The sequence below is a fragment of the Pseudoduganella sp. GW821-FHT11H04 genome, assembly GCF_058807935.1.
Window position 1 is genome coordinate 1 of the sequence record NZ_JBXARE010000022.1, and the last position, 55,656, is coordinate 55,656.

General features: G+C 59.7%; 58 protein-coding genes (1 of these 58 only partly in view). 39 read left to right on the plus strand and 19 right to left on the minus strand.

Going from position 1 to position 55,656, the window contains the following annotated elements; translation table 11 throughout:
- Positions 1-194 precede the first annotated feature (194 nt).
- From AC1RTP_RS27160 to AC1RTP_RS27185, 6 genes are all read right to left on the minus strand, one after another.
- Positions 195-392, minus strand: a complete 198-nt coding sequence (locus AC1RTP_RS27160; protein ID WP_498611760.1) for a helix-turn-helix transcriptional regulator — start codon at positions 390-392, stop codon at positions 195-197.
- A 23-nt stretch (positions 393-415) separates the two neighbouring features.
- On the minus strand, positions 416-844 hold the full coding sequence (locus AC1RTP_RS27165) for a hypothetical protein (protein ID WP_498611761.1): 429 nt from the start codon (positions 842-844) through the stop codon (positions 416-418).
- A gap of 113 nt (positions 845-957) precedes the next feature.
- Complete coding sequence (locus AC1RTP_RS27170) at positions 958-3,060, minus strand: ParB/RepB/Spo0J family partition protein (RefSeq protein ID WP_498611762.1); 2,103 nt, start codon at positions 3,058-3,060, stop codon at positions 958-960.
- A gap of 16 nt (positions 3,061-3,076) precedes the next feature.
- On the minus strand, positions 3,077-3,601 hold the full coding sequence (locus AC1RTP_RS27175; RefSeq protein WP_498611763.1) for a hypothetical protein: 525 nt from the start codon (positions 3,599-3,601) through the stop codon (positions 3,077-3,079).
- Positions 3,598-3,987, minus strand: coding sequence for a hypothetical protein (locus tag AC1RTP_RS27180; RefSeq protein WP_498611764.1), 390 nt, complete (start codon positions 3,985-3,987; stop codon positions 3,598-3,600). Before AC1RTP_RS27180 ends, AC1RTP_RS27175 begins: the two co-directional genes overlap by 4 nt.
- A gap of 118 nt (positions 3,988-4,105) precedes the next feature.
- The gene (locus AC1RTP_RS27185; RefSeq protein WP_498611765.1) at positions 4,106-4,867 is read right to left on the minus strand and encodes a LexA family transcriptional regulator; all 762 of its coding nucleotides are present in this window, start codon (positions 4,865-4,867) and stop codon (positions 4,106-4,108) included.
- Between the two features lie 91 nt (positions 4,868-4,958).
- On the opposite strand from AC1RTP_RS27185, the gene AC1RTP_RS27190 reads away from it, so the two are divergent.
- The 29 genes from AC1RTP_RS27190 (at position 4,959) to AC1RTP_RS27330 (ending at position 33,533) form a co-directional block, all read left to right on the plus strand.
- Positions 4,959-5,186, plus strand: a complete 228-nt coding sequence (locus AC1RTP_RS27190; protein WP_498611766.1) for a helix-turn-helix domain-containing protein — start codon at positions 4,959-4,961, stop codon at positions 5,184-5,186.
- Positions 5,187-5,525: 339 nt separating this feature from the next.
- Complete coding sequence (locus AC1RTP_RS27195; protein WP_498611767.1) at positions 5,526-6,005, plus strand: YmfL family putative regulatory protein; 480 nt, start codon at positions 5,526-5,528, stop codon at positions 6,003-6,005.
- Complete coding sequence (locus AC1RTP_RS27200) at positions 5,998-6,417, plus strand: hypothetical protein (RefSeq protein ID WP_498611768.1); 420 nt, start codon at positions 5,998-6,000, stop codon at positions 6,415-6,417. Before AC1RTP_RS27195 ends, AC1RTP_RS27200 begins: the two co-directional genes overlap by 8 nt.
- The gene (locus tag AC1RTP_RS27205; RefSeq protein ID WP_498611769.1) at positions 6,418-9,117 is read left to right on the plus strand and encodes a DUF5906 domain-containing protein; all 2,700 of its coding nucleotides are present in this window, start codon (positions 6,418-6,420) and stop codon (positions 9,115-9,117) included. It begins immediately after the preceding gene.
- Positions 9,118-9,410: 293 nt separating this feature from the next.
- Positions 9,411-10,172 (plus strand): hypothetical protein, encoded by a 762-nt coding sequence (locus AC1RTP_RS27210; protein WP_498611770.1) that lies wholly within the window; start codon positions 9,411-9,413, stop codon positions 10,170-10,172.
- 141 nt (positions 10,173-10,313) lie between these two features.
- Entirely contained in the window at positions 10,314-10,883 is a 570-nt protein-coding gene (locus tag AC1RTP_RS27215) for a hypothetical protein (protein WP_498611771.1), read from the plus strand.
- Entirely contained in the window at positions 10,877-12,859 is a 1,983-nt protein-coding gene (locus AC1RTP_RS27220) for a phage terminase large subunit family protein (protein ID WP_498611772.1), read from the plus strand. The genes AC1RTP_RS27215 and AC1RTP_RS27220 overlap by 7 nt, the downstream gene beginning before the upstream one ends.
- Positions 12,793-13,149 carry a Mor transcription activator family protein gene (locus AC1RTP_RS27225; protein WP_498611773.1) on the plus strand — a complete coding sequence of 119 codons (357 nt, stop codon included), beginning with the start codon at positions 12,793-12,795 and terminating at the stop codon, positions 13,147-13,149. Before AC1RTP_RS27220 ends, AC1RTP_RS27225 begins: the two co-directional genes overlap by 67 nt.
- Before the next feature lie 48 nt (positions 13,150-13,197).
- Complete coding sequence (locus AC1RTP_RS27230; RefSeq protein WP_498611774.1) at positions 13,198-13,410, plus strand: phage head-tail joining protein; 213 nt, start codon at positions 13,198-13,200, stop codon at positions 13,408-13,410.
- The gene (locus AC1RTP_RS27235; RefSeq protein ID WP_498611775.1) at positions 13,410-14,885 is read left to right on the plus strand and encodes a phage portal protein; all 1,476 of its coding nucleotides are present in this window, start codon (positions 13,410-13,412) and stop codon (positions 14,883-14,885) included. Before AC1RTP_RS27230 ends, AC1RTP_RS27235 begins: the two co-directional genes overlap by 1 nt.
- Before the next feature lie 143 nt (positions 14,886-15,028).
- Positions 15,029-17,110: a prohead protease/major capsid protein fusion protein gene (locus tag AC1RTP_RS27240; protein WP_498611776.1), complete on the plus strand. Its 2,082-nt coding sequence runs from the start codon at positions 15,029-15,031 to the stop codon at positions 17,108-17,110.
- Positions 17,111-17,159: 49 nt separating this feature from the next.
- Complete coding sequence (locus tag AC1RTP_RS27245; RefSeq protein ID WP_498611777.1) at positions 17,160-17,492, plus strand: DUF2190 family protein; 333 nt, start codon at positions 17,160-17,162, stop codon at positions 17,490-17,492.
- 7 nt (positions 17,493-17,499) lie between these two features.
- Complete coding sequence (locus AC1RTP_RS27250; protein ID WP_498611778.1) at positions 17,500-17,796, plus strand: head-tail joining protein; 297 nt, start codon at positions 17,500-17,502, stop codon at positions 17,794-17,796.
- Entirely contained in the window at positions 17,793-18,236 is a 444-nt protein-coding gene (locus tag AC1RTP_RS27255; protein WP_498611779.1) for a hypothetical protein, read from the plus strand. The genes AC1RTP_RS27250 and AC1RTP_RS27255 overlap by 4 nt, the downstream gene beginning before the upstream one ends.
- A complete protein-coding gene (locus AC1RTP_RS27260; RefSeq protein WP_498611780.1) occupies positions 18,233-18,400 on the plus strand; it encodes a hypothetical protein in 168 nt (55 codons plus the stop codon). Before AC1RTP_RS27255 ends, AC1RTP_RS27260 begins: the two co-directional genes overlap by 4 nt.
- A gap of 2 nt (positions 18,401-18,402) precedes the next feature.
- Positions 18,403-19,362: a phage tail tube protein gene (locus tag AC1RTP_RS27265; RefSeq protein ID WP_498611781.1), complete on the plus strand. Its 960-nt coding sequence runs from the start codon at positions 18,403-18,405 to the stop codon at positions 19,360-19,362.
- A gap of 30 nt (positions 19,363-19,392) precedes the next feature.
- The gene (locus tag AC1RTP_RS27270; RefSeq protein WP_498611782.1) at positions 19,393-19,725 is read left to right on the plus strand and encodes a hypothetical protein; all 333 of its coding nucleotides are present in this window, start codon (positions 19,393-19,395) and stop codon (positions 19,723-19,725) included.
- 32 nt (positions 19,726-19,757) lie between these two features.
- Positions 19,758-20,084: a DUF1799 domain-containing protein gene (locus AC1RTP_RS27275; protein WP_498611783.1), complete on the plus strand. Its 327-nt coding sequence runs from the start codon at positions 19,758-19,760 to the stop codon at positions 20,082-20,084.
- 11 nt (positions 20,085-20,095) lie between these two features.
- Positions 20,096-24,883 (plus strand): tape measure protein, encoded by a 4,788-nt coding sequence (locus tag AC1RTP_RS27280; protein WP_498611784.1) that lies wholly within the window; start codon positions 20,096-20,098, stop codon positions 24,881-24,883.
- Positions 24,880-26,343, plus strand: coding sequence for a hypothetical protein (locus AC1RTP_RS27285; protein ID WP_498611785.1), 1,464 nt, complete (start codon positions 24,880-24,882; stop codon positions 26,341-26,343). The genes AC1RTP_RS27280 and AC1RTP_RS27285 overlap by 4 nt, the downstream gene beginning before the upstream one ends.
- Positions 26,343-27,374 (plus strand): hypothetical protein, encoded by a 1,032-nt coding sequence (locus AC1RTP_RS27290; RefSeq protein WP_498611786.1) that lies wholly within the window; start codon positions 26,343-26,345, stop codon positions 27,372-27,374. Before AC1RTP_RS27285 ends, AC1RTP_RS27290 begins: the two co-directional genes overlap by 1 nt.
- Positions 27,375-27,385: 11 nt before the next feature.
- Positions 27,386-27,682 carry a hypothetical protein gene (locus AC1RTP_RS27295; RefSeq protein ID WP_498611787.1) on the plus strand — a complete coding sequence of 99 codons (297 nt, stop codon included), beginning with the start codon at positions 27,386-27,388 and terminating at the stop codon, positions 27,680-27,682.
- Positions 27,679-28,446: a hypothetical protein gene (locus AC1RTP_RS27300; protein ID WP_498611788.1), complete on the plus strand. Its 768-nt coding sequence runs from the start codon at positions 27,679-27,681 to the stop codon at positions 28,444-28,446. Before AC1RTP_RS27295 ends, AC1RTP_RS27300 begins: the two co-directional genes overlap by 4 nt.
- 9 nt (positions 28,447-28,455) lie before the next feature.
- On the plus strand, positions 28,456-29,115 hold the full coding sequence (locus tag AC1RTP_RS27305; protein ID WP_498611789.1) for a DUF4376 domain-containing protein: 660 nt from the start codon (positions 28,456-28,458) through the stop codon (positions 29,113-29,115).
- A complete protein-coding gene (locus AC1RTP_RS27310) occupies positions 29,112-31,553 on the plus strand; it encodes a phage head spike fiber domain-containing protein (protein WP_498611790.1) in 2,442 nt (813 codons plus the stop codon). The genes AC1RTP_RS27305 and AC1RTP_RS27310 overlap by 4 nt, the downstream gene beginning before the upstream one ends.
- The gene (locus AC1RTP_RS27315; RefSeq protein WP_498611791.1) at positions 31,553-32,053 is read left to right on the plus strand and encodes a hypothetical protein; all 501 of its coding nucleotides are present in this window, start codon (positions 31,553-31,555) and stop codon (positions 32,051-32,053) included. Before AC1RTP_RS27310 ends, AC1RTP_RS27315 begins: the two co-directional genes overlap by 1 nt.
- A gap of 168 nt (positions 32,054-32,221) precedes the next feature.
- Positions 32,222-32,602, plus strand: coding sequence for a hypothetical protein (locus AC1RTP_RS27320; RefSeq protein ID WP_498611792.1), 381 nt, complete (start codon positions 32,222-32,224; stop codon positions 32,600-32,602).
- On the plus strand, positions 32,599-33,036 hold the full coding sequence (locus AC1RTP_RS27325) for a D-Ala-D-Ala carboxypeptidase family metallohydrolase (protein WP_498611793.1): 438 nt from the start codon (positions 32,599-32,601) through the stop codon (positions 33,034-33,036). The genes AC1RTP_RS27320 and AC1RTP_RS27325 overlap by 4 nt, the downstream gene beginning before the upstream one ends.
- The gene (locus AC1RTP_RS27330) at positions 33,033-33,533 is read left to right on the plus strand and encodes a hypothetical protein (RefSeq protein ID WP_498611794.1); all 501 of its coding nucleotides are present in this window, start codon (positions 33,033-33,035) and stop codon (positions 33,531-33,533) included. Before AC1RTP_RS27325 ends, AC1RTP_RS27330 begins: the two co-directional genes overlap by 4 nt.
- Positions 33,534-34,160: 627 nt before the next feature.
- Here AC1RTP_RS27330 and AC1RTP_RS27335 read toward each other — a convergent pair.
- Positions 34,161-34,700 carry a hypothetical protein gene (locus AC1RTP_RS27335; RefSeq protein WP_498611795.1) on the minus strand — a complete coding sequence of 180 codons (540 nt, stop codon included), beginning with the start codon at positions 34,698-34,700 and terminating at the stop codon, positions 34,161-34,163.
- 51 nt (positions 34,701-34,751) lie between these two features.
- Here AC1RTP_RS27335 and AC1RTP_RS27340 point away from each other — a divergent pair, with 51 nt between their 5' ends.
- Positions 34,752-35,630: a hypothetical protein gene (locus AC1RTP_RS27340; protein WP_498611796.1), complete on the plus strand. Its 879-nt coding sequence runs from the start codon at positions 34,752-34,754 to the stop codon at positions 35,628-35,630.
- A gap of 86 nt (positions 35,631-35,716) precedes the next feature.
- Here AC1RTP_RS27340 and AC1RTP_RS27345 read toward each other — a convergent pair whose 3' ends face one another.
- Complete coding sequence (locus tag AC1RTP_RS27345; RefSeq protein WP_498611797.1) at positions 35,717-36,979, minus strand: tyrosine-type recombinase/integrase; 1,263 nt, start codon at positions 36,977-36,979, stop codon at positions 35,717-35,719.
- Between the two features lie 581 nt (positions 36,980-37,560).
- Between AC1RTP_RS27345 and AC1RTP_RS27350 the strand changes: the two genes are divergently transcribed.
- Positions 37,561-37,911 carry a phiTE_015 family protein gene (locus tag AC1RTP_RS27350; protein ID WP_498611798.1) on the plus strand — a complete coding sequence of 117 codons (351 nt, stop codon included), beginning with the start codon at positions 37,561-37,563 and terminating at the stop codon, positions 37,909-37,911.
- 10 nt (positions 37,912-37,921) lie between these two features.
- Positions 37,922-38,377, plus strand: a complete 456-nt coding sequence (locus AC1RTP_RS27355) for a hypothetical protein (RefSeq protein WP_498611799.1) — start codon at positions 37,922-37,924, stop codon at positions 38,375-38,377.
- A 44-nt stretch (positions 38,378-38,421) separates the two neighbouring features.
- Here AC1RTP_RS27355 and AC1RTP_RS27360 read toward each other — a convergent pair whose 3' ends face one another.
- Positions 38,422-39,918, minus strand: a complete 1,497-nt coding sequence (locus tag AC1RTP_RS27360; protein WP_498611800.1) for a leucyl aminopeptidase — start codon at positions 39,916-39,918, stop codon at positions 38,422-38,424.
- A gap of 42 nt (positions 39,919-39,960) precedes the next feature.
- Here AC1RTP_RS27360 and lptF point away from each other — a divergent pair, with 42 nt between their 5' ends.
- From lptF to AC1RTP_RS27380, 4 genes are read left to right on the plus strand one after another with little or no spacing between them, the layout of a single operon-like run.
- Positions 39,961-41,082, plus strand: a complete 1,122-nt coding sequence (gene lptF, locus AC1RTP_RS27365) for an LPS export ABC transporter permease LptF (RefSeq protein WP_498611801.1) — start codon at positions 39,961-39,963, stop codon at positions 41,080-41,082.
- On the plus strand, positions 41,079-42,248 hold the full coding sequence (gene lptG / locus AC1RTP_RS27370) for an LPS export ABC transporter permease LptG (protein WP_498611802.1): 1,170 nt from the start codon (positions 41,079-41,081) through the stop codon (positions 42,246-42,248). Before lptF ends, lptG begins: the two co-directional genes overlap by 4 nt.
- Position 42,249: 1 nt before the next feature.
- Complete coding sequence (locus AC1RTP_RS27375) at positions 42,250-42,630, plus strand: sirohydrochlorin chelatase (protein WP_498611803.1); 381 nt, start codon at positions 42,250-42,252, stop codon at positions 42,628-42,630.
- Entirely contained in the window at positions 42,620-43,369 is a 750-nt protein-coding gene (locus AC1RTP_RS27380) for a carbon-nitrogen hydrolase family protein (RefSeq protein WP_498611804.1), read from the plus strand. The genes AC1RTP_RS27375 and AC1RTP_RS27380 overlap by 11 nt, the downstream gene beginning before the upstream one ends.
- Here AC1RTP_RS27380 and AC1RTP_RS27385 read toward each other — a convergent pair.
- Genes AC1RTP_RS27385 through AC1RTP_RS27415 form a run of 7 tightly spaced genes read right to left on the minus strand, consistent with a single transcriptional unit; the run spans position 43,366 to position 50,090 of the window.
- Positions 43,366-44,103, minus strand: a complete 738-nt coding sequence (locus AC1RTP_RS27385; RefSeq protein WP_498611805.1) for a hypothetical protein — start codon at positions 44,101-44,103, stop codon at positions 43,366-43,368. The two genes, AC1RTP_RS27380 and AC1RTP_RS27385, sit on opposite strands and share 4 nt — an antisense overlap.
- Before the next feature lie 31 nt (positions 44,104-44,134).
- Positions 44,135-44,851 carry a uroporphyrinogen-III C-methyltransferase gene (gene cobA, locus AC1RTP_RS27390; RefSeq protein ID WP_498611806.1) on the minus strand — a complete coding sequence of 239 codons (717 nt, stop codon included), beginning with the start codon at positions 44,849-44,851 and terminating at the stop codon, positions 44,135-44,137.
- Positions 44,852-44,877: 26 nt separating this feature from the next.
- A complete protein-coding gene (locus AC1RTP_RS27395) occupies positions 44,878-46,185 on the minus strand; it encodes a sulfate adenylyltransferase subunit 1 (protein ID WP_498611807.1) in 1,308 nt (435 codons plus the stop codon).
- Positions 46,185-47,108, minus strand: a complete 924-nt coding sequence (gene cysD / locus AC1RTP_RS27400; RefSeq protein ID WP_498611808.1) for a sulfate adenylyltransferase subunit CysD — start codon at positions 47,106-47,108, stop codon at positions 46,185-46,187. Before cysD ends, AC1RTP_RS27395 begins: the two co-directional genes overlap by 1 nt.
- Positions 47,109-47,822 carry a phosphoadenylyl-sulfate reductase gene (locus AC1RTP_RS27405; protein WP_498611809.1) on the minus strand — a complete coding sequence of 238 codons (714 nt, stop codon included), beginning with the start codon at positions 47,820-47,822 and terminating at the stop codon, positions 47,109-47,111.
- Positions 47,823-47,824: 2 nt separating this feature from the next.
- Positions 47,825-48,409 carry a DUF934 domain-containing protein gene (locus tag AC1RTP_RS27410; RefSeq protein WP_498611810.1) on the minus strand — a complete coding sequence of 195 codons (585 nt, stop codon included), beginning with the start codon at positions 48,407-48,409 and terminating at the stop codon, positions 47,825-47,827.
- Positions 48,402-50,090, minus strand: coding sequence for a nitrite/sulfite reductase (locus tag AC1RTP_RS27415; RefSeq protein ID WP_498611811.1), 1,689 nt, complete (start codon positions 50,088-50,090; stop codon positions 48,402-48,404). The genes AC1RTP_RS27410 and AC1RTP_RS27415 overlap by 8 nt, the downstream gene beginning before the upstream one ends.
- Before the next feature lie 148 nt (positions 50,091-50,238).
- On the opposite strand from AC1RTP_RS27415, the gene AC1RTP_RS27420 reads away from it, so the two are divergent.
- From AC1RTP_RS27420 to AC1RTP_RS27430, 3 genes are all read left to right on the plus strand, one after another.
- The gene (locus tag AC1RTP_RS27420; protein WP_498611812.1) at positions 50,239-51,180 is read left to right on the plus strand and encodes a CysB family HTH-type transcriptional regulator; all 942 of its coding nucleotides are present in this window, start codon (positions 50,239-50,241) and stop codon (positions 51,178-51,180) included.
- A complete protein-coding gene (locus AC1RTP_RS27425) occupies positions 51,177-51,629 on the plus strand; it encodes a class I SAM-dependent methyltransferase (protein WP_498611813.1) in 453 nt (150 codons plus the stop codon). Before AC1RTP_RS27420 ends, AC1RTP_RS27425 begins: the two co-directional genes overlap by 4 nt.
- 90 nt (positions 51,630-51,719) lie before the next feature.
- Complete coding sequence (locus AC1RTP_RS27430) at positions 51,720-52,802, plus strand: porin (RefSeq protein WP_498611814.1); 1,083 nt, start codon at positions 51,720-51,722, stop codon at positions 52,800-52,802.
- A gap of 77 nt (positions 52,803-52,879) precedes the next feature.
- On the opposite strand, the gene AC1RTP_RS27435 is transcribed toward AC1RTP_RS27430, so the two are convergent.
- The 3 genes from AC1RTP_RS27435 to AC1RTP_RS27445 all read right to left on the minus strand — a co-directional run.
- Positions 52,880-53,554: a sensor histidine kinase gene (locus AC1RTP_RS27435; protein WP_498611815.1), complete on the minus strand. Its 675-nt coding sequence runs from the start codon at positions 53,552-53,554 to the stop codon at positions 52,880-52,882.
- A 70-nt stretch (positions 53,555-53,624) separates the two neighbouring features.
- On the minus strand, positions 53,625-54,392 hold the full coding sequence (locus AC1RTP_RS27440; protein ID WP_498611816.1) for a LytR/AlgR family response regulator transcription factor: 768 nt from the start codon (positions 54,390-54,392) through the stop codon (positions 53,625-53,627).
- A 77-nt stretch (positions 54,393-54,469) separates the two neighbouring features.
- Positions 54,470-55,656: the 3' portion of a sensor histidine kinase gene (locus AC1RTP_RS27445; protein WP_498611817.1), read on the minus strand. Its footprint extends 184 nt past the window's final position; only the last 1,187 of its 1,371 coding nucleotides appear in the window; its start codon lies off the right edge, out of view — the gene reads right to left on this strand; it ends in the stop codon at positions 54,470-54,472.

A 55,656-nucleotide genomic window follows, 5' to 3' on the forward strand; every position in this document is an offset into this window, starting at 1 on the left:
TTGGGGCGAATGCAATATAAATGCTAAGGTCCGAGAAGGGGCGAATTCGATATTAGAAGCGAAGGTCCGAGTTGGGGCGGAACCTGCCGGTCGCCGGGCGCCATGTGTCAGGTCAAGTAAATCAGTACAGGTAAGGCGAAACTGTGAAGCAACGTGGCCAATGTCGATGACCACGTTTGCATGGCTTGATTCGGTCAAGTGCTGCGCGCAGCAGCTTGCTGTTGTTCGATGTAGGCAACGAAGCTGGATGCGGTAATTCCGCTGGCACGCGCGCTGATCTTGATCAGTTCGAGGTGGCCCTTGTCGACCAGGCGGTAGAGGGTGCTGCGCGAGACGCCCAGCTTGGCCATTGCGACGTTGACGCGGTAGGTGGTTGGTGCGGTGATGTTCATATCTGTGATTCCTGTGCTTGTTGTTATGCTGCGGTCGCTATTAGCATTTCGTCGATGCCGCGCTCCAGGCGCTCTATGTGATCTGCGGCTTCCAGATCCAGTGCCGGCGGTTTGATGGTGCTTTGGCCGGCAACCGTGCGCAGCCGGCGCACCAGGTCGGCGCTGACGGCGGTGGTGTTGCCGCGCTTCGGATGCGGCCGGCTCCGGAATTGTTTCGCCAGATTCAGCACTGCATCGCGCTCAGGGGTGCGGAGCAAGTGCTCGTCGATCACGCCGCGCTCGCGCAGCGCAATCTTGGCGTGCAACAGTTCTTGCGACGACGCGTAGTAACGCAGCGTCTGGAGAATTTCGCCTGCGGTCAGCAGCTCGTACACCAAGTTCGTAATGACCTGGTCGGCGGTAAGTGCGATTGCCGCCGTATTCGTTGTTGTGTGGTTCTTAAAGGCGTTCATGGGTTGCGCTAGCGATTTTTTGGTTAAGTGGTCGCCATCAGCGTGATCAACGCGCTGATGGCTGCGAGGATTGCGAACATCACTGCGTCCAGCATTCCTTCTCGGGACATGGGTTAGATCCTCGATGGTGTTGGGAATGGCCAGGCGGCTTCTGGCACTAGCTCGCCGCCGGCTTCGGCCTGGGCCGAGCGGTTCTTGCGCACCTTGATGACTGGGCCGGCCTCGTCGCCCTGCTGCGCCTGCGGCTTGGCCTTGAGCGTGATCGTCTTGCGCGGCGCCGGCGCGCTGGCGGGTTCTTCCGCACCATCGGTGGTCACTGCATCGGCGGTGGAGGGCTCCTGGATCGCCTTCTTCTGCCAGCCATTGGTGCCGTAGAAGTAGCCGAGGCCGTTGGCAGCAGCTTCGACGTTGCGCAGGTGGTACGGCGCCTTGTCGATGATGTGCGCGGCTACGGCGGTCAGGTGGTCGATGTTGGCGGCGATCGCCTCGCGTACATCCTCTGGATTTTGCAGGCCTTCGATGTCAATGCTTGCGATGGCGAGGTCGGTTGCCGTGACATCGATGCCTTCGGCCTTCGCAATGGCCAGCATGGCGAGCGCGGTCGGGCGTGGCTCGTCGTCAAGATCCCAGGTGGACATGCTGAGGTTTTCGCCGACGATCAAGTCCATCAGCAGCAGCTGGACGGTCGTGATATCAGCCTGGTCAATGTACGCGCACAGGCCATCGTCGCTGCGATCCTGGAATGGATACAGGTCGCCAATCAGGTCGTCCGGCAGGCTGTGGTCCTGGCTGTCCAATACCAGCGCCTTGGTCAGTTCGCGCAGCATTGGCAGCGTGAGCCCTGCGGCGGCACGCGAGCGGATCTTGCGGTAGCGGATCACGCGCTCTTGCGTGATCACGTCGCAGCGCTGCTGGCGTTCCTCGCGCTCCTTCTGTTGTTTCAACGCGGCCTCTTGCTGCTTGGTCAGCTTCACAGCCTTGGATGGATCGGCGGCTTCGGCCGTAAGCCGTGCGGCGCGAACGCTTTCAGTTTCGCAAGCGCCTTTCTTCTCCAGTGCCGCCTGGACGTCTTTGCGCTTGTACACCTCGACAACCTCGCCGTCGGAATCCTTGATGTATTTAACTGGCTTAGGGAGCTCGTCAGCATTCAGCAGCTCCTTGATATAGCCGCTCATGCCTGTAGCCGGAGCTACGCGCTCAAAAGTGCTCAGGTGCGTTGTGGCGAGGACAAACTCGGTGCTGCTGCTCCAAGTGTTCGAGCGGATGGCGCCCGCGTCCTTGCCTTCCAGAACTGGAATGCCGCGCTTGTTCGCATATACGACGATAGCCTGATAGTGGGCTGCCGTTTTCTCTTGGAAGCAGTCGGGATCCGTGCAGATATTGGCGTTCTTGGCGTCCTGGTAGATTTCAGGCTGGTTGCCGGCGCGCTTGGGGCACTTCGTGCAATTGCCGACGGAGGCCAACAGCTTCGAATCTTTTGCATCGAACGGGGCTTCGGCCAAGTCCAGCGTATAGCGGCGCGCAATGTGTGCAGCTGCAGCGCGATACGACATCGTCTCGCCGTTGTACAGCGGCGCCATGATTTCGCCCAGGGCCTTGTCCTGCAGGTCCGGAGTCGGAATGCGGGCGATCAGCAGGGCAGTCGAGGCAGGGAAATGCTGGATGTCGTCCAGGAACATTTCACGTGCACGGAGCGACAAGGCGCAGAGCTTCAGGCGCCCGTAGACATACGAGCGGCTTTGCTTCACTTTGGCGGCCAGCTGGTCGGCGTTGTAGCCATGCTTGAGCATCAGCTGTTCGAAGCCGATCGCCTCCTCCAGTGGGTGCGGGTTCTCGCGCTGGATGTTCTCCAGCAGCTGGATCTCGGCAGCTTGCTTGTCCGTCAGGTGTCTGATGCTGGCTGGCGCGACCTGCAGGCCGGCCATCACCGCGGCGCGGAAGCGACGTTCGCCGGCGACAACCTCGAAGATCTGAGGAGCATTGGTGGTCGGCGTGACCGGGCGCAGCAGGATCGGCTGCAGGATCCCTACCTCGGCGATGTTGTCCGCCAGCTGCTGCAGCGCCTCTGGGTTGAAGCGGGTCCGGTTCGTGTACGAAATGCGGATCAGGTGCAGCGGAATGTCGCGATAGCCCTCAACAACAAGTTCACCTACAACGATCACCTGGTCGGCGGGAGCCGGTACAACCGGCGCTGGAAGAACTACAAGTTTGCTCATGGCGTGGGTCTCTCAGTTAATCGCGGTCGTTTGCCGCAAGGGATTTGAAATCGGTGGTCGGCATGCGGCGCACAGGGTGTTTGCGTGCGTAGGAGCGCAGCGCGCGGCCGAGGGAAGGGTCTTTCAGCGCAGCGTCCAATGGGCCTGCAACCTGGAATAGGCGGTGCGCCGCTGCAAGGGACTGGCGATCGGGATCGGCCGGCGTGACCGTGATGCCGCAAGGGGTGTCGCCCTGGCGCTCCAATTCGGCTTCGGCTGCGCAGGCGGCATTCGCGGCGCAGGTGCAGAACGTGGCGGTACCGGTGCTGGTGCGCACCTTGACGTTGAACTCTTGCACAAGGTGGTCATGGATAGCCAGTGCCTGGCGCAGGTCGTCGGCCGTGTCGCCGCGGAGGCCTGCGAAGCCGGCTTGTTGAAGCAACTCAGTAACGTTGATGGCGGCAGCTTGCAGGTGCTTCATGCTCGCCAGCAGCGCTGCCGCGTGATCGCTTAGCGTTGATTCCGGCGTCGACATGGTCGCGATGGTGAGAGGGGCGCTCATTTGCACACCTCGAGGGCGGTGCGGTCGGAATTTTGTGCAGACGTCTGCACCCGTACAACGGGCCTGTTCAGGTTTCGTGCGGCGATGTAGGCGTGACCCTTGAGGCTAGAGTCGACAGTGACTGTGGTTTCTGGCTTCTGTGACGAAAGATGCGCAGCGTGAATTGAGCGGCCTTCTTCAGCGCCTGCAAAGAATGCGTCGGCTGCCGCAGTGCCTTCTTGGTGTGGGCAGGCAAATGGTTTGCCGATCATGCGCTGCAGCATCGCGGCTCGAGCGCCGTCTACAAATTCAGTGCTACGTACGAACCGGTTCAGTCGTGGGGAAAAAGCATCGGTAAGGAGCTCGTCAATGACGGCTCGCAGGGATGCCACAGTATTCTGTTGCATGACCATCTGTCCTCTTCGTTGTTCAGATGGTCGAATATTAGTCGGGCTAATTAATTAAGTCAACAGTCCGACTAATAATCGCGAATGAAAAAATTACTGACGCTGATTTTTCTGTTGTTTAAAGGCGGCCTGAGAGAGGGCGTCCTGCTTGCCAGACGACTTTGCCGACAATGATGCAGTCGCCACCACGGCAGTGGCGTTTCCCGTACTGCGGAGCTCGGTTGAAGGAGTACATGTACCAGTCTGCTCCTTCCTTTACGAGCTGCTTGATCACCGCCTCGCCGTTGAAATTGATTGCGTAAAGTTCGTTCGAAACAGGCTTGGTGTCAGCAATATTAATAACGACAGTGTCATCTTCGAATAGGGCAGGTTCCATACTTTGCCCTTTGACTTTGATCGCCAATAGACACTGCGGGACATAGTCATTCTTCTCAATCCAGTCTCTTGGGACATGGATGGTGCCGCCATCATCAAAGCCCAAATCTGTCTCAAACCCAGTAATGCCGGCCTGGAGCTTTAAGGAGACTTTCTTGATTCCGATGGTCTCAACTGGTTCGCCAACTGCAACGCGCTGGAGGCTACTCAATACAGAGTGATCGCCAGGGGAGGCCGCCGCATACTTTGCAGCTTGTTCCGCCAAAGACGGGCTGAAGTCCGCGACAGTGCACCCAAAGACGGCGGCCATTTTCACGGCGGCGTCCACATTCAGCGGAATCCTACCGTTGAGGTACTGATTAAGAGCGCTTTGATTAAAGCCGAGCAACGACGCCGCAGCTTCCTGGGAGTACGGCTCTTTGTCTTCGCGTTTGCGCAGCTGCCACGCGCTAAAGCGTTGCTTTAGGCGCATAGCATCTTCGCGTTGTTCGTCAGTTAAGGGCATGGCAGGCATTAGGCAACAATATAAGCGAAACTAATATTTGGCAATTAGTCGGACTGTTGACAATATTAATCAGTCAGACTAATATTTCGCCATGAACACGATCTCCACGATTCGCGCGAGGCTGGGAATTACACAAGCGGCATTGGCCGTCGGCCTCGCGGTAACGCAAGGCAACGTCTCCAATTACGAACGGGGGCAGACCGTGCCTCCAGATGTCGCTAAACGACTCATTCGCTTTGCGCGTGGTCGCGGGTTGGCCGTGACTTTCGACGATATCTATGGCGAGCCGGATGAAATAACGGATGAGAAACTAAATTGAGCAAACCATGGACCGACGCCACACGTCGGTCTCTTTTTGCCCGATAAGTTGCAATATGGAAATGTTGCTCAATAGGGCCGCAGCTAATTGTAAGGCGCGTCTCGCGAACAGAAAGGAACTGCACAGTGGCCGCAAAAATCCTTACCTGGTGCTTGCTCATCTGTTGCTCACCGAAGAGCACCAGCGAAGGTGACGTTTGTTTATGTGGAGCTCTCCCGTGGGATCCGGACATACGAGCCGAATAGACTTTTATCGAGTTGTTGAGCTGAACAGTTTTCATCAGTGCAGATTATCGAATCGACAAGCATTAGACAACGTAGGGAATGAAAGGAAATACCTTTGAGCGAATTCACCAAGGCCTATCAGGCCATGATTACCAAGCATGGTTGGGCAGGTACTGCGGCCACCCTGGGTATGTCGCTGGCAATGCTAGAAGCTCGCGTGTACGGTTTCAATGGAAACGGCATGCGTGTCGATACTGCGATGACGATTCAACGGTATGCCGGAACGCACGATTTCGCCCAAGCCGTCGCGACCGCATCCGGCGGAGTTTTTGTTCGCCTCCCTGATGGAGATGTTATGTGTCGCGATGATCTGCAGATCAAGTTTCACGAACTGCACAAGGAGATCGGCGAACTTTCCGGCACCTATCTGGCAGCGACCGCCGACGGGGAGATCGATAAAAGGGAGCGTCGTCAGTTAGAAGCTATTGAGCAGCGCATGCATAAAACGATGCGAGAGCTGATGGCTCTAATGTTCCTGATCTATTGCCCGCGCAATGAGGCGGTATCGGTTAGCGCGGAGGTGGCCAATGTCTAAGAATGACCTTCCGCGCGCTGGCAGCCGCGCCGAGAAATGCCTGGCTTACCTTCATCGCCTCCATCGGCCGGCAACGATCAATGAACTGCGTACGCAGATCGACTCCAACGATTCCATGGCAGATTTCCGCCGGGTGGTCGTATCGCGCCTGCGTGTGGCTGGGTTGGTCGCCATCAGCGACGACGTCGTAACGATTACGGCCGACGGCCGTCGCTTCATGGGCTTCGAGCCGCCCAAAGAGCAATACGTGGGCATTCCAGCTGCCCCGCGCGTCGGCGGTGGCCATCGGCCGCTCCGCAGCCGTAGCCCGATGGTGGTCCGCGAAGGCTCGCTGGACTACCGCAACATTCCTTCGGTCATGGGCGGCAAGGAAGTGCCATACAAGGCGTCGACGCGTCAGGAAAACGAGTAAATGACGACGGTTAATGACGTTCTGGTCCAGATGGCCGCGGTGCTGCCTGCGCTGCCGCCAACGCCGCTCGATACCAGTGGGAAGTTTCGCAAATTCGGCACGGGCAAGAAGTCCTGGTACAAGCTGTTTGAAAACCTGCTCGACGATGGCCGCGTTGTCGTCACTGGTACGTTTGGTCGTTGGCAAGGGCGTGATCCCGGTACGACGAAGGTGGAGACGGATTGGTCGAGCGTCAGCGAGGCCGAGCTTGCCAACATCAAGCGCCGCCAGGAGGACAAGGCACGCCAGGAAGAAGCGCGGCGGGCCGTTGTGGTGGAGCGCGCAGCTGGACGCGCGCGCATGCAGTGGCGTCAAGCCAAGCCAGCTACCGAGGCGGCCACACACGCCTACCTGGTGCGCAAGCAAGTGACCGGCGAGGGCGTGCGGATCGACGAGAACGGCATGTTGCTTATACCGGCGCGTCGCTACAAGCCCGGCAGCGTAAAGCTGATGTGCGTGCAAAAGATCGACGCGAACGGCGAGAAAAAGTTCAATGGCGGGGCGGATACCATTGGCGTCGGCTGCTTGCTGGGTGCGACCTCCGCCAGCACCTCTCAGATCGGCCTGGCAGAAGGGTATGCCAGCGGTCGCAGCGTGCGCATGGCGGTCAACGAGGCTTTGCCACTGATGTTGGCATTCAGCGCCGGCAACCTGGTGCACGTTGCGCGCCAGCTGCGGCACGACTTCCCGGCCGCTGAACTGATCTTCTTCGCTGACGACGACTGGCAACTGGCGCAGCGGTACGAGCGTGACGTGTTGGGCGAGTTCGGCGTGGTGGCGCCGGCCATCGATGGCGCGGATCACGTGCTGCACAATGATGCCGGCGATCAGGTGACCGTTCGCGCCACCTGGCGAAAGGACGTGACCGGCACCGACTACATCGAGGCCGATGTGCGGTCAGGCCGCCGCTTCTATGTCTGGAAATTCGAGAACGCGGGCATCGCCAGCGCACGCGCTGCAGCACGCGAGGTCGGCAATGCGCGGGTCGTCTGGCCGGTGTTCAAGGATCGTGGCGAGAACAAATGGACTGACTTCAATGATTTGCACGTGCAGGAATCATTGACCGAAGTTCGCGCGCAAGTCATGGCCGCCCTGGTTGCCTCGAATGACCAGGTGCCGCTGGCTGTGCCAGAAGCCGAGCCCGAACCTATGCCCGAACAGCGGGCCCCCGTTCCCCCGATTCAGGCGGAGCCGGCCGGCCTGATCGTGCCAACGCTGGAAGGGTTGCTGTCGCACTTCGCTCTGATTTACCCGACCACTGACGTGTGGGACTCGCTCCGCAAGCAGCGGTTGAAAAAGTCCGCCTTCACGGCCTGGGTCGGCAAAGACCTGGCCGCGAAGTGGGAAAAGGATGCGGGCCGGCGCACCATCATGCGCGAAAGCCTGCCGACGCTGGTCGGTGGCCGTGCGGTTGAGGGCAATGGCTCCGGAGGCAAGCTGGGCGAAATGCTCGAGCAGCTGACGCTGTTGCGCGGTACCGAAACGGTATGGGATGGCATCGGCCAGCAAGTGATGGGCCTGGGCGCCGTGCGCGCTGATTACACGGCGGAGCTGACTTCGAAGTGGCAAGAGCATGCGCTGCGAAAAACCATCGAGGCAAAGAACCTGGTGTTCGATCCAACGCAGCAGGCCGATCCCGTCTCGCACGTGAATATCTTCCTGGGCTGGCCGCTGATCCCGAAGCCAAATGCCGACCTGGTCACGCCGATCCTCGCGCTCCTCGAGTCGCTATGCGGCGCCGAAGATAAGGTGGACGACTGCGTCTATTGGATCCTGCGCTGGCTCGCCTATCCACTGCAACACCCTGGCGCCAAGATGCAGACCGCGCTGCTGATGTTCGGCGAAAAGCAGGGCACCGGCAAGAGCCTGTTCTTCCAGGACGTGGTTGCGCCAATCTACGGCGACTACGGCACGGTCGCCAGTCAGCACCAGTTGGAATCGACCTTCACGGCCTGGCGCTCGCGCAAGCTGTTCGTCCTGTTCGAAGAAGTGCTGTCGCGGGATGACCGGTATAGCCATAACGGCACGCTGAAGTACATGATCACCGGCAAGTCGATGAGCATCAACGAGAAGAACCTGCCGCTGCGTGACGAGCGCAACCACATGAACAGCGTGTTCCTCTCCAATGAGCCGCAGCCGATCCCTATCGAACTGGAAGACCGCCGCTTCATGGTGATCGAGGCCAGGGCGAAGCAGTCGGAAGAGTTCTACGGCAAGGTCAAGCGGGCCATCGATGCCGGCGCCGTCGAAGCCTTCTACCACTTCCTCCTCACGCTGGATCTCGGGACTTTCAATGAGCACACCAAGCCGCCGATGACGCTGGCGAAAGAGCGCGTGATCGAGTTCGGGCTCAGCGGCTGGATGTCATTCCACCGCGCTTGGAAGGATGGCTACCTGGATGCGCCGTACTGCTCCTGCCTGTCGGAGGACCTGTACCGCATCTACCGGCGCTGGTGTGACAAGAGCGGTGAGAAGCCGCTGACGCTGTGCAAGTTCGCCGGCCTGATCGCCAGCCGCGAACACAAGGTCAAGCGGAAGGTGTCCGTGAACAAGAAGCAGCCAAAGTCGCGCATGGTCTTCGAGATCGGTAGCCCCGACAAGGACAGGCTGGAGGCGGAGATCGATGAATTCAGGGATAAGGGCGATGTGCGGGCGGAGTAATGCCGGGTTCGATGCAGGGTTGGCAAGGGTTGAAAACAAACCCTGCTCCGCGCAAACCCGCATGAATGCGTGGTTGTAGCAGGGTTGCAGGGTTAGCAGGGTAGGGCGCACGTGTGCGGGAATTTGTGTATGGATCATTGGATCAATTTTTTTTGAAGGACCACATGTAAATCAACCCTGTAACCATGCATACCGTGCTCAAAGTGAGTATTGGTGCGGGTTTCAACGGAGCAGGGTTTGAATCAAAGCCTGAAAACCCTGCACCAGTGGTGAAAACATAGATCGGAAGACAGATGATGAAGGTCACAGTGAAAGACAACTTCCCCGACGTTGCGCAGCGACTGAAGGATCTGGGTGACCAGGCGCCTTTTGTGGCCGCCGTGTCGCTGACGCGCTCGATCAAGGCGGCCCAGGGCGCCATCAAGGAAGAGATGCAACGGGCGTTCGATCGCCCGACCGCGTACGCCTTGAACGGCATGTTCGTTAAGGCGGCCACGAAACAGAACCAGGAGGCGAAGCTCTGGGTCAAGGACAACCCGAGCGGGCGTGGTACGCCGGCCGATCGCTTCCTGCTGCCGCAAATCTACGGTGGCATCCGTGGCATGAAGGGTATGGAGCGTCTGCTGCAGCGCTCCAACCTGATGCAGGCGGGATGGTTCGCGGTGCCGGCGGCTGGTGCGCAACTGGATGGCAACGGCAACGTCAAGCGTAGCCAGATCGTGCAGATCCTCTCGCAGTTGAAGCTGCAGCGTGGTACCGGCTTCGAATCCAGGGCCAGCGGCAGCGCGCGTTCGAGCCGCGCTGTCGCGCGCCAAGGCGTGACTTACTTCGCGCTGCCCCGCAAGAACCGTGGCTTGGCGCCAGGCATCTACCTCAAGCGCCGCTTCGCGCATGGCACAGCCGTGCGCCCTGTGTTTATCTTCGTCCAGTCTCTGAACTACCGGCCGCGCTTGCGTTTCTTCGAAGTCGGCCAGGCCGAGGCCAACGCACAGTTCCCGCGCCAGTTCGAGGCCGAATGGGGCAAGGCGGTGGCGAAAGCCAGGCTGCGGAAGTAGTCGGCGGCTGGCCACCCACCCCCTCCCCGGGGTTAGGTTCTTCCTGGGGCAAGGCGGTTAAGGGTAATTCAGGCCCCGTCTTCGCACTAGCCGGTGCCCAAAACATTTCCTGACAACTAACCTGACAAGTACACGAAACACATGCCGAACCTGACAACCATCGCCGAGTGGGCCGAAATCGTAGGGATCTCGCGCCAGTCTGCATACGACGCGGTGAAGCGCTGCGAAATCCCGGTGACCGATGGCAAGCTCGATCCGGATTATGCAACGCACCTGTACCGCAAGAACACGCGCCAGCGCGCGAACGGTAATCGTCCTGCCTCTCCGGCAACCATGGCGCCGCATGGCGCTACCGCGGGTGCGGGAGGGACGGGAGGTGCGGAAACCAAAGATCGGGTACCAGGGTATGACTCCAGCCGTGCACGCCGGGAGGCTGCGGAGGCAGCGAAGGCGGAACTGCAGCTGGTGGAGATGGCGGGCAAGTTTCTGATCAAGGATGACGTGGAAGCGGCGGCGTTCGAGATCGCGCGCGCCCTGCGTGATGGCTTGAACAACAGCGCGCGCCGCATCGCGGCGGAAGTCGCGGCACTGACCACAGCGGAAGCCTGCGAAGAAGTGATCGAGCGGGAGCTCTCCGCGCTGCTCGGCAGCATGAACCAGGCGCTGCTGGCCGACATGGACGTTGACATCAGCGAGGCCGTGCAATGCTAATAAAGCCGGCCATCCCCGTCATGCGTGCCGCGTTTAGCCGCGGCCTGGAGCCTGACCCGAATCTGCCAGTCGACGAATGGGCGGACGAATACATGGTCATCCCCAAGAGCGGCGGGGCGAGCGAGTACGGTAAATACCGTAGCAGCCGCACGCCACATGCGCGCGCCGTCATGCGAGCGCTGTCGTCGCGAAGCCCTTGCAAACGCGTGGCCGTGATGGGGGCATCGCAGATGCTCAAGACCCAGGTGGCGTTGAATTTCTTCGGTGCGACCGTGCACCAGGCCCCGTCGAATTTCCTGTGGATCCTGCCGACCGGCAAGCTGGCCAAGCGCGCCAGCAAGCGTATCGACAAGACGATCGCCGCCGTGCCGGTGCTGCGCGAGCGCGTCGCCCAACCGCGCTCCAGGGATTCCGTCAACACGACGGATACCAAGGAATACATCGGTGGCGCACTCACCATCGTCACCTCCGGTGCGGCGGCCAACCTGTCCGAGCTTTCCTGCCGCTACCTGGTCTACGATGAAGTCGATCGTGCGGACGCCAACGTCGACGGTGAGGGCGATACCACGGCACTGGCTGAGGCCCGACAGACAACGTACGAGCGCAACAAGAAGTCCTACTATCCGAGCTCACCAACGGTCAAGGACGCGTCGACCATTGAGGCGCTGTACATGAAGGGGACGCAGCGCGAGGCCCTGGCGGACTGCGTGCACTGCGGCCATCCGCAGACTCTGGTATTTGAGCGGTTGCAGCAGGGAGACGATGGGCACGCAATGTATCCATGCATCGAGTGTGGCGCCTTCATGTACGAAACTGACAAGACCAGGATGTTCGAGCGTGGCGGCTGGACGGAAGGCGTGGCCGGTGACGGCGAAACCGAGAGCTTCACCATTAGCGGCATGTTCCTGCCGTATGGTTGGTTCTCCTGGCTCGGCCTGCTCAAGGAATACCGCGCCGCCAAGGCGAAGCTGGAAGCGGGCGACGACGAACTGATGATCACTTTCTACAACACGCGCCTGGCACGCAGCTGGGAGCGTAAGAAAGAGCAGACCAAGGCCAAAGAGCTCGAGGATCGCGCAGAGCCATACAAGCTGGGTACGGTGCCGGCTGGTGGCCTCATCCTGGTGGCGACGGTTGACACGCAGCCGGATCGCTTCGAAATGAAAGTCGTGGCCTGGGGCGAAGGCATGGAAGGCTGGATTGTCGATTACCAGCTCATCGCAGGTTCACCGTCCGATCAGGCGACGACGGACAAGCTCGACCAGCTGCTGCTTGGCCGGTACCGTCACGCCGGTGGGCGCATGTTGCCGATCTCGGCGGCGTTCATCGACTCCGGCGGCGCCAACACCCAGGACGTCTACAACTTCTGCCGCATGCGGCAGCATCGCCATATCTTTGCAATCAAGGGCCACTCGCAGGCAAACAAACCGATTCTCGGCGCCAAGCCTTCGCTGCAGGACGTCAACTGGAACGGGCAGATCATCCAGCAGGGCGTCAAGCTGTGGATGCTCGGTACCGATACCGCGAAGGATTACCTGTCAGCACGCTGGAAGTTTGGCAGTGGCCCAGGCGCTATCCACTTTTCCAAAGACCTGCCCAAGGAATATTACGAGCAGCTCACCGCCGAATATTGCATCACCGTCTGGCGCCGCGGCCATAAAGTGCGCGTGTGGGAGAAGAAAAAGAACGACCGCAACGAAGCTGGTGACCTGATGGTCTATGCCATCGCCTGCGCCTATTACCTGGGCCTGCATAAAAAGACCGCCTTCCAGTGGGCACAGGTGCGCGAGTTCGTCGATCCCGATACACGCGACCTGTTCCTTGATCCGGCGCCATTGCCGGAAGCGGGCGCTGATGATGCCGCGCCAGAAGCACAAATAATTCACTCTGCCAAACCACATCCAGAAACATGGCCAACACAGAAATCTCAGCCCAGTTCCGTACTGCCACGCCGGCCAACCGGGAGGCAATGGTGACCGACGAATTTTTCCACGATGCCGACTTGGTCGATGCAATCTTCGCATTCATCGAGCAGGAATTTCCCGCACTTGCGCCGCGCACCGCCCAGCTCAAGGAGGACGTGCGTCGCGAGTTCAGCGGCATCGAGGTCTACATTCCCCGACGTTCAATGGCCGCGCGCCAGCAGTTGACCGTCGAAGTCCTGCGCATGTTCAATGGGCGTAACGCCACCGAGATCGCGCGCCGACTCAACATCGGGCGGGCAACGGTGTACCGCATCATCAAGCAGGACGGCATCAAGAAGTAGTCTCAGTTTTCCGAGAATTGAGACGGTCGGGCCGATACCCTTGGTGGTATGGCCCTTACACAATCTGACCTTGACGCGCTCGACCAAGCAATCGCCTCCGGCACCCTGGAGGTTGAATTCGATGGCCGCCGACAGCGCTTTCAATCAACCGACGCGCTCCTCAAAGCCCGTGACCACGTAGCCCGCGTCGTGAACCAGTCCGCCGCCCGCACCGGGCCGCGGCTATTCAATTTCCGCTTTACCACCTCGAGGGGCGACTGATGCCGAATCTGATCGACCGGCTCGTCGGCTGGATCAACCCGCATGCCGGTATCTCGCGGCACTTCGCGCGCAAGCAGCTGCAACGCGCCTATGAGGCAGCCAGCCCCCGCGATTCCTGGCGCCCGCGTCGCGCCGGCGCCAGCGCCAATGCGGATCACCAGGCCGATGCACGCACGCTGCGCAACAAGGCGCGCGCCCTGGTGCAGAACGTCCCCTACTGCACGGCCGCACTGTCGGGACTGGGTGCCGCTACCGTCGGAACCGGCATCGTGCCGCGTGCGACCGGTGCCGAGAAGGAAATACTGAACGCTTTGTACAAGGACTGGATGAAGGTCTGCGATGCAGATGGACGCTTCGACTACTTCGGCATGATCCTGGCTGCCTATCTGGCGATGGAGCAGGATGGCGAGGTACTGGTGCGCAAACGTCTGCGCCGACCGACCGATGGCCTGCCGGCGCCACTGCAACTGCAGCTGCTCGAGATCGACTGGCTCGATAGCGAGCGGATGGGAACAAACGGCGGCAACCAGATCATCAACGGCATTGAATACGACATGCTGGGCGCCGTCGCGGCATATTACCTTTGGGATCAGCATCCCGGCGATGCCAACTTTACCCGTGGCAAGAGGGCGCAGAGCACGCGTGTGCCGGGGCAAAGCATCATTCACTTATTCCGCCCGGAGCGACCAGGGCAGGGGCGCGGCTTCTCACGCTTTGCCCCGGTTATCGCTCGCGTGCGTGATTTGCAGCTGTATGAAGACGCCGAGCTGGCGCGCAAGAACCTGGAGACCAGGCTGAGCGTGCTGGCCAGTGGTGACACAAGCCAGATAGAGAACCCGGCGTCGATGGGCGACGGCGGCGCACAAGGTCAGGGGACGCGCGACATGGGTGAACTGGGCGGCGGCAACATCTTTGGCATGCCACCCGGGATGAACTTCACCGTCGTCGAACCGAAAGCCGCACCTGGCTATGTCGACTACGTCAAAAGCCAATTGCACCTAATTGCGGCGGGCCTGGGCGTGCCATACGAAATGCTGACCGGCGACATGAAGGAGGTGAATTTCAGCAGCGCCCGCGTCCGCCTTCTCGACTTCCGCCGCAGCGTTCAGCAGCTGCAATGGCTGGTCCTGATTCCCAAACTGCTGGTGCCAATTCACGAGGCCTTCGTTGAAGCGGCCTACCTGGCGGGCAAGGTTCGGAAGCGCGATATGGCGGTCGACTTCAGTCCGCCGAAGTGGGATTACGTGAATCCCGAACAGGACGTGAAGGCGGACCAGGCGGAGATTGGTGCCGGCCTCTCGACCATCAGCGAAAAGCTTCGCCAGCGTGGCTACGACCCCGACGTCGTGTTCGCAGAATGGAAGTCCGACTTCGACAAGCTGCAGGCGCTGGGCATCCTGGACACGATGCTCTTTATGCAGCGCGGCAATCTGCCGACGGCATCGGGTGACCAGAACCTCGGCGCATCGAAGTAGACAGGGGCCGACCAGGAGCTGGGAATGCCGTTAAAACTGCTGCCGATGTGCAGACGTCTGCACAAATGGCTAGCGGTTCGGCCGCACGAAATCTGTCTCAGTTTTCCGAGAATTGAGACTGCACAAAAAGGAGAATGCATAGCATGACGACGCCTACCACTCCAACAAACGCCAACCGCTCTCCAACTGATCCCCGGAACATGCCGCCGCAAAGCCGCGCGGCGCAACTGGTGCCATCTACTTTCAACGAGGCGGACAACACGATCGATGTCGTCTGGACCACCGGCGCGCGCGTTCGTCGCTACGATTGGTGGACCGAGACCGCCTACGAAGAAGAGCTGGCCGTCACGCCGGAAGCGGTTGATATGTCGCGATTCGACGCCGGTACGGTCCAGGTGCTTGATGGCCACCGCACCTATGGTGGCGTGGACGCCATCCTGGGGATTGCCATTCGCGGCAGTATCGAGAATGGCGAAGGCAAGGCAACGCTGAAGCTCTCCACGCGCCCAGAAGTGGCAGGCATTGTTGCTGATATTCGCGCCGGCATTATCCGCGCAATCAGTTTTGGTTACTCCATCAGCAAGTACGAAATCACGCGGGCCATTGACCGCACCGATGGCGTCAACATGCCGCTGTATCGCGCGGTCGCGTGGCAGCCCAATGAAATCAGTTTTGTCACTGTTCCGGCTGATGCTGACGCAAGTACGCGCAGCCAGCCCGCCAATGGTGCCCCTTGCGAATTCTTCACCCGGGCGCCCGCCCATTCTTCTCCAACCCAACAGGAAACTAATATGCCGACTCCAGGTACCCAGCCGGGCGCATCGACCGCCGCTCCCGCCGACCCAATCCGTTCCGCCGCACCCGCACCAGCTCCGGCTTCAGCCGGCGCTACCACCGAAACCCCACCGGCGGGCGAGGACGCGGCTGCGCGTGCCGCCCAGGAGGCAGCAACGCGTGCCGCCGAAATCACCGAAATGTGCACCCGCCACGGTGTGGGTCAGTTGGCTGCGGGCCTGATCCGCAGCGGCAACTCCGTTGACCAGGCCCGCGCGGCAGTGCTGGATGAGCTGGCGCGCGATGATGCAGCCGCAGGCGGCCATCGTAATGTCCGCGTGCAGGTGGTCGCCGATGAACACCAGGTGCGCATGGCCGGCATCGAAGAAGCGATGATGCACCGCATCCACGCCGGCACGAAGCTGACCGATAACGGCCGCCAGTACCGCGGCATGAGCCTGCTGGAAATCGGTCGTGACTTCCTGGAAGCGCGCGGCGTCAACACTCGCGGCATGGATCGCATGACGCTGGCGACCAATATGCTGCAGTATCGCTCCGGTATGCACAGCACCAGCGACTTCGCATCTGTGTTCGCCAACGTGGCCAATAAGCGCATGCGTAGCGCCTACGACGAGAATCGCGGTACCTACACCCAGTGGGCCCGCCGCGCGCCAAACGCTCCTGACTTCAAGAACATCAGCGTCGTGCAGTTGTCGGGCGCCCCGGATCTGCTGCAGACCAACGAACATGGTGAATTCAAGTACGGCACCATGACCGATGGCGGCGTCAACTATGCGCTGGTCACTTACGGCCGCATGGTATCTCTGACCCGTCAGGCGATTATTAACGACGATCTGCGTGCGTTCGAACGCCTGGTTGCCGCATTCGGCGCCAGCTCCAGCCGCCTGGAGAATCGCCTGGTGTACAGCCAGCTGACGGTGAACCCTGTCATGGGCGACGGCAACGCGTTGTTCCATGCCACCCATGCGAACCAGGCAACCGGTGCCGGCTCAGCGCTGCAGCTGAGCGCACTGAAAGCGGGCCGTACTGCGATGCGCCTGCAAAAAGGCCTGGCAAAAGAAGAGCTGAACCTGTCCCCGAACTTCCTGATTGTGCCAGCAGCCCTGGAACAGGATGCCTACCAGTTGACCAGCTCGAACTACACCCCGGCCAAGCAGGCGGACGTGAACGAATTCCGCAATGGCGGCCGCACTGCCCTGGAGCCAATCGTCGAGCCAATCCTGGATGCGGCGAGCGCCACCGCCTGGTACCTGGCAAGCAACAACAGCATGATCGACACGGTCGAGTACTGCTACCTGGACGGCGCCGAAGGTCCGGTCATCGAAAGCTGGGATGGCCGCGAAGTGGACGGTGTCACCTGGAAGTGCCGCCTGGACTTCGCTGCCAAAGCCGTCGACCACCGTGGCCTGTACATGGGCGTCGGCGCTTAACGTGGCGCCGGTTCGCAACTGACCAACCTTCAAACCTTAGGACATAGAGATGAAAAACTTTGTACAACCTGGTGGCATCGTCACTGTCGCGGCGCCGTATGCGCTCACCAGCGGCATGGCCGTTCTGGTCGGCAGCCTGTTCGGTGTCGCGGCATGTGACGCCGCGAACGGCGCTCCTGTGGATATCAAGCTGCAGGGTGTCTTTGACATCACCGCACTGACTGCTGACGCCGGTGGCGTCGGCACCAAGATGTACTGGGATGTCGCCAACAAGCGCCTGACCATCACCGCAGCCGGCAACACCCTGGTGGGATGCCTGACTGCCGCCAAGACCGGTGCTGACACCACCGCGCGCGTGTACCTCGACGGTACTGTCCGCTGATTCGTCCGTGACCTTCGCCGCCCTCAAAGCCCAAGTTAACGCCAGCGTGCTGCGGCACCTGGCAGACGCCGACGTGTTGATCGGAGGCGTGTCGGTGCGCGGGATCTTCCGCAATCCGGCAAGCGTGGTGAACCTCGGCGTCGGAGCGGCGGACACCAGCCCCTCAGTGTCGGTCGCGTCTGGCGTTGTGCCGGATGATCCGGCTGGCCAGGTAATCCAGATCGATGGCGTCACGTACACAATCCTTCACGACGCGCCCGATGGTGACGGCATGACGCTCCTGACACTGGAGATCGGCCAATGAGGCCGCAAACGGCTTTTGCGCAGATTGTCGGCGCGATCATTGCGGCGCTGCAGGCCGCGCCAGCGGTATGCGTTCGCATTGACCGCGCCCGATCGTCCCTGGTGCCAGAGCAGGTCGAACAGGCCGTCAGCGTCCAATGGGAGCAGACGCAGCCTGAAGCCTTCGTGATCAAAGGGGCGCCGCTTAACTGGCAAACCCGCGTGACGATCGAGTGCCTCGCACGCAGCGTCAAGGATCCCGGAGACCTCGCAGTGGATGGTCTTTTGTCGGCAGTGGTCGAGCGCCTGGCGCAAGACAGCACGCTGGGCGGCCTGGTTGGCGATCTGCGCATTGTCGGGATTGAGGCGCAGAACAGCGTCGAAAGCAAGAAAACAGGGTGGGTTCAGCTCACCTATATCGCAGAGCACTGCACAAACAATTCAACCTTGAACTGGACATGAACACCGTACAAAACAATCGCGATATTCCGCCGCCACCGAGCGGTGGTTCCTGGACCTTCGATGAGGCCATGTGGAAATGGGTGTCCAACGACCCTGCGCCGACCGTCGAGAACGAGCCATCGGCAGAGTTGGCGGCCATCCACCACGACCCTGAACAGGAGTAATCATGGCACGTTACATCAAGAACACGCTCATTACCGCTGCGATCGAAGCGACCATCGGCCAGGATGCAGCGCCGACTGGTGCCGCCAACGCGGTGCTGATCAGCGATGCAAGCATTACCCCGCTGGATGCGCAGAACATCGACCGTAGCTTGATTCGTGGTACGTTCGGCGCCAGCGAACAGTTGGTTGGTCCGGCGAGCGTCAAGATGAGCTATTCGACCGAACTGGCCGGCTCCGGCACCTCCGGCACAGCTCCGCCATGGGGCAAGCTGCTGCAGGCCTGCGCCTGCGCTGAGGGCATTCTGGCAACCCCGGCGCGTGTCGAGTACACCCCGGTATCGATGGGCCTGAAGTCCGCCACCAAGTATTACTACGACGACGGCGTCCTGCACAAGCTGCTGGCCGCCATGGGTGACTTTACGCTGTCGGCCAAGATTGGTGAGCGCCCGCTGCTCAAGTTCGACTGGACTGGCCTGGATGGTGGTGTCAGCGCAGCAAGCGATACCGGCACCTTCACTGCGTGGAAAAAGCCGGTTGCTATCACCAAGGCGAACATCGTCGACATCACCCTGGGCGCGACCTATAACGCCGGCGCGCTGACCGGTGGCACCGTCTACTCCAGCACCGGCCTGGAGCTCAAGGTCGGCAATCAGGTTGGCTTCAACCCAATGGGGGCCACTGAAACGGTCGATATCACCGACCGCGAGTCGACCGGTAGCGTGGAGCTGGACCTGACCCCCGCCCAGGAAGTGGCAATGATGGCCAGCGTCAAGGCCAACACTACCCAGAGTCTGGCGATCACCATCGGCACGACCGCTGGTAACAAGTTCATCGTGTTCGCCCCGGCGACCCAGTTCATCGCGCCGAAGAAAGTCGACCGCAACGGCAAACGCCTGATCGGCTTCGACCTGCGCTTCGTGCCGGTCAACGGCAACGACGAATGGCGCATCGTCCACCTGTAGTTCCAACCTAAATAGAAAGAAGAAATAAACATGGCATTCAAACTCGTTGTTCGTAAGAAGGTGCGCGTTCCGGTCAAGGGCGTATTGAAAGGCGAAGATGGCAAACCAGTCAATTTTGACTTCGTCCTGATTTGTGACCGCAAGAACCAGTCGGAGATCGATGAAGTGTCCGAAACCACAGCGAAGACCTATAAAGACTTCATCCTGCTTGTTACAACGGGCTGGGAATCGGTGCTGACCGAAACGGGGGATCCGCTTCCTTTCGATGCTGACAATCTGTCGGCAGTCCTGGATCAGGTCGGTATGCCGCATGTCTGCTACCACTCGTATATCAAGGAAGCGGGTGCGTTCGTAAAAAACTAAAGGAGGCTGCGCGCCTGCATGCGCGCGGCCAGTTGCAGATCGGCGTGCAGGATGAGCCGAAAGCCGATGAATTCATGGCCGAAGCGCTTGCCGCGCTCGGCCTCTTCTGCGATGACGAAACTGTCATCGATAACGAAGAATTCTGGCTCTGGCCGGAGAACGAAGAAGCCTTCTGGCTCTGGTGCATGGTCCAGACGCAGTGGGTGATCGGGATGGCCGGCCCCGTCGGCCTTCACTACCCCGGGATTGAGTCCTGCATGCGTATGCGGGGCACGCCCAAGAAGAAGGTCCCCCTGCTGTTCGGGTTGATTCAGGCGATGGAAAGTGCAGCCCTGGAAGAATGGGCCGCCAAAGGATAGGTAAGCGATAGATGTCATACACACCAGGTGCAGGCGCCATCATCAGCTTTGTGGTCGATGGTGCACAGGTTGCGCAACGTCAGATCGGAGCAATCGGTGGTTCGCTCGATGAACTCTCCGGCCATGCCAAGACCTCGGTCAAGGAGCTTGCCGCCTTTGCTGGCGTTGGCCTGAGCATTGGTGCCCTTGCCGAACAGGTGATGAGTGCGCAACGTGAATTCGACAAGACCAATGCATCGCTCATCACTGCCACCGGCTCGGTCACCAATGCCGGGCAGGCCTTCAAGGCCTTGCAGGCATTTGCGGCCACCACGCCGTATAGCCTTAAGGAATCCACGGAAGCGTTCATCAAGATGCGTAACCTGGGCCTGGACCCGTCCGAGAAGGCGCTGCGCTCTTATGGCAATACCGCGGCGGCGATGGGCAAAGGTCTGGACCAGATGGTCGAGGCGGTGGCGGACGCGGCTACGGGCGAGTTTGAACGCCTGAAGGAATTCGGGATCAAGGCCAAGAAGAACGGTGACGACGTCGCATTCACTTTCCAGGGCGTCACGAAGACCGTTGGCAGCAGCGCCAAGGAGATCGAGGGCTACTTGCAGGGCATCGGCGAGAAGAACTTCGGTGGCGCCATGGAGCTTCGTGCTGCGACACTTGACGGCGCGGTTAACAACCTGGGCGATGCATGGGAAAGCACCATGCGCACGATTGCCCAGAATGGGATTGGCAACGCGATGGCCTCCAGTGTGAACGCGAGCGCAAGCGCGCTGGCGGACCTGAACGCCATCCTGGATGCGGTGGCCGGCTCTGCCAAAAAGGAAGGCGAGGCCGTCAAGGAAGCCAGCGGGCTGCACGTGGCCATGACAACCGTCTTTGAGACGGTGGCAATACTAGGCGTCAACGTCGCCTACGTGATGAAATCGGTTGGCCTGGAGCTCGGCGGCCTGGCCGCCCAGGCCATGGCTGTCGCGCAGGGAGACCTCGGCCTTGCCAGGCGAATCGGCCAAACGATGAAGGAAGAAGCCGAACAGGCTCGCAAGGAAGTCGACGCCAAATCGGAGGCGATCCTCGGCGCGTCGGCCAAGGCGCAAAAAGCCGCGGCGGAAGAAGCTGCGGCGAAGAAGGCAAGCGGTCGTGATGACCTGGCGCAGTACAAGACGGTCCTGAGTGCCGCTGAGCAGGCGGCTGAGGCTGCCCGCAAGCACAACGACGCGATGAAGAAGTACGCCGCTGCACCCGAGCAACTGGCCGAAGAGCTCAAGAAACTGAAAAGCGAGCTCGGCGCCACGTTCACTTCGGCCGACGAAGCGCGCGTTCGAAAGCACTTTGCCGCCATGGATGAGGGCGCCAAGGCATACGCCGAGATGACCAAGTCGATCGGCGAAAAGATCGCCCAGAACAGGCTTGAACTTGCGTCGGATGAGGCGCTGGCCGAGAGCCAGAAGCTGCAAGTCAAGCTGGATCAAGAGCTCGCCTCTGGCAAACTCAGGCTGTCCCAGACGCAGCTGACGTCCGTACGCGCTAAGCTTGCCGAACTTGCGGCCACAGAAGCGCTGATCAAGGCGCACCAGGGTGAAAAGGCAGGACTGACGCTAATGCAGCAGAGCGCGCAGGCGCGCAATGCGTCGAGTGCAGCCCTGGCGGCTGAATACGCGCTGTATGGCAAGAGCGCCGATGCGCGCGAAATCGCCATGGTCGCGGTCAAGGCTGAAGCGGAGTTGGAGCGATTCCTGGCTGACGAACGCCGCAAGGGCCTCGTGATTGGCGGGGACGTGGAAGCGCAATTGCGTGCAGAGAAAGACATGCGCGTCGCGGTGGAGCAAGCCACTATGGCGCAATCAAAAGCGCTTGGCTATGCGGCCCAGCTGGCCTCAGAAAACAAGCGGGCCGCTGCCGAATCGATTTCCGATCCACGGGCTCGCGAGCAAGCACTGCTCAACATCGAGGCCGACACCTGGCGCGAGCGCGTTCGCCTGGCCGGCGAGGGTACCGCGGCGCAGAAACAGTTGCAGACAGAATTTGATACCTGGTATGCAAACCGTCTGAAGGGTGCCTCCAGCAACGTCGACCTGGACAGGGCGCGTACGGTCCTGGAGATCATGAGCGCGTTGGACGAATCGGCGCGGTCAGCGGCGCAGGGCATGGCCGATTCGTTTGGCCGCGTGGGCTCGGCCATCGGCGGCTTAACGACGGCGCTTAGTGGCTATGGTCGCACCCAGGCGGCGATCGCAGCGCAACTGGCCGCTGCCACCAAGGATGCCGGCGGCGACCAGACGAAGATCCAGCGCGCCAATGCCGTCGCGGCCCAGCAATCGGCCCAGGCGCAAATGAAGTCCTACGGCGACATGGCAGGCGCCGCGAAGGGGTTCTTCTCCGAAAATTCGAAGGGCTATAAGGTGCTCGAAGGCGTGGAGAAGGCCTATCGCGCGACCGAGATGGCAATGGCGCTGGAGTCGATGGCGAGGAAGATCTTCTTCAAGGAGGGGGAAGTTGCCGCCCACACTGCGCTGAACGCGACCAAACTGACTGGCGAAGCAACGACCACGGCCGCCTCGACCGGGCTTGCCGCAACCGAAGCCAGTGCGTGGGGCGTTACCGCCGTCGTGAAGGCGATGGCCTCCCTGCCATTTCCCTACAACCTGGTCGCCGGTGCGGCAACGCTAGCCGCCGTCGTGGCGATTGGTGCCAAGATCACGGGTGGTATGGGTGGCGGAAGCGTGAGCGTGTCGGAGCAGCGCCAGGCCGCACAGGGAACCGGCACCGTGCTGGGAAGCGGGAGCGCCAAGTCGGATTCGTTGAACAAGGCGATCGAGCTAACTGCATCGAACTCTTCCACGCAGATCGACTACTTGGCCGGACTGCTGAACACGCTGCGGACGATTGAGTCGAACATTACCAGTTTTGCCAGCGAGCTGGTACGCAGCACGGACATCAGCAATCCGAGCGTGAGCCTGGATAGTGGCAAAACCGGCGTGGTCAAAGCCGGTCTTGGAGACATTGCTGCGGGTGCGCTTGTGACGGCAGTCGCGAACAAGATCCCGGTGATTGGCAAGATGATGACTTCGCTGTTCGGCGGCAAGCAAACCCTGGAGGATTCCGGCTTCACCATGGACCGCACGTCGCTCGCGGCGGCGCTGGCTGGCAAGGTCAATGCGCAGTCATATGCCGACATCAAGACCTCCGGCGGCTGGTTCAGCCGCGATAAACACAGCGAGCAGTTGAGCGGCCTTGGTGCCCAGGCTAACCAGCAATTTGGCACGATCATCAAATCGCTCGCCGACGGTGTTAACCAGGCTGGCCAGTTGCTGGGCGTTGCAGGCGACGACTTCACGCAGCGCCTCGATGGCTTCGTCATCGACATTGGCCGCATCAGCCTGAAAGGAATGAGCGGGGAACAAATCCAGAAGACTCTGGAGTCGGTGTTTTCCAAGCTGGGCGACCAGATGGCCTCCTATGCCGTTGGCGGCCTGCAGCAATTCCAGCAGGTGGGCGAAGGCTATCTGGAAACCCTGGTGCGTGTCGCCGCCGACTACACCAAGATCGACGCCTCGTTGCAGTCTATCGGCAAGACGTTTGGCAGCGTTGGTACCGGTTCGATTGCGGCGCGAGAGGGGCTGATCGCGCTTATGGGCGGCGTCGACCAGTTCCAGTCGAAAACGGCGGACTATGCCCAGAATTTCCTGACCAAGGCGCAGCAGCTGGCGCCTGTGGAAGCGTTCGTGGCCCAGCAGCTCGAGAGCATGAACCTGGGCTGGGTCAAGTCGCGCGAACAGTTTGCTGGCGTGGTGCAGGGCCTGGACCTGACCACCGAAGCTGGCAGGAATACCTACGCCGCGCTGATGAACCTGGAAGGCGCCTTTGCCGCCACACACGAAGCGATCAAGGACGTCACCCGGTCGGCCCAGGACATCGCCGACGAGCGCAAGGACTTGCGCGGCCAGTTGGATCAGCTGACGATGACGCAGGCGCAACTCCTCAAGAAGCAGCGTGATGCGCTCGATCAGAGCAATCGCTCGTTGTTCGACCAGGTGCAGGCCGCGCAGAAGGTGCGCGATGCCCAAGATGCCGCCAAATCCAGCCTGAGCAGCTTCATGAGCCAGATGCAGTCGTTTGCTTCGACGACCGCCGGCCTGAATGGCAGTCTGGCCCTCGGCGGACTATCGACGCTCACGCCGGAACAGCAGTACGCGGAGGCGCGCCGCCAGTTCGAACAAACCCGCCAGCTGGCCGCTGCTGGTAACGCGGACGCGCAGGGCAAGCTCAGCGCGGTCGAGCAGACCTTCCTGCAGCTGTCACAGAAGATCAACGGTAGTGATGCGAAGTATTCGTCCGACCTGGCGACGGTGATGCGCACCAACGATGAGATGGCGCAATGGGCCATTGATTCCGTCGACGTGGCCAGGGCGAGCCTCAACGCTTTGAATGATTCCTCGGCTACCCTGGCGGACATCAGCGCGACCTTGACGTCGATTGCCCAGGGCGCGCAGCGCCTACCAACCGCGCCGGTAGGCGTGAATGTGCAGACGTCTGCACAGCTCGGCGCCGGGATCAATTTTTCGAACGTCGGAACGAGCAACATGATCGCGCTGGTGGACGAGATCAAGGCCTTGCGTGCTTCGAACGAGGCGATGGCCGCTGAGCTGAAGGGCTTGCGTGCTGACCAGCAAAGGCAGACCGGCGACCTGATTACGGCAGGCGCCGGAACGGCGCAACAAGCCGCCGAAACGGTCGTGGATGGCGTGCGCCACGCCGTTACCGAAGCGGCGTATATCGAGGCAAACTCGGCGAGGGCGCTATCTTGATCACAGATGCGCAGTTTTTGGATTGGCTTGGGGATTGTGGTGCGCAGCGTGTACAGCTGTTTGAGGTCGGAGTCAAAAGCGGCGGAGTCGATATCACGCGGTACTTATCAAACAAGGCCTACATTGCCTCGGCTAACACGCCGTACCAGGCGGTCATTTCGGTTGGCCTGAAGGTAACGGAATCGATTTCTCTTGATTCGGCAGCAACCCTGTCGGCAGGCGACATTGAAATCAACAATGCCGACGGTGCGCGCGACGCCTGGTTGGACGACATTTGGGTCAATCAGCCAGTGAACGTGTTCGTTGGCGACGTACGCTGGGATCGGGCCGATTTTCGCCAGGTGTTCAGCGGCGTGGTCGTGGATATCAGTTGTAAGTCGCGTGACCGCTTGAGCCTGCGATTGGTTAACAAGCTTGAGCGCCTGAACACCCCGGTAACCGATGTCAAGATCGGCGGCAATGCCACTAACCCTGATGCGCTGGCGCCGGTCCTGCTGGGCGAATGCCACAACATCAGCCCAGTTCCGACTAATCCGGTCACCCTGGAATACGCCTTTGGTGACGGGGTGAATGAGGCCGTTGCTGAAGTACGGACGGACGGCAAGCCGCGAGGTGCCGTCACGATATCGACTGGCACGGGTCGTTTGGTTTTCAACGAAGCCGTTGGGCCGGGCGTCGTTACATGCGATGCCCAGGGCGTGAAGTACAACGGTAACTACGTCAATACGGTCGGGCAATTGGTGCAGTACCTAGTGACACAGCGAGGGAAAGCGACGACCAGGTTCACCGCCGCGGATCTCGATGCAGCGCAGCTGGCCGCCTTCGATGCAGCAAACCCGCAGCCTGTCGGTCTGTGGCTGACCGAGCGCACGAACGTCCTGGTGGCCTGCCAACAACTGGCTGGCAGCGTCGGCGCTCAGCTGGTGCCGTCAATGTCCGGCAAGCTGCGGCTGATTCAGTTCGCGATTCCCGCTGCTGCGGTGACCGAGATCCGGCCATCGCAGCAGCTGGACCGCAGCATCATGATCGTGAGGCGTACGGAGGTTGCCGCGTCGGTCAAGGTGGGCTACTGCAGGAATTGGACCCCACAGGATAAATTGCAGACCTCGCTACCCGATGCGCACAAGGCGCTGTATGCGCAGCAATGGCTGTCCGTGACGGCCGTCGATGCGGGCGTGCAGGCGACATACAAGCTCGATGCTGAGCCGGTACAGATCGATACCTGCCTGCTGCGCAAAGCCGATGCGCAGGCCGAGGCGAACCGGCGCCTGGTGATCGTCAAGGTGCCGCGAACCACCTACCGCTTCGACGCAGTGCCGTCGCTTCTGCTCCTCGAGCTGGGGCAGGCTGTCAAGCTCTTCAGCAGACGTTTTGGCCTGGCTGCGGGCAAGGTCGGCCTGCTGACTTCGCGCGCGACGGATTGGGACACACTTCGTTCTACTTTGGAGGTAACCGTCTAATGGCGGCGTTCGTCAACGACCGCACGGTGCTGATCATGGCGACGATCCCGCGCTACGCGCCGCCGACAGATCGCGGGATGTTCCTCACGCCGTCGTCCGCCGTGTTCAAGGTCGCGGCTGACGGCCAGAGCGCGTCGCCGGCATCGTTCACCTTTAAGGCGACGTTGCTCAATATGTCCGGCACCGTCACTTTCACCAGTAGTGCTGGGATTTCGCTGATCGTCGTCGGCAACGAGGTCACCGTCACTTATGCGAACTTCTCGGCGGTCTCTGGAACGGTCACCGCAACCTTGACGGTAGAGAACGCGCAGTACACCCAGACTGCTACCTTGACCAAGGTGGCTGATGGAGCTAATGGCGCACCAGGCGCTGCTGGTGCGCGAGGAAACGTTGATATTGCGGCAGTCACCACTGGGTCAGTCTGGTCGGACACTGAGGCTGCGGCCGCGCTGGTAGCAGCTGGCTACGGTGCACCAAAAGCGCGCGACCTGGTCACGCTGTACAAGGCAGACCGCACGTTCGGTGCACAGAAGATGTACGACGGTGCAGCCTGGGTGACCGTGAACTACGTTTACAACGGCAATGTCTTCGTCAAGGGATCGATCCTGCCTGAGGCCATCGATACGCGCGGCCTGGCGATCAAGGATTCATTAGGTAATGTCATCCTGGGTGCTGGAACGGCACTTCCTGCCTCTTATGCGGCGCCTGGCACGCTGAACAGCGAGCAGCAATGGAGCGATGTGAAGGGGGCAGGCCGGCCCGCTGATAACGCCACGGTAGGCGCTGTCATCGGCACCAACCTGTCCGGACAGCTCACTAAGGCCAATATCTCCACCTTTATCCAGGCTGCAGCGATTGGCTTAGCGCAGATTGATACCGCGAGCATCGCGAATCTGTCTGCTTTGAGCGCCGTGATTGGCCTGCTGCGTACGGCTACTTGGGGCGGACGCATGGAGATCGAAAACAACCAGCAGCGGATCTACGACGACAGCAACAACCAGGTTGTTCAGATCGGTCGTCTTGATCCATAGGAGTTCCAGTCATGGCTTACGGAATTAAGACATTCAAGAATGGCAAAGCGGTATTGGCTCCAGACGGCGAAGGGGGGGTATTCGTTGAACTGGTCACTTTTGGTACGACGTACATTCGTCGTACGTTCACTGATTTGGGAACGATGAATATTTTCTGCATCGTCGTGAAAGGCGGTTATCACCAGATTGTCACCGGTCGGGATGCGAGCGGCTATCCCTACGTTGAGGCGCAAGGTTATCCAATACCTGACTGGCGCACTTGGCCGGCTGGTGCCTTCGATACAGTTCTTGGAGTTTTTGCGCGATGAGTGATTTCGGGATTCGGTTCAACACCGCGGCGGGATTTCGCCAGATTGATACCCGCCACATTGTTCCCCAGCTTATTGGTCGCATGGACCTGGCGGGCTATCCCTTTATTGATGTGTTGGAAGCCGATGGCACCCAACCTGGCTGGATCATGCGGGAGTACCAGTTTGAGATTCCTGCGGCTATTTTGTCCAGACCACATATGACCTGTCACTCTTTGCCATCGTCGGGCCAGGATGCATATTCCAACGGGGGCAGTGTGATGTACAAGGCTGGCGCGTCATTTGCAGCGCCAGTGTTGTATTTCTTTGCATTGGACTACGTGACGAAGTCAAACGCGTCCTGGGGGATTCGCGCGATGCGCGCGGACGGGAGCGTGACTTACGACAGCGGGAATGATCACCTCAACCTCTCGTACATCTATGGCGGCGTCAACTTGAACGTTAGCCATGATGATGCCGGCCATAAGAGCTCAGCGGTAGTGACGAACATCGGTGCCCCACCCAAGGGAATGCCTGCCGCGCCAGCAATCTGTCCGCAGGGTTACACCCGGTACACGGAATGGGGAGTTCGCTTCAGTGGATTCGGCACCGAAAGGTGTTCCATGTTTTACCGGTCTTATGGCGGTAGCTTGCAGGCCGTCATGCTGCGTGACTATTACGACTGGGACGATGGCAGCCCACCAAACAATAGCTATAGCCATACCTACGCGAGCAATCCGAACAACCTCACGATTTTTCTAATCGATCGCTACATTTACGACTGAAAGGGGCATATGCCGATTCTCAAAGACTTCCTGGCGCCAAACGGTGTCGGCGTCACTTACCACGTTCTGCGCTCCGCCAGCATCGATATTCAGCTTGGCGTGATCCAGCTGCAGGTTCGCAGTTACCCGAGCGAGGAAACGTTCCTGCAGGGGAAGCCACATGCCTGCGCGTTCAACGACATGGTTTTCCCGTTGGGGGCAATTTCGATGAATGAAGACGGCATGCCTGCCGCGCTGGAGCGCCTGCTAATCGGCAATGATGGTGGAGAAAAGCCTAATGACTTCTATGGTGGCGTCATCGTGTCCGATCAAAGTGGAACGCTACAAGCCGCGAAAGACCGCGCTTGGTCGGCAGTCAAAGCAGCGCGCGCCCTGGCGGAACAAGGCAACTTTATCTACGACAGCGGCAGCTATCAGGCCGACATCATGCGCATTAATGGCGCAGTGCAGTTGGCGGTCCTTGCCAAAGCTAGCGGAGCTGCCTATAGCGAGACGTGGACATTAACCGACAATACGACACGGCAGCTCGACGCGGACCAGGCCATTGCCCTGGGAGTGGCGTTGGGCGAGTTCGTTTCAGGCCTGTATGCGATTGGACGGACTCTCCGTGTGGCGATCAACCAGGCTGAAACGATTGAAGCAGTGAACGCGATCAGGTGGCCGGCATGAGCAATATGCGTATCCTCTACGACAACGCCGCGAGCCGCGCGGTGCTTGCTGCATCGAGTACCGCCGGCGTGCTGGCAGTATCCAATCTGCAATTGGATGACAAGTCCAACGTGTGGCGCGCGAGCGGGTTGGCCGCAAAGCTATCTGCGACATGGTCTGCTGCGGAATCGATTGGTGCTGTTGCACTTCCGTTCTGCAACCTGTCGCCTACAGCGACAATGCGTGTGCGTTTGACCAACGAGGCGCCGGCAACGAATCTGCTGCCCTATCGCAGTGGGCAGTTTGAGAACTGGGGCTCCGCACCTGGAACCGTGCGATATGTCCTTGCCCCAGACGGATCGTCTAGCGCTGTCGTGCCGAATCCCGACGTTACCACTGATCGGTGGCAGATCACCCTTCAAGCGAACACCTTCAGCGATGGCACTGTGCTGATCATTTCGTGGTTTCAAAAGACAGTCACTCCGCTGGTTGGTGCAGGTCAGGCTCTGAATCCGAGCAACTGGACGGGGGCGAATCCAGGGCCAGTTCAATCGACGGCTACCCAAACACCAAATGGGTTCACCAGAAAATGGATGGCGGCGACGATCACGGATACATCAGCCAGTCAAAATTTGCGTTTCTACACGCCTGTCGTCGGTGCTGATGATTTAGCGACCTGGGGCTGGATGATGGAGAAAGCGCCATACACCTCCGGAGCAGAGTTAGTCGTGAATGGGGCGTTCAATGTTGATGCATCGAACTGGACCGTCTTGAACGGAGCTGCCTTTATCGCGAACGCCGGGATCGTAACATTGACAAACTCTGCGGCAGGCGTCTCAGGGGGAATCGCTTCCCAGCCAATTCCGACCGTAGCGGGAAAAACTTACTTGGTGTCCTGTGACGTCACCAAAGGGAACACCACCTGGAATCAGATTCGTGCAGGAGTGACCGCAGGAGGTGCTGAGCTGGGCGTTGCAACGCGACCTGATTCGGGGCGGCTGGAGTTCTTCTTCAAGGCCACGGGTAATATGAGCTATGTGTCCGTGGTGCTTGCTACGACCACTGCCAACGCCTACGGCCTGTTCGATAACATCAGCGCCAAGCAGGTGGACTTGACCTTGACGCCTTCTTCGTATTACCCAACAAATGAAACTTTCGGGTCGCGCGCGAGCACCGCTACATACGTTGGCAGCGACAGCCTCCTCAAGGTCGCCGCTGCTAACGTAGCGCGCTACCAATACAACCCGGCCAATCTGTCTGAGCCTCCCAAGCTGCTACTGGAAGTGTCCGCAACGAATCTCGCGACGGCATCGGGAACCCTCACGACAGGCTGGTCCGGCTGCTCGGTGGCGGCGTCTGGTCTCAAGTTTCGAGGCATGGAAACATATCAGACGGTTAGTAAGGTTCTTGCCAGCGCGAATGAGTACCGGGGTGTGGCTATCGGTGCCGTCACTGCGGGTCAAACCCTCACCCTGACCATGGCGCTGAGGGCGGGAAGCGATAGCCAGTTGACACTTGGCTTGTATGATTCTGCGAACCTGAGCTGGGGCGCCAACACCGACGCATGGTGCGCCATGATTGAAGGCCCAGGGGTGCTTACAAAGTTTGTTGGAGGCGCCTACACGATCACCGGGCTGACGGCGACGGACGACACGGTAGTGCAGATCTCCAGGGTTTATAACGCAAGTGGGACGGCTGCCGTCTTCCTCTACCCAGGGACTTCAGCATCCACCGTAGTTGGTAAGTCAGTCCTCGCGACTCGTGTGCAGGTAGAGAATGGGACTTTTCCAACTTCGTACATCCCCACCACTAACGCGGTGGCCTCCCGCGCGGCTGATGCTTACACCATAGCTAACGGAGTACGCCCGCTTGGCTACATCGACAGCTGGCAGAGCTATGACTACGACAGCGGTGTCATCCCCGCCTGCCCGGCGCCGGCTGTGTCGTTGCGTGGATGGACCGCTGCCCAGGCGGCGAGTGCCTATGCATTTGGTGGCGGGGCCTATGCCAGGCACTGGCTCCCGTCGAACCAACAGGCGGTGGGCATGGCAGTTGATATCGCGGATGCGAGCAACTTGCAGGGCTATGTCGAGGCCGCCTGTTTGGTGGCCGGCCCTTACTGGTCACCCAAGTACAACGCGTCGAATGCTGCACCCACCATTGTCGATACCACGCAGCTGTACCGCAACGACGCGGGCGGCCAGGGTGCCGAGGCCGGCTATACCTACCGCAGCTTACCGATCGACTTATCGCTCATGCCTGCCGCTGATCGAACGACGTTTGTCAACATCGTTCGAAATAGTCGCGCCTATCCAATCCTGGTTAGTGTGTACCCAGGAGTAGCGGACCTGGCGCTTGAGCGGGACAACATGGTCTATGGCCGCCGCCCTAAGGATTCAGGGGTTGCGCCTCAGTTTGCGTTGGCTTATTCCACCACCATTCAAGTTGAGGAGATTTGATGCTTGATCAGATTCGAAGCGAGGGAAAAGGCGGCTACGTCACGGTTCGCCTGACCAGCCGCTGGCCCTACAACCCTATTAGCCTGGCCGTCGGCGTATTGTCTGGCTCCCGCCAGTTCAGCCATGCCATCGCGATCATAGGTGGCAGGGCGTATGAGGCATCGATGACGCATGGCTGCCGCGCTGGCGCAGTTCAAGTGCTTATGGCCGGCATTGTCGTCTTCCGCGACATGAAGGTTTGGGTACCGGATCTTGGCGGTGCTATCCGGTTTGCAGAGGCCCAAGTAGGGAAGGGCTACGACTGGTTCGGTGCGCTCGGTATTCCGCTCACCTATTCGGAGGATTGGTCGGATGCCGGTTCCTGGTGGTGCTCCGACCTGGTGTTCGCGATCGCCATGGCCGGTGGTACACGCTTGTTTGATCCTGCGGTGATGAAGCGCGTGCGCCCGATTGACCTGCATATGTGCGATCTCCCGAAGTCGTCCGTGGTCTACGTCTAATTTCACAGCGGGATCTCGTTTCGCGAGCGCACGGCCCGTAACGTTTCAAAATAGTCTCAATTTCCCTAGAAATGAGACAACGAGAGCGAGACACTGTGCGCTCCCGGTGCTCGAAATGCGAGAGAGGGAATCCCCCGCCGGAGACTACTGACTATGAAAGAAAACTCAATGAGCGAACCGATTTCAGGCACGGCTGCCGGCGTCGCAGGCTGGAAGATCATTGCTGGCCTGGGCGGCATGGGCGCTATTGGCGCCGGTCTCGCTGCCTTCGTTGTCATGGCAATGACCAAGCCAAAATCTGATCAGGAATGGCGCGTGGCCCTGGTGAGCACGCTGGTCGGTTCCATTGGCGGTGGGGCGGCGCTGGTGCGCTATCTGGGCATTCAGAACTGGGCGCAAGATCTGTTCGGTATCGTTGCGATGCTGGCTCTGTCGTTTGCTTGCGGCTTGCCGGCTTGGGCGTTGGTCCGTGCACTGTTTATCTACCTCGATAAGCGTCGGGACGCCGACCTGGTCGAGATTGCCAAAGAAGTGAAGGGTGCGCTGTGAACCTGAGCGCGCATTTCACGCTGGAAGAACTGACCGCATCCAAGACGGCGGAGCAGCGAGGGATCGATAACTCGCCTTCGCTCGCAGTCCTGGCCAATTTGCGACGCGTTGCCGCGCTGTTGGAGCAGGTGAGGGCCGCAGTTGGGCTTCCGATTCGCGTTTCCAGTGGATACCGCTGCGCGGCATTAAACCGTGCAGTCGGTGGTTCGCCAAGCAGCGCGCATATGAATGGCCTGGCTGCGGACATCACAGCACCTGGGCTGTCCCCGAAAGACTTGGCGGTTGCGATTATGGCCGCCGGCGTTCAATTCGACCAGCTAATCTACGAGGGCGACTGGGTGCACATCGGCTTGTCTCGCGGCGCACCGCGAAGCCAGACCCTCACTGCACGATTCGCTGACGGTCGGGTTTCCTACACGGAGGGGATCGTATGACCAGTATTCTGCCGGCGCCGGCCCGCTGGATTGCCCTTGCAGGAATTGCCGTTGCGATGTACATGCTGGGCATGTTGCATGGTGAGCGTGTTGCGGGGGCAGCGCATGTTGACTACATCCAGGAGCAGGCCGCACGTGGAGTGGCAATTGCGACAGCGCAAGCGCAGGTAGTTGTGCGATCTGAAGTCAAGTATCGCGACCGGATCAAGACGATCTATGTGAAAGGAGAGGAAATTGAAAAGCAAGTGCCAGTCTATGTCACAGCGGCTGATGATGCTGAGTACGGCGTTAATCTTGGTTTCGTGCGGTCATACAATGCCGGCTGGTCAGGTGAGCCTGCCGGACCTGCCACTAGCGCTGACCGCGAGCCCGCCGGAATTCCGCTTGCTGAAGTTGCGGAAACCGATGCCCATAACGCCACAGCCTGCCGTGCCTGGCGCGAACTAGCGATTGGGCTGAAGGAACATTACGAGAAACTGCAGGAAGTTTTGAAATGATGTGCAGACGTCTGCATAACAGAAATCAACAGTAGCTGAAATGACAGAGCGCCTGGGCATGCTGTACGAACAGCATACTCAGGCCTCCGTCCGCCAATTCGGAGCGGCGGTCATCGAGCGGGTTCGACAAATACTCTGTGCAGCTGCCTGCTTGACTCAATGCTGAGGCGGACAAGCACAGAAAGCTCCCAGTCAATCCTCTGCGGGACGGCACCACCCTCCGTTAGCCTTCTTGTAATCGTTACACGCTTTACTGCTGGCGAACGTCTTCTGGTTATAGCAGTTAGCATCGCCACACCAATAGTAGGATTTAGCCCAAGCGGTACCGACAGCCAATAGCGATGCTGCGGCGAAGCAAATCGTTGCGACTTTTTTCATCATAGCTCCAAGGTCTCTGTTGATGCCAACATGGCGATGTCAATATTGCATCGCTTTCCGCGGTCACGCAATCCAGTTGTGGCTAATCAGTATTGCCGTTGCAAATCGATCCTATGTGGATGCAGGGAGTCCATAAATGCTTAGTAGTTTTCAGATAGAACGCCGTAAGGTGCAATAAAATTGTTTAGCTGTGTACTGTGATTCACGCTTAGGCCAAGCCATTGTCTAGGCTCTGGGACTGCCGACTATTTACGCCCGCCATTTGTTGAAACTCATATATGGTTGAAATGGAATTCGTATCTCTTCGGATTCTTTCAAGAACCACTCCCTCAACACCCGATGCCGGTCACGAATCGATTGGTCGACGTAATGGCCCTCGTTGTTGAGCTTGAATAGTAGCTGTTGTTCTTCTATCGCCTTTGATCGTAGATTTAACAGGTAATCCTCGATATCTTTCCCAAATAGAAATCCAGCCTCATGCAGCTTGTTCTGGAGCATGCCGAGCTTGGCAATATCGTAGGGCTCTCCAGCTGCCGCGCATCCGATGAGACTCCAGGCATGTTCGAAAATCACCAATCGCTTTTCAAACAGATCGAGATTCAATTTGGCTGTCGCGACTTCCTTTGCCTGATCGGCGATTTCCTTAGCCTGGCTGGCTGTTTCGGCTTGTCGTTCGGCAACTTTCTTCATGCTTCTCTGGATTGAGATGCCGAAGCCAGCGGCAACAGCGGTGATGACTGACGTTACGAGTAGCTTCGCGCCCTCCATAAACATGGTTGCTTCATCCATACTTTATTCCTAGAAAATTGCGATATTGATTGGCAAAAACTCGAGTATTGTATGCTTGATTCACAAACTTTTCCGACGACACGGCCGATGAATATTCAAAATCCTACCGAAGAAAATGATCCATATTGGTCTGCCTGCAAGTTCATATTGTTGGCGGCTGCTCCGTGGAGCATTGGTGTTGGAATCTTATATCTACTCGGATTTTGGTCTTCGTTCGGCATCAACGTCTTGCAGTATGCCAGCCTCGCCGATTTGGTGGGGACGGCGATTCACCCTTTACTTATTGGCAGTGGATTTCTACTGGCTGGAATGGCAATGGGATATGCGCAGCCGGAATTGGATGGCTTAAACATGAAGCGTATGGTCGGTAGGCCAGGAGGGCTCCGCGGTTGGCTAAAAGCAAATAGCAAATCGGCATTTGGGATCTGGGCCATGATTCTTACCCTCATTTACTTGCCAGATTGGGAAAGCAAATGGGGACTTGGCGCCATAGTGTTCATGATCGGAACTACTTGGATTCTTTTAGAACAGCCCGAAGTGCATGCGAAAGTGATAACTGTGAGGTTCGGCATAGGCGTTGTAGTCTGGGCTACTTTTCTACCTCCGCTTGCTTTTGGATTAGGTCGCTTGGACGCTCAACAAATTACGCTCGGAAATCAATTCTTGGTAGTTCAGTCAGATGAACGCGAGAAATCATCAACATCGCAAATCTCAGACGAGCAAAGACTTCGATTCCTAGGTCACGTAGGAGAGTTTGACTTCCTATATCATCCGGTTAAGAAGCATGTGGTTATCACCAAACTAGCAGCCGGAGCACGTCTTGAGCTGGCGCCTTATAAGCCGCCAGGTCGGGTGCAAGAGGATGGTGTGTTCGCTCGATTTGTTAACCGTGTTGCAAGGTTGTTCTACAACGACAAGTTGGCCTTTTGACTTTGCCATGGCGGCTCCGCTGACCGCCAAATGTAGTCGTCAAGTGCCCCAAGGCTGCCGTTACGATGCTGACTTGATTGTTAATTTTAGGCTGCGCGTAAATGCACAATGTTGGTCGGAGCAGGCGCGCCAGTTTTGCAGGCGATGAGGAAGCTCGCCCACTTCCGCAGTGCCTCGCGTCGCTCGGGGATCTCCTGGCGCACGTCGTAGATTCCTTCCATGCCCTGCAGCTTATGGTTAAGGGCAATCTCAGAAATTTCGCGCGAGACGCCGAGGTTGAGCATGTGGCCCTTCGCCGTGCTTCGCGTATCGTGCGGAGTGAACTGCTGAATGTCCAGCTTGCCGCCATCGAAGGCCCGGTGGATCGCAGCCAGCAATGTAGTGTTGCCTACGTGGTTGTCGCCGGGGTTACGCTTGTTACGGCGCCCGTCGCGTGTGGGCAGAAGCCACTTCGATTCGCCTGACAGTTCAATGAGTCGCGCAAACCACGCCTTCACTTCGGGCACCAGGGGCACGAGGAAACCATTCCGTGTTTTGACGGTATGATCCGGCACCCACCAGGTGTCGGTTGTTAGGTCCACGTGGGCCTTTTCTGCTTTGATCAGTTCACTCGTGCGAACACAGGTGGCTAAGAGGATTAACAAGGCCAGTGCATTCTCTTCCCCGATGATGTCGATGTTTGGCAGGAAGCGGCGCAATTCGGCCTCGGTCAGCATGACGCGCTTCTTGACCGGTGGTCGTTTGCCAAACAAGGCTTGCAGCTTGATACCAGTGCAAGGATTGCTGGCGATGATCTGGAGGCCGCAGGCGTGGTCGAACAATTGGCTAATGCAGGTGAGGATTCGTTTGCAGATGAGCCATGATCGGCCGCAGTTTTTGAGCATGTCGACAACATCGGATGGGGAAATCTTCCGCACCTCACGGGCGCCCAGGCGGGGCAGGATCACCTGATTAATATCCAAGTGACGGTATTCGATGGTCTTCTCCGCCAGTTCGGTTGTAACAAGCCGCTTTTCCGCGTAGTCTTGGACCAGGTCGCGCATGAGCCAGGCTTCGCGCGCGCGCGATTTGCTCTCTTGCTTGGTTGCTGCGGGATCGCCGCCCTGGTCGATGCTGACCCGTTGTTCACGTGCTAACTTGCGCGCTGCGGCCAGGCTCAGGTCAGGGTAGTTACCAAGAGTTACCTCCTTGCGGCGGCCGGCATACCGATAGCGCAGCACCCAGGACGCCGTGCCGGCGTTTGATAATGTAAACGTCAGCCCGTCACCATCGGATTTGGCGACAGCTTCGCCTTTGGTGATCCAGTGGCGGATTTGGATATCATCGAGCAGGTGGCTCAGCTTGGCCAAGTTGTTCTCCAGTGCAGGGGTAATTCTAAAATGCAAGATAGAATGGGTAGTCAATGATTTCCAGCTACCCACCTAGCTACCCGAAAAAGGTGCGATATAGCGGGATATCTTGACACAAGCGGAGACGGAACTTCAATAGCTGTAAGGGGTACTAATAGATGGGTGGGTCGCGGTGGGACACTGTGACACGTCAATGAAGATTGCAAGTGGCTAGTTTCATAACGATCTTTCAGTTGCGTGGGGGCAGATATTAACAACACTCACTATGCTAAGGGAAGCTGTGGTTTTTGAGCCAAACAATGATTCTGCGGTGACATCAAAATTGCGATTTCCTGTAGCAAAAAGGTGCGACCGCAAAAAAAATTTCTATTAGTGCTTCATAGTTATCACATTGGTACTAAAATTACGCTAACAACAACCGTAAATGTCAATATACTTAAAAGGTTGGTATCGAAGTTGTTTCCACTGAGCTGGGTATTTTTGCTTATATGCAACGAAACGAATATTGTCTTGCATTAATAAGTGGTAATATGCGGAAACTAATTCCGATTTAACAGAGCACTGCACACTAAAGGAATAACATGCGATCTGCATTCGAAGCATGGGCGCAGAAGGACGGCCAAATCGTTCGTCGGCGCGAAGACAAGCCAGAAGAATACCTGGTCTATGAAACCCAACGTCGCTGGCTGATATGGCAAGCGGCGCTGGAGCATGGCAAATCGCCTAGCGGCCGCAAGTCCGCCAAGGAAGCGAGCGCACGTGCTGCCGCCCAGCGGCCGCAAGGCATCGTTGCTGCTGACGCCGAAGTGCGTAATGAAGTCCTGAACGAAGTTCTCGACGCCTTCCAGGGCATCGGGGCGAACAGCATGGATGACATCATGCACGTCATCCAGGGCCTCAAGCAGAAAAAAGCCCAGTCGACGGCTGACTGAGCCCGGCGGTATGCCATCCAGGCTGAGTCGAGTAGCGCTCGCTGCGTTGTGCGCAGCGGCATTGGGCGCTTGCGCGACCATCATGGACTCGACCGAACAGTCTGTCCTGGTGCAGACGGTGCTCGACCACCAGCAAGTGTCGGGCATCGGCTGCGTCTTGTCGAACGACAGGGGACGCTGGTTTGTCACCTCGCCCGGACGGGTGATGGTGCACAAGAGCACCCAGCCCCTGGTTGTCGATTGCCGCCGCGAAGACGTCTGGGCTTATGACCAGATCGAAGCGCGCCAGAACGCCTCCAAGTGGGGCAATATCATCTTTACCCTCGGGGCCGGCCAGATTGTCGACAAGCAGACTGGCGCCGGCTTTGATTTGCCGTCCACGCTGACGGTGATCCTGCAGCGAGGGGAGGGAGCCGCAGCGCGCGGCGCACCGCTCCAGCAGCCGGCTTCAACGTCGGTATATTAAAAAAAAAGCCGGGTTGCCCCGGCTTTTTTTCGTCATCTCACTTCTCAGCCTGCGCGGCCGATCAGGAAGTTGGTCAGCATTGGCACTGGGCGGCCGGTGGCGCCTTTCGCTGCGCCCGATTTCCATGCGGTGCCGGCGATATCGACGTGGGCCCATGGATACTTGCGGGTGAAGTTTTCCAGGAAGGCTGCTGCGGTGCAGGATGCGCCGCCTGGCGAGCCGATATTGGCCAGGTCTGCGAAGTTGGACTTCAGCTGGTCGTTGTATTGCTCGCCGATCGGCAGGCGCCAAGCGGTGTCGCCGGTGGCTTTGCCCGATGCCATCAGGGCGTCGATCAGTGCATTGCCGGCGTCGTCGTCGCGCGCGAACAGGCCGCTGTTATGGTGGCCCAGGGCGACGATGCAGGCGCCGGTCAGGGTCGCCACGTCGATCACGGCGGCAGGGTTGAAGCGCTCAGCGTAGGTCAGCGCGTCGCACAGGATCAGGCGGCCTTCGGCGTCGGTGTTCAGGATTTCGATGGTCAGGCCGTTCATCGAAGTGACGATGTCGCCCGGCTTGGTGGCGCGGCCGGAAGGCATGTTTTCGCAAGCGGCTACGATACCGATGACGTTGGACTTCAGGCCCATTTCGCCGATAGCGCGGAAGGTGCCCAGCACGGAGCCGGCGCCGCACATATCGTATTTCATCTCGTCCATGCCGGGACCAGCCTTGATCGAGATGCCGCCGGTGTCAAAGGTGATGCCTTTGCCGACCAGGACGGTCGGTGCATCCTTGGTCTTGCCGCCCTTGTGCTTCAGGACGATGAACTTAGGAGCTTGTTCGGAACCGTTGGTCACGGACAGGAAGGAGCCCATCTTCAGGGCTTCCATCTGCTTGCGGTCCAGGATTTCCACTTCAAAGCCGAAGTCCTTGCCCAGCTTCTTGGCCACGTTGGCCAGGTAGGTTGGGGTGCAGACGTTGGCGGACAGGTTGCCCAGGTCCTTGGTCAGCTCCATGCCGTTGGCGGTAGCCACGGCTTGCGATAGGGCCAGCTTGGTAGCAGCATTGTTTGCCACGGCCAGGGCCAGCTTCTTCGGGCCGCCCCATGCCGGGTCTTTCTTGGATTTCTGTGCGTCGGTACGGTACACGGCGTCACGGCCTGCCAGCACCACGGCGCGGATCGCCCAGTTGGCGTCGCGGCCTTTCACTTCTTCCAGTGGCAATGCGATAATAGCGTCCGTCGAAGCCACGGTGCCCAGTGCCTTGATGGCGGCATTGATGGCGGAGCCGATGGCTTTTTCGGAAACGGATTCGTCGGCGCCCAGGCCAACCAGCAGCACGCGCTCGGCTGCGGCGCCTTTCAGTCCGCGCAACAGCAGGGTGGAGCCGGCCTTGCCGGTGATGTCGCCGGATTTCAGCGCAGCGGTGATTTCACCGGCGCTGTCGAGGGCTTTAGCCGCTTTCGAGAGTTTTTTGTTTTCGAAGACGCCGGCTACCACGCAACCGCTTTTGGCGCTGGCGATGGTGTTCTTGGCGTCGAGTGCTTTTATGCTAAAGTCCATTTGGATTCTCCTTAATTTTGTAGAACGAATTATAAACGTCGAATGATTTTCCATCGCGCCCTCCGCCGCGAGCTTCTCAGCTCTGCCGGGGCCACCTTTACGGTGATGTTCTCAATCCTCCTGACGTGGACCTTGGTCACCATCCTCGGCCGCGCCGCGGGTGGCAAGGTCGCGTCCAGCGATGTCATCGCGCTATTAGCGTTCGCAGCGTTGAATTATCTGCCAACTGTCCTCGTTTTCACCAGTTTTATTTCAGTTCTGATGGTGATCACCCGTACCTACAAGGACTCCGAGATGGTGGTGTGGTTCGCATCGGGGCTGAGCCTGACCCGCTTCGTGCGGCCGGTGCTGACGTTTGGCCTGCCGATCGTCCTCCTGACGGCGCTGCTTAGTTTTTACGTAACGCCTTGGGCGCGCGGCAAAACCAATGAATACGTGGAGCGCTTCGCCAAACGCGAAGACCTGCAGAAGGTGTCGCCGGGCCAGTTCAAGGAATCGTCTTCGGCCAATCGCATCTTCTTTGTGGAGGGCGTCTCGGGCAGCAGCGCCGTTGTGCGCAATGTTTTCGTCAACCAGGTCGATGCCAAAGGCACTTCGGTGATCGTGGCCTCCGAGGGCGTGGTGGAGGAAATGCCGACCGGGGATAAATTCCTGGTGCTGAAGAGCGGCCGCCGCTACCAGGGCAAGCCGGGCGACGCCGATTTCCAGAGCATGGAGTTCGAGCGCTACAGCATGCGCGTGACGCAGCAATCGTCCGAGGTTGGAAACGCAAAGGATGCCAACGCCATGACGACCCCTGCGCTGGTTTCCGACTGGGGCAATAATTTCGCGCGAGCGGAGCTGATGTGGCGCATAGCACTGCCGATTACCTGCCTGCTGCTGATCCTGGTGGCGATCCCCCTGGGCTTTGCCAACCCTCGCGCGGGCAGTGCGATCAACCTGATTATCGCGGTGCTGGTCTTCTTCACTTATAACAACCTGACCAAGGTCTTTGAGGGCAGCATCAAGCAGGGCAAGATGACTTTTGCCATGGGCTGGTGGCCGCTGCACCTGGTTGCCGCCCTGGTCGTGCTGTCGATGTTTGCCTGGCGCCTTAACGTGAACCACCGTTATCACCCGCGCGCCCTGTGGGCGGCCTTCAAGCGCGGAGCCTCCCGTAAATGAGCATCCTCCAACGTTACTTCTTCGTCTCCATCCTGCAGGCGGTTGCCTTTGCGCTGGCCGCGCTGCTAGGCTTGCAGGCTTTCATGGACCTGACCGGTGAGCTGCCTGCAGTCGGCAAGAATGGCTACGGCATGGAGCATGCCGCGCTGTATGTGCTGACCATGATCCCGCAGCACCTGACCGAGGTCCTGCCCGTGGCATCGCTGATCGGCACCATTTATACGATGGCGCAGTTTGCCTCGACTTCCGAATTCACCATCATGCGCGCTTCGTCCATGTCGACCCGTATGGCGGCGATCATGGTCGGCAAGGTCGGCGTGGTGCTGGTCGTGGTGGCCTTCATCTTCGGTGAAGTGATCACGCCGCGCTTGGCGCAACTGTCGGAAAAGATCCGGCTGACCGGTCGCGGCACCACGGTTTCGTCCGAGTTCCGCTCGGGCATGTGGACCAAGGATATCGTCAAGAGCGCAGGCATGACCGGCGATGTGACGGGTACGCGTTTCTTCAATGTGCGCGAAGTGCGCGCGGACGGCCAACTGGTCGACGTCAAGCTGTATGACTTCGATACCAGCTTCCGCCTGCGTTCCCTGACGCTGGCGAAAACGGCCAACTTCCAGGGCAACAATACCTGGAAGCTGAACGAAGTCACCGAGAACATTTTCAGCAATCCGGCGTTGGCGGAGGAGGGAGCGCAGGCCAACCTGGCGAACAACTTCGCCCAGGCGACCAGTATGGTGGAGGTCAAGAAATCGCCCACCAAGGAGCTGATCTCGGAAATCACGCCGAAAATCCTGTCGGTGGCGGCCTCCGATCCCGAGCGCATGTCGGCCAGCGAGCTGGTGGTCTACACCCGCCACCTGCAGGAAAACAAGCAGGGCACGGAGCGCTTCAAGATCGCATTCTGGAAAAAACTGATCGACCCGCTGGCGATCTTCGTGCTGATGGCGCTTGCGCTGCCTTTCGCCTACCTGCACACGCGCGCCGGCGGCGTGAGCTTGAAGATATTCATCGGCATCATGATCGGCGTTAGCTTCCTGCTGGTGAATACGCTGTTCTCACATATCGGTTTGTTGTCCGCGCTGCCGGCCTTCGTGACGGCGGTGATGCCAAGCCTGCTTTACCTGCTGCTTGCAATTGGCGCCCTTTACTGGGTGGAGCGGCACTAGCATGGGCCGCCATGCGCTGGTCCTGTTTGCGCATGGCGCCCGTTCCGCCAGTTGGGCGGAACCGTTCGAGCGCCTGCGCGATATGACTGCCGCGCGCGCTCCGGAGCTCGATGTGTCGCTGGCCTTCCTAGAGCTGATGTCGCCGCGCCTGCAAGACCAGGTGGCATCGCTCGCCGCGCAGGGCTGCGATGATGTGACGGTGGTGCCGGTATTCCTGGGACAGGGCGGTCATGTGCTGCGCGACCTTCCTTTGATCCTGGACGAAATGCGCCTGGCGCATCCTGGCGTGAAAATCCATACCGTCGGAGCGGTGGGCGAAGACCCCACCGTGCTGCAGGCGATGACGGACTACTGCCTGAAATCGGTGGCCGATGGCGCCTGAATTCCCGATCGTCGCGGCGATCCAGTCCGCTTCCATCAAAGGCGATATCGCCGCCAATCTCACGCGCCACCTGGCGCTTGCCCGGCAGGCTGCGTCGCTCGGCGCGCGGCTGGCGCTCTTCCCTGAACTTTCCCTGACCGGTTACGAGCCCGATGTTGCTGCGGCGACGGCCATGCGCGGCGACGATGCACGCCTTGCACCGCTGGCCGAACTGGCGCGAAGCAGTGGCATGATCATCGTGATTGGCGCGCCGCTGTGCATCGACGGCGTGCTGCACATCGGCGCCATATCCTTCCTTCCGGACGGCAGCGTGGCCGAATACACCAAGCAGCACCTGCATGATGGCGAAGATGCCGTATTCACTCCCGGCCATGGCGGCGAGGCGCTTGATATCGAGGGCGCACCGGTGTCGCTGGCGGTATGCGCCGACTTCACTCACGCCAGTCATGCGCAGGCTGCGGCACAGGCGGGGACAAAGCTATATGCCGCCAGCGTGCTGGTGTCGCCTGGAGGATATGCCAAGGACAGTGAAATCCTGCGGGGTTATGCGGAACAGCACGCGATGCCGGTGCTGATGTCCAATCATGGCGGGCCAACCGGCGGCTGGCAATCGGCCGGCCACAGTGCGCTCTGGGATGAGCGCGGGAGGCTGGTGGTGGAAGGCGGTCCAGGCGAATGCCTGGTGCTGGCCAGCCGCACGGCTGGCGGCTGGCAGGGACGGGTGGTGGCCGCGGCTTAAGCGCCGGCCTTGGCGTGGGAAACCATAGCGGCGATGGTGCTGCCTGGATTGTCGAACTCGCGCTGCACCGCGTCGCGCAGGGCTTCCGATTTCAGGGAGTCGAGTGCGGCGGCGCTGGTTTTGGCTACTTCTTCATCTTCGCCCAGGCGGCGGAACACTTCCACGATCAGGCGTACTTCCTTGGTGTAGTTCAGGACGAAGGCCAGCAGCTGCGGGGCAGACGAAGTGTTGCCGCGCTTTGCCAGGTCTTTGGCGAAATCGTTGACGCGCTTTGCCAGGGTCGCGATGCGGGCTACCGGATCTGGCAAGTAGCGGCGCGCCATCGGAAAGTCTTCCACCGCCACCAGGGCCGGCAGGGCCAGGTCGGCGCAATCTTTGGCAAGTTCCGGCAACTGGGTGTCCAGTTGGGAAAACAGTTCATAGGTCGCGCGGTCTTCGCCGAGCGCGCTGTTGATGGCGCTCACGTCGTGGAAGCGGGCCAGGGTGGCGCCGCCGTTCAGGATGCGTTGGGCATCGCGGTCGCGGATCGCTTGCAGGGCGCGGCGCGCCAGCGGGAATTGTTCGGCGAGGTAGATCCAGTCGCGCAGGGCGAAGGACAGGCGGACGCCGGCCAGTGTTGGGTCTTCTTCGAGCGCGTGCTCGTGGAACCACAGGTGGTCGCGCAGGGCGTCTTCGTATTTGCCTGCCAGGCGCGCATTGCGTGCGCGCTCCAGGACTTCGTGGGCTTGGCTCATCTTTTACCTCTCATTGCAAGAGGACGGTATTTTACCGTTTTTGCAGCGATCGGGGCGCCATTGCCTTGCCCAGCATGACCAGCACCGGCCCATGAGCAGATGGCAACCCGTGCGACAGCTCAGCAAGCGTAATACGCTCAATACGCTGGTCCGGGCGGCTGACATTCTCAATCACGACCACCGGCGTATCCGGCGAGCGGCCCTGCGACAGCAGGTTATTCGCCGTAGCGATAGCCTCACGCCCACCCATATACTGGACCAGCGTGTCGGTCGAAGGAATTGTCAGCTCTTCCGGATGCCCCGGCGCAGTAGACGAAGTAAAGAACGCCACGCTGCGCGCCACGCCGCGTTTGGTCAGTGGCTGCTGGGTCGCCGCGGCGGCGGCAACTGCGGTAGTAATGCCGGGAACGATTTCGACTTCGATGCCATGCAGCTCGAGCGCCGTCAATTCCTCGTCGGCGCGGCCGAACAGCATAGGATCGCCGCCCTTGAGGCGCACTACCATGCCATGACGCGCGGCGTAATCGACCAATTGCTGGTTGATGTGGCCCTGCTCGGCAGAGCGCTGGCCGGCGCGTTTGCCGACCGAGATTTTCTCCGCCTGCGGACAGAGTTCCAGCATTTCTTCCGTCACCAGCGCGTCGTACAGCACCACTTCGGCTTGCGCCAGCAGCCGTGCGCCGCGCATGGTGATCAGGTCCTGCGCCCCCGGTCCAGCTCCAATCAAATACACTTTCCCGTATGGCATGCGCAGGTTTCCTTTCTAGGCGAAGCTTACTCGCCGAGGCGGATCATGCCTGCGGCTACAGTCTGGTGCGTGACTTCATCGATCAGGATAAAGGCGCCGGTGGCGCGGATGTCCGAATAGGCATCGGCCGCCAATGCTTGCTGCACGTTCAGCGCAATGCGCGCCACGTCGTTCAGCTTCAACGCATCCGCATCGTGCCGTTGCTGAGTGTTGATGTCAAGGATGGAATCGATTTTGGTCACTTTTGCAGCAGTCTGCTTGGTGCCATGCTTGATCCAGTACTTGCGGCGCAGGTCGAGCGGCTCTTCGGACAGCCAGCATACGTCGGCGTTCACTTGTTTGAGCAGGGAAGCCGGCTGCAAGCTGGAAGCCAGCAGGTCGCCGCGCGAAACGTCCACATACTCTTCCAGCACGATGGTCACGGACTGGCCGGCGCTGGCGCTCTGCAGGGAACCGTCGAAAGTGACGATTTCCTTAACCGTGGCGGTCTGGCCGGAAGGCTGCACCACCAGCTTATCGCCCACAGACACGTTGCCCGCTTCGATACGGCCCATATAGCCGCGGAAGTCGTTGGCTTCATGGCCGTTGTGGCGCGCCACCAGCTGCACAGGGAAGCGGAAGGCCGAATTGTGCGACTCGTCGTACACCGACAGGTCTTCCAGCAGGTCGATCAGGGTAGGACCCTGGTACCAAGGCATCTTGTCGGACTGTTCGACCACGTTGTCGCCCGCCAGCGCGGACAGGGGAATGGTCTTCACGTCCTTGATGCCCAGGGTGGCCGCGAATTCGCCGTACGCCTTGACGATGCGGTCGTACACGTCCTGGTCGTAATTCACCAGGTCCATCTTGTTCACGGCCACCACCACGTGCTCGATCTGCAGCAGGTGGGCGATGGTGGAGTGGCGCTTGGTCTGGATCAGCAGGTCGACGCCGCCGTCTTCGCGCAGCTTCACTTTCGACACGTCGACCAGGATGATCACGGCATCTGCGGTGGAGGCGCCAGTCACCATATTGCGGGTGTACTGTTCGTGGCCCGGGGTGTCGGCGATGATGAACTTGCGCTTAGGGGTAGCGAAGTAGCGGTAAGCCACGTCGATGGTAATGCCTTGTTCGCGTTCGGCTTCCAGGCCGTCTGTCAGCAGGGACAGGTCGATGGTGTCGCCCACGGTGCGCTTATGCTTGGCGCGCGACACCGCTGCCAGCTGGTCGGCGAAGATGCCCTTGCTGTCGAACAGCAGGCGGCCGATCAGGGTGCTCTTGCCGTCGTCGACGGAACCGGCGGTGATGAAGCGCAGCAGATTGCGTTCGTTCAGGTTTTCGTTCAGTGCGTTCATCAGAAGTATCCTTGCTTCTTGCGTTTTTCCATGGAGGCTTCGGAGGTCTGGTCGTCCATCCGGGTGGCGCCGCGCTCGGTGATCTGGGTCACTGCGGTTTCGGCGATGATCGCGTCAACGTCGGCAGCGTCGGAAGACACAGGGCAGGTGCAGGAGATATCGCCCACGGTGCGGAAGCGCACAACCTGGGTTTCGATGCTCTCGCCTTCGCGGGCCGGGGTCAGGTCGGTCAGCGGCACCAGCAGGCCGTTGCGCGGGATCACCTGGCGCTCGTGCGCAAAGTAGATCGACGGCAGGGCCAGTTTTTCGCGGGCGATGTACTGCCACACATCCAGCTCGGTCCAGTTCGAGATCGGGAACACGCGCATGTTTTCGCCTGGGTGGACGCGGGTGTTATACAGATCCCACAGTTCCGGGCGCTGGGCTTTCGGGTCCCATTGGCCGAATTCATCGCGGAAGGAGAAGATGCGCTCCTTGGCGCGGGCTTTTTCCTCGTCGCGGCGCGCGCCGCCGATGCACGCGTCGAAGCCGTGTTCGGCGATGGTTTCCAGCAGCGTTACGGCTTGCGCGGCATTGCGCGAATCGGTGGCCGGGTTACGCAGGCGCACGGTGCCCTTCTTGATCGAGTCTTCAACGGAGCCGACGATCAGGCGTTCGCCCAGTTCGGCCACGCGGCGGTCGCGGAACTCGATTACTTCCGAGAAGTTATGGCCGGTGTCGATGTGCACCAGTGGGAAGGGGAATTTCCCTGGGCGGAAAGCCTTCTCCGCAAGTCGCAGCAGCACCACGGAGTCCTTGCCGCCGCTGAACAGCAGGGCAGGGTTCGAGCATTCGGCGGCGACTTCGCGCAGGATGTGGATGGCTTCCGACTCCAGCGCGTCCAAGTGGCGCGAATTGACGTGTTGTTCTACCAGTGCATTCATTTAGCTAGCTTTCTTAATACGAATCAGTTTGCCGTCTACCAGGTGCAGGCCGCATTCCTTGGAGTCCGGGTTTTCCCACCACCAGCGGCCGGCGCGTACGTCCTCGCCTGGCTGGATGGCGCGGGTGCAGGGCTCGCAGCCGATCGACGGATAACCCTGGTCGTGCAGCGCGTTATAGGGCACGTCGTTGGCGCGGATGTAGTCCCACACTTCCTGCTCCGACCAATCGGCCAGGGGGTTGAACTTTTCCATACTGTGCGAACCATCATACTCCTGCACGGACAGGTCGGAGCGGGTTGCAGATTGGGCGCGACGCTGGCCGGTTACCCAGGACTTTTTGCCGTTCAGGGCGCGGCCCAGGGGTTCAACTTTGCGGATCTGGCAGCACTCCTTGCGCAGGTCAACGCTGTCGTAGAAGGCGTTCAAGCCTTTCTTCTCCACGTATGCGTCGATGTCGGCTTGCACCGGGCGATACAGCGCGATCTCGTAGCCGTAACGCTCTTGCACGCGCTCCACCATGCCCAGGGTTTCCTTATGCAGGCGGCCGGTTTCGAGCGAGAAGATACCGATTGGCAGGCCGGCCTTCAGGATCAGGTCCGTCAGCACCATGTCTTCGGCAGCCAGGCTGGAGGCGAAAACGGCAGGCGAGAACTCTTCTGCGACGCGTTCGAGCGTGGCGAGCGTATCCCGCACGCGGGTTGCAAGCTCGCTCATGATCAGGCTCCGGCGGCTGGCGTTGGACGTGCGTGGCGGCGGAACAGCGGCACGCGCTGGTCGACCGACGCCTGATAAGTCTCGCTGAACACGGTCAGGCCTTTCAGCGCGTCTTCGATGCTGCGGTCCGGACGGGTGTCGTAGGCGTCGAAGCCCACGCGCTGCATGGAGAACAGCTGGTCGCGCAGCACGTCGCCGATGGCGCGCAGTTCGCCGGTCCAGCCCAGGCGGGAACGCAGGTTCCAGGCGTGGGAATAGCCGCGGCCATCTGTGAATTTCGGGAAGTCGACGGCCACCAGCGCCAGGCGCGGCAGGTCTTCGCGCAGGGCGAGTGGGTCTTCATGCGGAGCGATCCACACGCCGATTTCACCGGCTGCGGCGCGGCTTGCGAGCGCATCGCGCTGGGCCAGCCAGGTTGCCAGCGGCACGATCACGCGGCCGGCGGGCACGGTCAGGGCTTCCGTAGCGGTTGCCGCGTCTTCAGCCGTACGGCCTTCGGCCGCACTGCCTTCAGCGGCTTCCGGTGCGCGCAGCAGGGTCCAGTCGTTGGCCACGATTTCGCGGCCCTTGATGATTTGCTTAGGCATATTCGTCTTCTCCTACCAGGCGGCCAGCGGTTTCAATCGGCGTGGCGTATACAAATTCCTTGAACGGGGCGATGCCCAGGCGCTGCGCGGTATCCACGAAGCGCTCTTCCGGGGTACGCTCGCGTACATACACTTGCAGCAGGCGGTCGATCACTTCCGGCATCTGCTGTGCGGAGAATGACGGGCCGATGATCTTGCCGATGGCAGAGTTATTACCCTGTGCGCCGCCGATCGACACTTGATACCATTCGCTGCCGTCCTTATCGACACCCAGCACGCCGATATTACCAACGTGGTGGTGGCCGCAGGCGTTGATGCAGCCCGAGATATTCAATTCGAAATCGCCGATATCGTGCAGGAAGTCGATGTGGTCGAAACGCTCGGCAATCGCCTGGGCGATCGGGATCGACTTGGCATTCGCCAGCGAGCAGAAGTCGCCGCCAGGGCAGCAGATAATGTCGGTCAGCAGGCCGATATTCGGCGTGGCCAGGCCGTGTGCCTTGATCTCCTGCCACAGGGCGTACAACTGGGACTGCTCAACGTCGGCCAGCACGATGTTCTGCTCGTGGGTCACGCGCAGTTCGCCGAAGCTGTAACGGTCTGCCAGGTCGGCCATGTAATCCATCTGTTCGGCGGTCGCATCGCCCGGCGGCACGCCGGTTTTCTTCAGCGACAGCACAACGGCGGCGTAGCCCTGCTGCTTGTGCGGCTTCACGTTGCGCTTCAGCCAGTTCTGGAACGGCTTCTCATTGCGTGCGGCGGCAGCGTCATACGCAGGCAGCGCCTTGTAATCGTGCGGCTGGAAGTAGGCGATGATGCGCTCCATCTCTTCCAGGGTCAGGGTCTGCTCGGTGCCTTTCAGGTCTTCCCACTCGACTTCCACCTGGCGGGCGAATTCTTCCACGCCCAGGGCCTTCAGCAGGATCTTGATGCGGGCCTTGTACTTGTTGTCGCGGCGGCCGTGCAGGTTATACACGCGCATGATCGCTTCGGTATAGGTCAGCAGGTGTTCGCGCGGCAGGAACTCGCGGATCACGCTGCCCAGGATCGGGGTACGGCCCATGCCGCCGCCGACCATTACCTTGAAGCCGATTTCACCGGCTTCGTTCTTGACCACGGTCAGGCCGATGTCGTGCACGGCGATGGCGGCACGGTCTTCCACGGCGCCGTTGATCGCCACTTTGAATTTACGCGGCAGGGCGATGAACTCGGGGTGGAAGGTCGACCACTGGCGCAGCACTTCGGCGTACGGGCGCGGATCGATGATTTCGTCAGCGGCCACGCCGGCGAATTCGTCGGAGGTCACGTTGCGGATGCAGTTACCCGAAGTCTGGATAGCGTGCATTTCCACCGAAGCCAGGTCGCTCAGGATTTCCGGCGTCTCTTCCAGCTTGATCCAGTTGAACTGGATGTTCTGACGGGTGGTGAAGTGGCCATAGCCGCGGTCATATTTGCGGGCGATGTGCGCGAACATGCGCATTTGCTTGGAGCTAAGCAGGCCGTAAGGCACAGCGATACGCAGCATATAAGCGTGACGCTGCATATAAAGACCGTTCTGCAAACGCAATGGCAGGAATTCGGCCTCGGTCAACTCATCGTTCAGGCGGCGTTGAACCTGGTCGCGATACTGCTCGATGCGTTCGCGGATGATGAGGTGGTCGTATTGATCGTATTGATACATAGCTTTCCCAGTAAGGCATGCCCAAAGTGGAATCAATGGTAATAAACTGGGGGCTTATTCCAAACAACATAGTCTTTATTTGCTTATATGCTGATAAGGCATAAGCATCAGCGTAAAATACGCGCTGGGGAGTCCAACGAGAGCGAGAATGAACCTTCACCAACTGCGATTCGTGCGCGAAGCCGTACGCCAGAACTACAACCTGACCGATGCCGCCAAGGCCCTGTTTACATCCCAGCCGGGCGTTTCCAAGGCAATCATTGAGCTGGAAGAGGAGTTGGGTGTTGATATATTTACAAGGCATGGTAAGCGCATTCGCGGCCTGACCGAGCCGGGACGGCTGGTTTTGTCCTCGGTCGAATTGATCATGCAGGAAATTGATAGCCTGAAACGGATCGGCAAGGAATACGCCGCCCAGGATTCGGGCAGCTTCACCATCGCCACCACGCACACCCAGGCGCGCTATACGCTGCCGAAGGTGGTGCAGGCCTTCATGCAGAAATACCCGAAGGTTCGCTTGTCTTTATTGCAAGGCAATCCGAAGCAGATCGCCGAGATGGTGCAGCGTGACCAGGCCGACCTGGCCATCGCCACCGAATCGATCGCCGCCGTCGACGGTCTGATTACCCTGCCGTGCTACCAATGGGAGCACGTGGTGGTGGTGCCGCCCGACCATCCGCTCCTGAAGATCAAGTCCGTCACCCTGGAAGAAGTGGCCGAGTACCACATCATCACGTATGATGCCGCCTTCGCTGGCCGCTCGCGCATCGACCAGGCCTTCGAAAAGCGGGGCCTGAAGCCGGACGTGCTGCTGGAAGCGATCGACGCGGACGTGATCAAGACCTACGTCGAACTGGGCATGGGCGTCGGCATCATCGCCGGCATGGCTTTCGATCCTGAACGTGACCGCAACCTGCGCGCCATCCCCGCCGGCTACCTGTTCGGCATGAATGTGTCGCGCGTGGCCGTCAAGCAGGGCGCTTACCTGCGATCCTATATATATACCTTCATCGAGCTGCTGGCGCCGACGTTGAACCGCAAGCTGATCGAACAGGCGATGAAGGGCGAACATGAGAACTACGAACTGTGATTAACGAAGAAGAACTGCAAGAAGTGCGCGAGCACGTCGAAGAACTGCTGGACGACCACGAAGTCCTGCAGCTGGAAAACCTTGACCTGGACAGCCTGGAAGTCGAGCCGGGCGAATATACGGCCGTCTACGCTGAATTCCTGTGGGCCCAGCTTGGGCGTGAAAAGCAGGATAAGTTCCTGAAACAATTGCGTGAGAAGGTAGGCAAGGACGTGCTGCTGGTGCTGATGGGTGAAGACTATGTGGACGGCGAAAGCTTCCCGGTCGCGCGCACCGACCAGCACGGAAATACCTACGAGTTCCAGAAAGATGGCGACGGAAACCGCTTCGAAGTCATGAAAAACTACCCGTCCGACAGCTGGCTGCGCAAGCGGATCGGCATCGCCGCGCGCGAAATCAAGGTCCTTCGATCCGAATATTACTGGGTGGTGACAGCACGCTTGAAGTAAATTTTTCCTGTCACATTGTTGAAGTAATTAAGGGGCAATATAGCTGCGTTTGAAACATTTCCCCTCAACTTCAACAACGTAGGACAACAAGTGAAAAAACTTACTCTGGCAGCACTGGTCATCGGCGGTTTCGCAGCACAAGCACAAGCCCAGTCGAATGTGACCATCTATGGTATCGCTGACGCAGGCCTCGTCGCTGAACGCGGCGGCGCGACCGGTAACGTCGCTAAGGTGACCAGTGGTGTGGGTTCCGCTTCCCGCCTGGGCTTCAAAGGCGTGGAAGACCTGGGCAACGGCCTGTCCGCACTGTTCACCATCGAATCCGGCGTGAAGATCGACACCGGCGAGCAAGACACCGCCGGCGTGTTCGCACAACGCCAGGCTTTCGTTGGCCTGAAGAGCAAGGACCTGGGCCAGGTGACCCTGGGCCGCCAGTACACCATGCTGTACAACGCCCTGTCGCAAGTTGCTGACCCATTCGGCGCCGGCTACGCTGGTTCCGCCAAAAACCTGTTCCCTACCGGCGGCGTGAACACCCGCCTGTCGAACGCCATCGTCTATAACTCGCCAGTATTCTCCGGCTTCAGCGTTGATGCACTGTACGGCGCAGGTGAACAGGCTGGCGACAACGATGCCGGCCGCCAGTTTGGCTTCGGCGTGAACTACTCCAACGGCCCGCTGAACGTGCGCCTGGTTCACAACAACAAGAACAACGACGTAGCAGCTGTGGGCGCCACCCCAGCCGTGAAGAAAGACCGCGCGAAGAACACCCTGCTGGCCGCCAACTACGACTTCGGCGTCGCCAAAGTCTACTTCGGCTACGAAAAAGACAAAGGCGCAGGCAGCGCACCTCTGCCAGTCGCCAATGCCTACGGCTACAAAGTGGCCCCTAAGTCCTCCGCCGACAGCGCCGAATGGCTGCTGGGCGTAGGCGTGCCGCTGGCCGGCGGCACCCTGGTTGCTTCCTACATCGACAAAGATGACAAGCAAAACAACCAGGACGCACGCCAGTACGCCATCGGCTACCTGTACGCCATGTCCAAGCGCACCACCTTGTACACCGCGATCGCCAAGATCAAGAACAAGAATGGCGCTGGCTACACCGTTGGCAACAACACCGAAGCCGGTTCGGGCGACAAAGCCTTCAACCTGGGCGTTCGTCACGCGTTCTAAGCAGTTTTTGTTGTAAGCAGTAGCACTCTCTCGAGGTGATTCATGATCTTTGGCGGGTCTTCGGACCCGCCGTTTTTTTATGAATTGGCGGGCAGGGGAACTGTAATGGCAATGCGCGTACCGCCGGCGCCGCCATCCACCGCCATGCTGCCGCGTAGCGATGCCACGCGCTCGCGCATTCCCAGCAAGCCAAGGGCGTCCGCCTTAGCCAGGTCGCCGATGGCGATGCCTCGTCCATCATCCTCGATCTGAATGTGCAGTTTGCGTCCGTCGCGCCGCAGGCGAACCTGCGCCGTACCTGCGCCAGCGTGGCGGGCGATATTGGTCAGCGATTCCTGCACCAGGCGGTAAATCGCCGTGCTGTAACGCTCATCGAGCGCCAGCGCATCGGGCCGGGCGTCGAGCAGGCAGCTGATGCCGTGGCGTTTCTCGAACTCGCGCCGTAGCGACTCCAGAGCGAAATACAGGCCGCCTTCGTCGAGGGCGCGCGGCCGCAGGTTGCCTGCGATGCGGCGCAAGGAGCCGATGGCGTTGAGCAGCAGCGCATCCATGCTAACGAGCCGCGCCGCCGCATCGGGTGAACCTGGCGGCAGCTGTTTCAGGAGCGTGAGTTCAACCCTCAGAGTAGCCAGTAACTGGCCCAGGTCGTCGTGCAATTCTCGGGAAATGTGGACGCGTTCATCTTCCCGGATGTCCGCCAGTGCGGAATCGGTGGAGCGGCGTCCCTGGGCGCGTGAGCGGGGATTTTTCAATTCGGCCTCCTGGTGGCAGCAACCACCAGGACACCGTATTACACCAAGCCGTTCGCCGGCTTGATCTGCGTCACATCTGCTTGAACAGATGGAGGAAGGAGCGGCTGACTTCCAGCTTGTCTGGGCGGCCTTTGATCATCACCAGGTGGCGGCCGCGAATGTCGCGCGTCACGCCTTCGATGGCGTTCACGTTGACCAGGGTCGCGCGGTGGATCTGCCAGAACAGGGCAGGGTCGAGTTCCTCGGCCAGGTCGCGCACCGGTTTGCGGATCAGGGCTTCGAATTTGTCAGTCTGCACGCAGGTGTATTTTTCGTCCGAGCGGAAGAACAGGATTTCCTCAACCGGGATCATGCGCAAATCCGAACCGATGCTGGCCTGGATCCATTGCAGGTACTTCGGCTTTGGCGAAGCGATCTTCTCCGCCAGCTGGCTCAGGATGGCGGCCATGTCCGCACCCTGGGCAGCGCTGGCGGCTGGCGACGACAGGCGGCTCTTCAGACGTTCAACGGTGATTTTCAGGCGCTCAGGCTCAGGCGGTTTCAGCACGTAGTCGACAGCGCCGCGCTCAAAAGCTTCCACAGCGTAGGCGTCGTAAGCAGTGACAAACACCACATTGCTCTTGTTGCCGATTTCCGCGGCGGCCTCCATGCCCGTTTTGCCAGGCATGCGGATATCGAGGAAGGTGAAATCTGGCTTTAGTTCATTGACCAGTTCAATGGCTTCTTCGCCGTTCTTTGCTTCGCCGAGGATTTCCAGTTCGGGCCAGACTTGCTCCAGCCGCATGCGCAGCTGGTCGCGCATCAGTCGCTCATCGTCGGCAATAATTGCTGTGGGCATAATGCTAAATGTGATGAAATGAGTTGATGAAAAGAGAAGTATTAATTATTCAATGGATCGCAGCGAATGGCAATCGCTTATTCAGAGCGCGCCAACTGGTATGGCACCTCGATAATCGCGATCACGCCGCTTGGCTGGTTTGGTTCGATTTTCAGCGAAGCCTGATCGCCATGCAGCAGTTTCAGGCGTTCGCGGATATTGGTCAGGCCCAGGCCGGTGCCGTTGCTTGGCTTGGCGCCAAAACCCAGGCCATCGTCGGACACGGTCACACGCAGCTTGCTGTGCGCCACCTCGGCTCGGACTCGCAGGTAGCCGCCCTCCGGCTTGCCTTCCAGCCCGTGTTTGATGGCGTTCTCCACCATTGATTGCAGCATCATCGGAGGGAAGGCGGCGGTGCGCAGGCCCTCGGTCACGTCGAAATCGACGGTCAGGCGCTCTTCCATCCGCATTTTCAACAGAGCCAGGTAAGCCGCTACCATATCTGCTTCGCTGCCGAGCGTGCTGGTCAGCTTGTTTTCGCGCATCTGCGGCAGCACGGCGCGCAGGTATTTGATCAGGCTGCGTTGCATGGCCGAAGCTCGCGGCGGGTCGGTTTCGATCAGGTGCTCAACAGATGCCAGGGTGTTGAACAGGAAGTGCGGCTCCACCTGGGCCTGCATCATCTGCATCTTGGCCTCGCTCAGCTGGCGCTGCATGGATTCGCGTTCGGCCGCCGCATTAGCTACCTGCGCTTCGGCTTCTGCCTTCTTCTTGCCGCCAACCAGCGCTTTCATCGCGAAAAGCGCCAACAAGAGAAGGGTAATAAAGCTCGTGAACCAGGTCGACGCCTGCTTGTGGTAGCGCGAGACTTTCTCTTCGGCTGCGCTATCTACCGCTTGCTCAAGGGCATTCGACAATTCTTCGCCGATCTGCGGTGGCAGTTCAATATGAACTTCCTCTCCGGGCATTGGCGCGGCAGGAGCTGCTGGTGCGGCGGGCTTGGCCTTTGGCGCTTTTGGGGCGGGAGGCGCGGGCGGCGCAGGGTGGGCTGCTTGCGCTGGCTCGGCAGGCTCCGCCGGCAGGGCAGGCGCCTCTGCCTCAGCGGCGGCAGCTTCGGCCGCATCTTTGGATTCCTGTGCCGCATCTTCACTATTTTGTTCGCCAGCCGCCGGCTTTTTGATTTTGCCTGCGCGTGGGTTGAAGTGGATGCCGCTGTCGTCAATTGTGATGTTCGGGTCGGCATTGCCGGTCTTCGCACGCTTATGTGAGCGAATCACCATCTCTT

Excerpts from the sequence above, each read along its gene's own strand:
- AC1RTP_RS27235 (WP_498611775.1), top strand. The coding sequence starts at position 13,410 with ATGCCGAATCTGATCGACCGGCTCGTCGGCTGGATCAACCCGCATGCC.
- AC1RTP_RS27420 (WP_498611812.1), top strand. The coding sequence starts at position 50,239 with ATGAACCTTCACCAACTGCGATTCGTGCGCGAAGCCGTACGCCAGAAC.
- AC1RTP_RS27185 (WP_498611765.1), bottom strand. The coding sequence starts at position 4,867 with ATGCCCTTAACTGACGAACAACGCGAAGATGCTATGCGCCTAAAGCAA.
- AC1RTP_RS27190 (WP_498611766.1), top strand. The coding sequence starts at position 4,959 with ATGAACACGATCTCCACGATTCGCGCGAGGCTGGGAATTACACAAGCG.
- AC1RTP_RS27255 (WP_498611779.1), top strand. The coding sequence starts at position 17,793 with ATGAGGCCGCAAACGGCTTTTGCGCAGATTGTCGGCGCGATCATTGCG.
- cobA (WP_498611806.1), bottom strand. The coding sequence starts at position 44,851 with ATGCCATACGGGAAAGTGTATTTGATTGGAGCTGGACCGGGGGCGCAG.
- AC1RTP_RS27300 (WP_498611788.1), top strand. The coding sequence starts at position 27,679 with ATGAGTGATTTCGGGATTCGGTTCAACACCGCGGCGGGATTTCGCCAG.
- AC1RTP_RS27395 (WP_498611807.1), bottom strand. The coding sequence starts at position 46,185 with ATGAACGCACTGAACGAAAACCTGAACGAACGCAATCTGCTGCGCTTC.
- lptG (WP_498611802.1), top strand. The coding sequence starts at position 41,079 with ATGAGCATCCTCCAACGTTACTTCTTCGTCTCCATCCTGCAGGCGGTT.
- AC1RTP_RS27295 (WP_498611787.1), top strand. The coding sequence starts at position 27,386 with ATGGCTTACGGAATTAAGACATTCAAGAATGGCAAAGCGGTATTGGCT.
- AC1RTP_RS27160 (WP_498611760.1), bottom strand. The coding sequence starts at position 392 with ATGAACATCACCGCACCAACCACCTACCGCGTCAACGTCGCAATGGCC.
- AC1RTP_RS27200 (WP_498611768.1), top strand. The coding sequence starts at position 5,998 with ATGTCTAAGAATGACCTTCCGCGCGCTGGCAGCCGCGCCGAGAAATGC.
- AC1RTP_RS27410 (WP_498611810.1), bottom strand. The coding sequence starts at position 48,409 with ATGCCTAAGCAAATCATCAAGGGCCGCGAAATCGTGGCCAACGACTGG.
- AC1RTP_RS27440 (WP_498611816.1), bottom strand. The coding sequence starts at position 54,392 with ATGCCCACAGCAATTATTGCCGACGATGAGCGACTGATGCGCGACCAG.
- AC1RTP_RS27415 (WP_498611811.1), bottom strand. The coding sequence starts at position 50,090 with ATGTATCAATACGATCAATACGACCACCTCATCATCCGCGAACGCATC.
- AC1RTP_RS27240 (WP_498611776.1), top strand. The coding sequence starts at position 15,029 with ATGACGACGCCTACCACTCCAACAAACGCCAACCGCTCTCCAACTGAT.
- AC1RTP_RS27340 (WP_498611796.1), top strand. The coding sequence starts at position 34,752 with ATGCTTGATTCACAAACTTTTCCGACGACACGGCCGATGAATATTCAA.
- AC1RTP_RS27265 (WP_498611781.1), top strand. The coding sequence starts at position 18,403 with ATGGCACGTTACATCAAGAACACGCTCATTACCGCTGCGATCGAAGCG.
- AC1RTP_RS27225 (WP_498611773.1), top strand. The coding sequence starts at position 12,793 with ATGGCCAACACAGAAATCTCAGCCCAGTTCCGTACTGCCACGCCGGCC.
- AC1RTP_RS27380 (WP_498611804.1), top strand. The coding sequence starts at position 42,620 with ATGGCGCCTGAATTCCCGATCGTCGCGGCGATCCAGTCCGCTTCCATC.
- AC1RTP_RS27210 (WP_498611770.1), top strand. The coding sequence starts at position 9,411 with ATGATGAAGGTCACAGTGAAAGACAACTTCCCCGACGTTGCGCAGCGA.
- lptF (WP_498611801.1), top strand. The coding sequence starts at position 39,961 with ATGATTTTCCATCGCGCCCTCCGCCGCGAGCTTCTCAGCTCTGCCGGG.
- AC1RTP_RS27180 (WP_498611764.1), bottom strand. The coding sequence starts at position 3,987 with ATGCAACAGAATACTGTGGCATCCCTGCGAGCCGTCATTGACGAGCTC.
- AC1RTP_RS27335 (WP_498611795.1), bottom strand. The coding sequence starts at position 34,700 with ATGGATGAAGCAACCATGTTTATGGAGGGCGCGAAGCTACTCGTAACG.
- AC1RTP_RS27355 (WP_498611799.1), top strand. The coding sequence starts at position 37,922 with ATGCCATCCAGGCTGAGTCGAGTAGCGCTCGCTGCGTTGTGCGCAGCG.
- AC1RTP_RS27375 (WP_498611803.1), top strand. The coding sequence starts at position 42,250 with ATGGGCCGCCATGCGCTGGTCCTGTTTGCGCATGGCGCCCGTTCCGCC.
- AC1RTP_RS27360 (WP_498611800.1), bottom strand. The coding sequence starts at position 39,918 with ATGGACTTTAGCATAAAAGCACTCGACGCCAAGAACACCATCGCCAGC.
- AC1RTP_RS27205 (WP_498611769.1), top strand. The coding sequence starts at position 6,418 with ATGACGACGGTTAATGACGTTCTGGTCCAGATGGCCGCGGTGCTGCCT.
- AC1RTP_RS27260 (WP_498611780.1), top strand. The coding sequence starts at position 18,233 with ATGAACACCGTACAAAACAATCGCGATATTCCGCCGCCACCGAGCGGT.
- AC1RTP_RS27280 (WP_498611784.1), top strand. The coding sequence starts at position 20,096 with ATGTCATACACACCAGGTGCAGGCGCCATCATCAGCTTTGTGGTCGAT.
- AC1RTP_RS27385 (WP_498611805.1), bottom strand. The coding sequence starts at position 44,103 with ATGAGCCAAGCCCACGAAGTCCTGGAGCGCGCACGCAATGCGCGCCTG.
- AC1RTP_RS27215 (WP_498611771.1), top strand. The coding sequence starts at position 10,314 with ATGCCGAACCTGACAACCATCGCCGAGTGGGCCGAAATCGTAGGGATC.
- AC1RTP_RS27290 (WP_498611786.1), top strand. The coding sequence starts at position 26,343 with ATGGCGGCGTTCGTCAACGACCGCACGGTGCTGATCATGGCGACGATC.
- AC1RTP_RS27220 (WP_498611772.1), top strand. The coding sequence starts at position 10,877 with ATGCTAATAAAGCCGGCCATCCCCGTCATGCGTGCCGCGTTTAGCCGC.
- cysD (WP_498611808.1), bottom strand. The coding sequence starts at position 47,108 with ATGAATGCACTGGTAGAACAACACGTCAATTCGCGCCACTTGGACGCG.
- AC1RTP_RS27230 (WP_498611774.1), top strand. The coding sequence starts at position 13,198 with ATGGCCCTTACACAATCTGACCTTGACGCGCTCGACCAAGCAATCGCC.
- AC1RTP_RS27270 (WP_498611782.1), top strand. The coding sequence starts at position 19,393 with ATGGCATTCAAACTCGTTGTTCGTAAGAAGGTGCGCGTTCCGGTCAAG.
- AC1RTP_RS27305 (WP_498611789.1), top strand. The coding sequence starts at position 28,456 with ATGCCGATTCTCAAAGACTTCCTGGCGCCAAACGGTGTCGGCGTCACT.
- AC1RTP_RS27310 (WP_498611790.1), top strand. The coding sequence starts at position 29,112 with ATGAGCAATATGCGTATCCTCTACGACAACGCCGCGAGCCGCGCGGTG.
- AC1RTP_RS27405 (WP_498611809.1), bottom strand. The coding sequence starts at position 47,822 with ATGAGCGAGCTTGCAACCCGCGTGCGGGATACGCTCGCCACGCTCGAA.
- AC1RTP_RS27315 (WP_498611791.1), top strand. The coding sequence starts at position 31,553 with ATGCTTGATCAGATTCGAAGCGAGGGAAAAGGCGGCTACGTCACGGTT.
- AC1RTP_RS27175 (WP_498611763.1), bottom strand. The coding sequence starts at position 3,601 with ATGAGCGCCCCTCTCACCATCGCGACCATGTCGACGCCGGAATCAACG.
- AC1RTP_RS27320 (WP_498611792.1), top strand. The coding sequence starts at position 32,222 with ATGAGCGAACCGATTTCAGGCACGGCTGCCGGCGTCGCAGGCTGGAAG.
- AC1RTP_RS27350 (WP_498611798.1), top strand. The coding sequence starts at position 37,561 with ATGCGATCTGCATTCGAAGCATGGGCGCAGAAGGACGGCCAAATCGTT.
- AC1RTP_RS27245 (WP_498611777.1), top strand. The coding sequence starts at position 17,160 with ATGAAAAACTTTGTACAACCTGGTGGCATCGTCACTGTCGCGGCGCCG.
- AC1RTP_RS27165 (WP_498611761.1), bottom strand. The coding sequence starts at position 844 with ATGAACGCCTTTAAGAACCACACAACAACGAATACGGCGGCAATCGCA.
- AC1RTP_RS27170 (WP_498611762.1), bottom strand. The coding sequence starts at position 3,060 with ATGAGCAAACTTGTAGTTCTTCCAGCGCCGGTTGTACCGGCTCCCGCC.
- AC1RTP_RS27330 (WP_498611794.1), top strand. The coding sequence starts at position 33,033 with ATGACCAGTATTCTGCCGGCGCCGGCCCGCTGGATTGCCCTTGCAGGA.